Origin of the sequence: Nonomuraea sp. NPDC049480, assembly GCF_044465905.1 — a bacterium.
In the GTDB taxonomy this organism is placed as follows: Bacteria; Actinomycetota; Actinomycetes; order Streptosporangiales; family Streptosporangiaceae; genus Nonomuraea.
The window spans coordinates 1-56,415 of record NZ_JBITMD010000019.1; the positions used below are offsets into that span (position 1 = coordinate 1).

Genomic DNA, 56,415 nt, shown 5'->3' on the forward strand with positions numbered 1-56,415 from the left:
GTCTAAAGTGTCGGCCACGGCCATCACGCGATCTTGGGATGTCTTCACAAACTCCGAATGATCACGTGGTGGCCGTCTTCATGCCACCTCAACGCCCAAGATCGCGAAGTGTCACTGGAGTATTAGGCCTGCGGCACGAGGACATCGCCGCCGCCAAGCAGGAGATCACCATCGTCCCCCGACACAACGTCAACCGGGCGCGGAGTAAGTCCCAGCGGCAACGGCGCATCCCCGTCAGCGCCTCGTTGATCCGCCTCTACGGCGATTACATGCACACTGAGTACGGCGACCTGGACTCCGACTACGTCTTCGTCAACCTGTTCGCTGAGCCCTTCGGCCACGCAATGACCTACTCGGCTGTCTATGACCTGGTCACCCGCATCCGGCGGCGCACCGGCCTGGACTTCGATCCGCACTGGTGCCGGCACACGGCCGCGACCCGGATGCTCCGCGACGGAGTGCCGCTGGAAAGCGTGTCCATGCTGCTGGGACACAGCTCGATCGCGACGACCGTTTCCGTCTATGGGCACCTCACCGCCGCCGACGCGCGCAAGGCGCTGGAAGCCGCCGGCTGGTTCGCCGGAAACGAGGTGACCTGGTGACCAGCATCACCCCGACCCCGATAAACCCCGCACGATCGAAGCCGATCCCCGCAGGACTTCGCGAGAAGCTCCTGGGCGCCATCCGGCCCGAGTTTCGCGGTGATGAAGTGGCCTTCGCCGTCGACGATCCGATCTTCGGCACGACGCCGTGCGCGGTTCCCGGCTGCTCGCGCGCCACCCGCACCCAAGGGCTGTGTGGTGCCCATTACCAGCGCTGGCAGTACTTCGGCCGCCCCGACATGAGCGAGTTCGTCGCCACCGCACGACTCATCGGCCAACGGCCGCGAATGCCCGCGGGATGCGTCGTCGACAGCTGCAACTTCGCCGCCAGCACGCGCAGGCTCTGCCATTCCCATCACTACATATGGCAGCAGCTCGGCAGCCCCGAACTCCCCGCCGGCCTGGCCTTGCTGAAGCCTCTGGCACTCGACAAGCGCCCAACAGACTGCCTGGTCGACGGGTGCCCACGGTGGGCTCAACCGCACAGCGACCTGTGTCGTCCCCACCAGGCGCGCTGGCGCGAGCACGACCGCCCGCCAGTCGAGGAGTTCGCGCTCACCGCCAACGATCCTCGGCCACTGCCACCGGGCGAGCGCATCATCGTGACTGCTCTCCCAGCGCACCTGCGCCAGGAAATGCAGTACACCCTGCAGTGCCGCCGCGACGAAGCCGCAGGCAAGACCGCACCCGCCACCGTCAACGCCGCTGTCCTTCTCCTCGCCACGGTCGGTGTGACCTCCATGCTGGAACGAACGGAAGAGCAGTGGCGTGAGCTCGCTCCCAACCGCACAACAGCACGCCGCGACGTCATCCAGCTGATCATCTACGGTCGGCGGAAACTCGAGACCTTGCTCGGCGGTGTCGGCTGGGAGAGTGAATACCCGCGTGATGTCTGGCGGCTGCACAACCTCGGGCTGAGCACCACCAACGCCGTCCTCCGCTTCGACGGCATCCCACAGCCATGGCTCCGTGAACTGGCCAAACGCTGGTTGCGGTGGCGGTTGTCCACCGGCTCCAGCAAGTCCACCTGCCTCCTGAGCACCCGCAGCCTCACCCACTTCGCGGCCTTTCTCGCCACGCACACCCCCGAAGTTGAACGCCTGGCCGACGTCGGCCGCGTCGTCCTGGAGCGCTACCTCGCCCACCTGCGGCTCATGACCGCCAGCGCCCAGTACCAGGCCAGCTTCATCTGCGCGCTCAACACCTTCTTCACCGCCGTCCGCCAGCACCGCTGGGACACCTCGCTGCCGACGGAGACCCTGTTCTTCACCGGCGACTACCCCAAGCGGCCCGCGATGCTGCCCCGGGCCCTGGCCGAGCACATCATGGCCCAGGTCGAAGACCCCGCGAACCTGGACCGCTGGGAACACCCCGCCCACCAGCTCACCACCCTGATCTTGATGCGCTGCGGGCTGCGCATCACCGACGCGCTCAAGCTCGCCTTCGACTGCGTCGTCCGAGACAGCGAGAACGCACCCTACCTGCGGTACTTCAACCACAAGATGAAGCGCGAAGCGCTTGTCCCCATCGACGAGGAACTCGAGCAGCTCATCAGCCGGCAGCAGCAGCGAGTACGGCAACGCTGGCCCGGCGGCGTTCCGGTGCTGTTTCCCCGGCAGATGAACAACGCGGACGGCACGCGCCCCACGGGCAGCGCCACCTACCGGGCCGCGCTTTATCGCTGGCTGGCCTGCTGTGATGTCCGCGACGAACACGGTCAGCCGTTCCACCTCACCCCGCATCGCTGGCGCCACACGCTGGCCACCCGGCTGATCAACAGGGATGTCCCGCAGGAGGTCGTCCGCCGCATCCTCGACCACGACTCGCCTCAGATGACCGCCCACTACGCCCGCCTCCACGACAGCACCATCCGCGCACACTGGGAAAAGGCCCGGAAGGTCAACATCAGCGGCGACACCGTGACCCTCGACCCCGACGGCCCGCTCGCTGAAGCCACCTGGGCCAAGCACCGGCTCTCGCGCGCGACTCAAGCCCTGCCCAACGGCTACTGCGGCCTGCCCATCCAGCAGTCCTGCCCGCACGCCAACAGCTGCCTGACCTGCCCTATGTTCCTGACCACCGCTGAATTCCTGCCTCAACACCGCCACCAGCGCAACGAGCTGCTGCAGATCATCTCCGCGGCCGAGGCCCGCGGCCAGCAGCGGCTGGCCGAAATGAACCGGACGGTGGTCACCAACCTCGACACGATCATCGCCTCGCTGACCGAGGATTCTCCGGACGAAGGCCACTCCCATGCCAGCTGACAATGCTCCGCACCTGATCGAGGCCGCTCGCCGACGGCATGAACTGACTCGATCAAAGGCCGTCCAGGCCCTGCGCGAGTTGGAGCGTGAAGGCACGGCCGTGACCTTCGAGTCGGTCGCCAAGGCAGCCGGAGTCTCCCGCTCCTGGCTCTACGGCCAGCCCGACCTCCGAGCCGAAATCCAACGCCTCCGCGAACAGACCCGATCCACCGACCGTCCGACCGTTCCACCCGTCCAACGAGCCACGGATGCGTCCCTGCGACAACGACTCGAAGAAGCCACCGGTCGAATCCGCGAACTCAGGCAGGAAAACGAACGCCTGCGCCGCGAGCTCGCCGCAGCGCTCGGCGAGCAGAGAGTCCAACGCCCGACCGGCCCTCCACGTCGCGGTTCGGCAACGATCGGCCCTTGCTGATCCCCGTGCTCAATGTCCATCCAGCCTCGTGGACAACACCGTCCACGACGCAGCACTGCAGGTCAACATCGCCGAAAGATGATCAACTGAAGATAATGACCGAAGGCATCAACGGCCGCCTTAAGGGCCACCACATCGACCTCGGGGACCCCAAGAACCGTCTCGCCCAAACCCTGCTCGCCGCGCTCATGGTCGCCGTCGCCAACGAGCTCATCCTGCTCGCCTGGAGGCAAGTCCATGCCCACCGCGAGCCTCCGCCCGAGGACACCTGCGCATCCAATGCAGAAGATCCGGATTTGGAACCGCCCGCAGCATCCGGCAGACCACCACCAGGCGCCTGATCCGCTTGGCCGACAACCGGACAGCATTACCTCGACCGACCGGTCCCGCACGCCCGGCCGCCAGCCCTTCACGCGCTCCCAGCGGCTCAACACCACCAGCGCCCTTCACCACGAACGCCACACGAGCCAGAACCGGCCCGTCCAACGGTCCGAAGACCTCGGAAAACGCGAAATCCCGTCCGATCCAGATGATCGGACGGGATCCCGTCAACTTCCTTCAGGCCATCTCAAGAACGGCCCATCGCGCCGCGCCGTGGGCTCACAGCAGCTTGCCGTTCTCGTCCAGGAACTTCGCCAGCGCGGCGTCGTCCAGGGCGGAGCCGGTGGCGAGGTCGCGGACGGCGGTGATGGCCGCCTGGGCGCTGTCGCAGAGCTCGGCGATGGCCTGGGCACGGTCGGCGGTGAAGCGGATCTGCTGTTTGTGCAGCAGCGACAGCGCCCGGGAGGCGGCCATGCGGATCTCGGCCATGGCGTTGAAGACGTCCATGGACGCATCGGCCTCGGATCCGTCACGGACCGCGCGGGCCTGGGCGGCGAAGGACTCCCGCTCCGAGCGCCGGGCGCTGTCGTACTCGCTGTCGTATTCGCTCTGCCGCTGCCTGGTGACCTCGGCGGCCGCGGCGCGGCCGGCCGCATCGGCGGCGGCCTGGCGGGCCTCGAACTCCTCCAGGACCTCCCGCGCCGCCGCCCGGGTGCTCTCGTCGGCCAGCAGGGCGGTCTTGACCGCCGTCGGGTGGCCGATGACGTAGCTGATGGCCGAAGGGCGAGTCCCGGCCTTGGCCGCCTCCCGCTCGATCGCCTCGCGCCGCTTCGGCCTGTGGGTGATCCAGCACCTGTGCGACGGGGTCACCCCGGAACAGACAGTCCTGGCCTCGGTGCTTGAGCGATAGGTGGCGGAGCCGACGCCAGGCAGCTCGCAACCTGAGCCCACCGGCGCAGCCTGACAGAATCGTGACCCATGATCGACGATTTCGCGAAAGACAACCTGCACGGGAGACTGCGGCGGGACCGCAAGGCGCTGCTCTGGAAACTCGACGGCTTGTCCGAATACGACGCCCGCCGACCTTTGACAGCGACCGGGACCAACCTCCTCGGCCTGGTCAAACACGTGGCCAGCGTCGAAGCCAGGTACTTCGGCGAGGTCTTCGACCGCCCTTCCCCGGAACCGCTGCCCCGGTGGCAGGACTCCAACGGCAGCGATCTGTGGGCGACCGCGGACGAGACCCGCGATCAGATCATCGGGTTCTATCGGCGCACGTGGGAACACTCGGACGCGACGATCAACGAGCTTCCCCTCGACGCCCCCGGCCACGTGCCGTGGTGGCCGGAGCCTTATGCCGACACGAACCTGTTCGCCATCATGGTCCATGTCCTCGGCGAGTCCATCCGGCATGCCGGGCACGCCGATATCCTGCGCGAGGGCCTCGACGGGCGGACCGGGTTGCGCGCCGAACACGAGAAGCAGATCGACGAGGAAGCCCGTGCAGCCTACTGCGCGAAGATCGAACTGGCCGCCAGGGCTAGCCGCACCGATCAAGGCTTAACCACAATCGCGCCACCGTGGCCCCGCCAAGGGCGGGGCCACGGTTCACCTCCGCCCCCCACCAGCAAGATCGCTTAAACGCCAAAGGCCGGAGTGCTGCGACGCGCCCTTGACGACCTCGAGGCGCTCTCCGCACGCTCGGTTCTTCTTGGGTCCGGGCTGCGTTCGGTCAACTTGGCCTACGTGAAAGAAGAGATCATCGTCCTCTGACCTACTGCAAGGGTCCTCCAACCCTAGATGACCGGGGTCGCATCTGGGCTCAGGGTTGTGTCAAGGTTGCCACTTCGGGGTGTGGTGATCGATCCGGCCATCACAAGAAGACGCAGTTTGCAGGCCGCGAGCGCGCGACGCGAGGAAGAGGGCAGCGAACCCAACTCAAGCGCTGTTGCTCACCCAAGGAGCAAGCGCCTGACAAGGCTCGATTCGTCAGGCTATAGATTCGATCATCTTGGCGTGTTCATAGAGGCTGAGCTGCGGAAATGTTACTCCTTTGATGTGCACCTAAATAGGTGCGGCTGCTTGGTTCCTGCGGCAGTCAAACACGGAGGCCACGGCGGCGAATCGCGACGCAGCAGGGATCGCGGTGAATACTCAAGGTGAGAGGCGAGAACACATTGTCAGCGGAGGACGCGCCTCCATTCGGTGAGGGGGAAAGATGTCCGAAGCGCCTGGGTGGTCGGGGTCAGTGGGCAGAGCGCTGCTGTGGGCGAGCGGATGCGCGGCGCTCGGTGGGCAGGATCGCACGGTCACTTCCAACGAGCTCTTCCTCGGGCTCCTGCTGGCGCATCCCGACCCGAGGGGAGAGATGTGGCAGTTCCTCGATCACTTCGGTCTCACTGCCCGTGACCTGCTTGCGGACGACTATCGGGTGATCGATGGCGCCGCCCTGCATGAGGCCGCCGCCGCAGCTCGCGGGCCCGACCCGACCGACTTGGACGTCGAGGTGGTGTCGATCCTGACCGATGCAAGCGTCCGTGCAGGTGGCCAGGCGCAGGTTCTGCATGTGATGGCCGAGCTTCTCACGCGCACCCCGTGGCAGGAGCGGCTGCAGTCTGGGCTTACTCGGTTCGGCATTAGTGCCGAGAATCTGGTCCGGCAGTTCAATGACGTCGTCCCCTCACTGGATAGCGCCGACTCCGCCTCCGTTAACAACGCCGCTGAGAAGATCAACCTGCGTAGCTCCACACCGGCGGGCGAGCAGATCGGACAGTGGCTGTCGCGACAATTTCCTCGCCGTCCCGCGACGATGGCCTCTTTCTCGAATGACGTGCCCGACCCAGGGGCCGACTTCATCGGAGTCAGCGAGGAGGCTGACGCGTTCGCGTACCTCATTGGATCGAGGACCCTTGTCCCGCCGCTCGCGATTGGCCTGTTCGGGCACTGGGGGAGCGGCAAGAGCTTCCTGATGGCCAAGATCCGACAGCGCGTGAGCCAGCTGACGACGCTGGCCGCCAGCGACGGTGACTCCGCATCGAAGGAGATCTGGACGAAGGTCGTGCCGATCGAGTTCAACGCCTGGCAGTACGTTGAGACCGACCTGTGGGCCGCGCTGCTGTCTCGCATCTTCGACGCGCTCTCGCCAGAGGCTCGGCGGAAGCTCACGGAGTTGAGCCGCCAGCATCAGGAGGCAAATGCGCAGCGCGACGAGATCCTCTGTGAGCAGATGCGAGCGGAGTCGGCGGTCGCTGACCTGGTCGAGAAGGAGAAGGCCGAGGCGCACGAGGCCCAAGCAGCGGCTGAGCAAGTGGAGCACGTCAAGCGGCAGATCGCCACCCTGCAGCATGTCGCCCAGCGCACGGCGCTCGACGCACACGCGCGTTCCAGCGCGACAACGGTGCTGGTCACCGGGCTCGGCTCGGTCCTGGGGCCCCGGGTCGTCGAGACCCTCGAGGAGGCGCGCCGGCTCAAGGTCGCGGCCGAGGCTCCTGCCTGGAGGCAGAGCAAGTTCTGGAGTTGGAACCGCCTGGTGTGGGTCAGCCTCGCCGTGCTTGTCGTACCCACCCTCGTCGTGCTGCTCGACCTGCGCGGCTTCGCGCTACCAACGGCGCTGACCGCCGCCCTCGGCACCTGCGCAGCGCTGCTCGTGCCCGTCCTAGGTGCTGCTGCTGCCTTCGTCGAGGGCCAGCAGAAGGCGGCTCTCGACGCGGAGCAGAAGGTCAGGGAGGAACTGTCGAACCTCGTCAAGCAGGCGGAACAGACCTTGACCACCAAGGAGCGCGCAGTCGAGGCCACGCGCGGGAAGATCGAAGTCGAACAGCAGAAGGCGACGCAGGCGGCGGCCAAGAGGGGCGATCTCGACCGAATGGCCGCCCGTCTCAACGCAGGCACCGTCTACGCCGACTTCCTGTCGGGTCGCTACACCAGCGACGACTACCGCAAGCGGCTCGGCATCGTGACCACGGTCAGCGACGACCTGGAGACGCTGTCGAGCCTCGTTGCGGAGTACAACAGCAGCCCCGAGGCACAGCAACCCGACGGTCCGCCGAACCGCATCGTCCTCTACATCGACGACCTCGACCGCTGTCCTCCAGCACGCGTCGTCGAGGTGCTCGAAGCCGTCCACCTCTTGCTCGCGTTCCCCCTCTTCGTGGTCGTCGTGGCCGTGGACACGAGGTGGCTGACAGCCGCGCTGTCCCGCGCGTTGCCCATCCTCAAGCAGGAGGCAGTTCCCGGCATCTCCGCGCCAACCGCAACGGACTACATTGAGAAGATCTTTCAGATCCCGTTCTGGGTGGAGCCGCTCGACGAGGGCGGGCGACACCGGCTGTTGCGGGGACTCCTGCTCCCGTCGGTCGCTCAGTCGAACAGTGACCGTGCACCGCAGGCCGGCACCGCTCTGCATGTCGGTCGCCGCGAACAGGAAGCCGCAGACACGATGCTCGCGGTGCACGGGCCGCGGCTCGACCTGGACGCACAGAACTTCACGATTACCGCGGCCGAGCTGGAATTCGTCGCGGCACTGAACCCTCTGGTGGCCGGCACCCCGCGGCAGGTAAAGCGGTTTGTCAACATCTGCAAGCTGCTGTTGGCCATGTCGCCGCCGCTGGCCGGCGGCAACGGGCTGGCGACCGAGCGGACAGCGGCGTGCTTCATGGCAGCTGTGCATCAGTCGATGCCGTCGTTCGCGAAGCGGCTCGCCGCGGCGGCGGCCTCTCCCGGGCCTGGCGCGACCCTCGAGAAGCTCCTCTTGGATCTCGTGGATTCGGAGCTCGCCGACGATCGGAAGCGGGTCCAGGACTGGCTGGCGAGGCTGCCTGCCGTCATTCCGCCAGCCCGACCGTTCGGCTCGGCTGATGCCCTCATGCTCATCAAGCGGTGGGACGTCCTTCGGCGGCTGCGCTTCGCCGAGGACGAGTCCAACGAGCGTGCGGCCCCAGCACCGGCTGACGAGGCGTCATGACCCTGGGGCCCGATTATTCGGTCACAGCCCTTGACCAGCCGGTTCTCCAAAATACTTCCAGTCGACGGACCTGGGATGTGAGCGACCGCGATCACCTCCACTGTCACTGACGATCAGGTCCGTGCGTCCGTTGAGCGCCCGCGTCCAGTCGAGCGGGGCTGGATGATGCGATTGAACGGGTCAAGATCGAGGCGTTCAAGCAGTCGGTCCTCACGGCCGGGGTGCTGCACACCAAGCTCGGCCAGGACCTCGCCCACTCGCTCGACGCTGATGTCAAGGGCCCGGATCGCGGGCAACAGCTCGGAGTAGCGGATGACGTCGCCGACGATGTGCCGGGACAGCACGACGGTCAGGGCCCGCCGGACATCGTCATGGGTGTACCGCTGCCAACCGTGGCCTTCGCCGAGTGGTGGGCGAGATAGATCGCCCACCTCAGCCAGGGGTTAGCGGGGTCGGCGTCGAAGCGGGTGAAGTCACGGCGCCTCGAGCAGCCGGAGCTGGATCCAGCGGATCGGCGGGCGCCGGGCAGGTTGCGGTGGCGGCTTGCGGGGCGCGCCTCGTCGATCGTGGGTGCGGGGCAGGGTCGTCGAAGCGCCTCGGCTGTTGAGCAGTCCGGCGAAGAACAGTTGATGGAAGGCGCCGACCTGGTCCAGGAAGCGGGAGGCGATGGCCCTTGCGCCTGCTGGGTCGGTCGTCCTTTTCTGGGTCGTGCCGCTCCAGGGCGGCACGGTGAACAGCGGTGCGGACGGCTCCGCCCGCCGTCGTCGGCAAAGGGCACTCGCGGTCGCCGACCAGCCCGTCCCTGTGCCTGCGTCTGGTCGCGCGACGGGGTTGTCCGTGGGCTGTTCACGAGAGGCTCCGGCCTACGGATACCGGAGGCGCTGGTGATCGCTTCCCAGAGTGTGATCTTTGTTAGGGATGCCCCAGACTCCCGCCCAGGCAGGCGCCGAGCATCCGGCCACACCGATGACGGCCACATACCACTGGGTAATGCCTCTGACCGGCTGTTATTCTGCGGCGGGGCCGCGCTGGGCGATCCGGATCGGCCCTGTCGGGTGGCCCAGCGCAGCGACCGTGCGCCGGTACTGCAGCGCATCGACTTCGACGCGGCGATCGGCGGCTGGCTCACCGATCGTGCCGCCGTCTCCCGTACTGCCGACCAGGACAGAGAACAACGAGATCACCGCATTCCGGCCCGCTCAGCGGAAATTGCTGAGCATGGCCACGACGTCGTCGTAGGTACCGTTCGCCGTCGCGTCGCGAAAGAACCTGGCACGCTCGACGACGATCTCCCTGGCGTCGGGCCTTTCCCGCAGAAGGTCCAGAGCCTCGGTGAGGTAGTCCTCCAGCGGCATGGACCTCTCGTCGTCCTGCTGGCCGAGGAGGGTGGTGCGCACAGCCGGCGGGATCACCTCGATCACCTGGACGCCGCTGTCGGCGAGCCGCACGCGCAGACTCTCGCAGAAGGCGTGCAGCGCGGCCTTGGTCGCGCTGTAGGTCGGGGTGGCCGCCAGCGGCACGAAGCCCATCGCCGAGGTGACGTTCATGACGACCGCGTCGTCCTTGCCCGCGAGCAGGGGCAGGAAGGCGTACGTCATCCGGATCGTGCCGAGCAGATTGATCGCGACGTGGTCCTCAGCGACCGGGAGGGAGGCGGGGTCGAGGGGGTTCTCCCGCAGCATGATGCCGGCGTTGTTGACCAGGACGTTCAGGTCGGGATGCGCGGCCGCCACCGTCTCGGCGGCGCGGGTGATCGACGCGGGGTCGGCGACGTCGAGGACGAGTGCCGCGATGCCGGGGTGGGCGGTCGTGATCTCGTCCAGGAGTTCTTTGCGGCGGCCGGCGACGATCACCTTGTTGCCGGCCTCGTGCAGACGCAGCGCCAGGCCGAGCCCGATGCCCGAGGTGCCGCGGTGATCAGAATCGTGTTGCCGGTCATCTTCATGGGGGTTCTCTCCTTCGCTGGCTGCGGGGCCGGTGAGCGCCCGCAGCCCCGACCGTAGGGGCGCCCGCGCGAAGACAGGAGGGGAAGGTTTTTCCATGGATCGGCGGTCCCTGGCTGGGCCGACGCAAAACGACGACAATGGGAGGCATGGACAGGAAAGAACTGGCGGAGTTCCTGCGCCGGCGGCGCGAGCTGCTGCGCCCCGCCGACGTCGGACTGGTCAAGGGTCCACGTCGGCGCACCCAGGGGCTGCGCCGCGAGGAGGTCGCCCAGCTCGCCGGCATGTCCACCGACTACTACGCCCGCCTGGAGCAGCAGCGGGCTCCGCAGCCGTCCGTCCAGATCACCACCGGCCTCGCCAGGGCCCTGCGCCTGACACCGGACGAACGCGACCACCTCTTCGCCCTCATCGGCCACAACGCCCCGGCTCGCTTCCATCCCTCCGAGCACGTCAGCCCGACCCTCCTGCGGGTCCTGGAACGCCTGAACGCCGACACCCCGGCCCTGGTGCTGACCGACATGGCCGACACCCTCGCGATGAACCCGATCGCCACCGCCCTGCTCGGCGACCGGACCCGCCATACGGGCCTGGCCCGCAGCTGCTTCTACCGCTGGTTCACCGACCCGGCCGAGCGCCTGTACTACGCCGAAGAAGACCGCCCGCGCCACACCCGCACCCAGGCAGCACGCCTGCGGGCCGCGCTGACAGCCGGCAGCGACGTCGACCGAGCTGCCCGTATGGTCGCCGAACTCCACGAACTCAGCCCCGAGTTCGTCCGCGTGTGGGAACTCGGGGAGGTCGCCCGGCGCTATGAGGAGTCCAAGACCATCCTCCACCCCGACCTCGGCCGTATCGACGTCGACGCCCAGTTCCTGTGCACCCAAGACCGCACTCAGACCCTGGTGGTGCTGGCCGCCCGCCCCGGCACCGACAGCCAGGGAAAGCTCGAACTCCTCTCCGTCATAGGACACCAGCAGTTCGCCCCCTAACCGGCACCGCATTGGGGGCGAACCAGGGGGCAGCCGAGATACGCCGGAGAGCGGCCATAGCGATCTTGAAGGTGTGGGGGAGAGGTATTGGAGGTGTCCGGTAACGTTCGTTCGCTTACACATTGGCTGACCGGCGTTCCCCCAGGTCAAGAATGTAAAGGTTCCCGTGTACGCGGCTATGTCACGCGCTCCGGGCTTCGTGTTACGGTCCTGGGCAGGCGGATCGGCACGGCGCGGGTCTCCACCAGCGACCAGCACCCCGAAGCCCAAGTCGACGCACTCCGCGCCGCCGGCTGCGAACAGATCTTCATCGACAAGGCATCCGGGAAACTCGCCCGCCGCCCCGAATTCGACAAGGCCCTGCTCGTCCTGCGGCCGGGCGATCAACTCCTGGTGACCAAGCTCGATCGGCTCGCCCGCTCCCTGGAACACCTCATCGCCCTCTCGAAGCAACTGCAGGAACGCAAGGTGGACCTGGTGGTGCTCGACCAGGGGCATCCACACCTCGACCGCGGTCGGCACGATGTTCTTTCAGATCCGCGGCGCGATCGCCGAATTCGAATACGCCCTCATGTCCGAACGCACCCTGGACGGGCTCGAAGCCGCACGTGCCCGCGACCGCACCGGTGGCCAGAAACCCAAACTCGGCCCCCGCCAGATCAAACTCGCCCAGCAGATGTACGACGAGACCGGCACAGACGGCAAACGCCGCTACACCGTCCAACAGATCGCCGACGAATTCGGAGTCACCCGACCCACCATCTACCGGCACCTCACCCGCGAGAACGCCTGACCACCACGCATACGCCCGGACACGGCAGGCTACTTGTCCGTCCGCCGTAGCTATACGAGCGCAGGGCCGTCCTGCAAGCGCTCCCCGCCGGAACCTCACACTTCGGACAGGGGCGACCTTCGACCGCTTTCGCGGCCCGATCGGGCGTGAACTCCATCCCCCTACCGAGTTAACGCCGCCGCGCGACGGTGGGTAGGTTCGTGCGATGGGGTCAGCTCCGGCTACCGGTCGGCGACGGCAAGTCGCCGTAGACGGGGGCCAAAGCCAAAAGATTCGTATCAAATGCCAGGATCGCAGGGGAGACCGCTGCCGAGTCTCGGTTGAGTAATCGTCTTGGCGTCCCAGTGCACGCCGGGCCGAAGGCCACCCCCCAGGGCGGCCCGGCGGTCGCGGGCGGCGGCCTGCATCAGGCGGGAGTGTCGGCGCATCCGCCGCTCCCGCCTGATGCCCCGCTCGATCACGCTCCGGCCGGTCGCGTCATTCCCCGGTGGCGAGTCTGGTGAGGTCGGTCCGGGTGAGCTTGACGGGGTTCTCGGCCAGCGGCTGGGGATTGCCCGACGCGTCCAGGGGATACTTCCCCTGCTGCGGATTGAGCAGCGCGGCCGGCGAGTCGGGATAGGTCTCCAGGAACATCGTGTAACCCTGCTCGGTGCGTAGCGGGACCAGATCCACTTCCTTGTAGGTCACGCCGTCGAGCTCGCCGCCGAGTTCCTTGACCTCGACGATCTGGCCGGGCTTGGCCTCTCCCTTGAACACCTTCAGCACCTCTACGGAGTAGACGGTGATGACGGTGGGGGGCTCTTCTGTCCGGGCCTTGGCCTGTGCGGGGGCTCCGGCGTTCGGATTGAGTTGGGGATCGGTCTCCTGCGGATCCTCCGGGAGCTCCTCCGTCTGCTGGAGGACCCGCGGCTGACCCGTCACGCGGCCTTCGACGACCAGGGTCGCCCGGTCGAAGAGCGCGTCGGCGGATTCGTAGACGGGATAGTCCGCCTCATAGATGATCGTCTTTTCGCCGGCCGAACAGCCGGTCGCGAACACCGCGGCCACGAACACCGCGCCCAGTCGTGGTAACAGACCCTTCATTGACGCCGACTCCTGTCCCTTTACGTGTTTGTCGCTGGAAACCTGAGTCCTAGTAGTACGCGTTGACGTCGGAGACGTCGTGGGCCTGCGGTTTCGTCATCGAATTCCGGTTCCTGCTGTTGCTCATAATGGAGGTCGACGAGTTGTGCGCCAGGTTCAGAGCGTGCCCGAATTCGTGCACCAGAACGCTCGTCACGAAGTTGGCGTGATTGGACGCGTCCCGGTTGATGGTGCGCGTATTGAGCTTGATATAAAGGCAACTGCCGCCACATCTCGTGTAGCGCCCATAGAAGGTGTTGCTGTAGGACTTCACGGTTATCGTCGAGCCGGAAAGGCTGCTCTTGTAGAGGTGAGCGGGGCTGGACGTGGCGTTCCAGTTGCTCAGCGCCTTGTTCATCGGCTTCTGCCACGTGTCGTTGTAGCTGTACGGCTCGACCGCGATCCTGGCGATGTCCTGCCCCGTGCCGTTCCAGTGAGCTGCGGCGGGGGCCGCGCCGGAGGCCACCGCGAGCGCCGCGGCGAGGACGACCGCGAGCGACCGGAATATCCTCCGTGTCGGTTTCCGGGCAGGCGGATGTAATGGCTCCACGTAATCAGCTCCGATTCTCCGGGAAGACTGAGATGAACAGGAAATCGGGGCCCCGAATTCGGGTTGATCATTGCAGTGCGGTCAAAGCAGGTCAAGGCTACAATGACTCGCTTTTTGGGTTTATCAACCACCGGGCAGGGGCAGAATTCATCTGCCCAGAAATGGTCACGGTCCGCTATTCCTGATCACTCGGCGGATCGGCGGGCCTCACAGCTCCCGGATCCCGCCGACGCCGAGCGGGCCGTGGTCGACCTGCTTCGGCAGCTCGCGGAGGAACGTACGGGAGGGAGCCCGGAGCCCGACACCTGCCGGTCGCAGCTGATCGTCGCCGAGGACTACATCGAGCGGCAGCTGCACGATCCGTGCCTGGGAGCGGCTCAGGTCGCCGGGGTCCTGGGCATCTCCGTACGGCACCTGGCCCGGATCTTCGGGTCCACCGGCAGATCTCCCACGCGGCACATCATGGAACGGCGGCTGGTCAGGGCGCACCGGGAACTCACCGGTCCCGGAGCGCGATGACGCGATCCGGGCGGCATCCGCATGTGCCGATGTGCGTGCACATGATCATGCCTGTGGTTATTCAGTTTCGCGTGGGCACGTGGTGGTCGGGCGGGCGTCACGCGATCGGGTCGGGTGCGTCTCGCCGCAACGGAGGCGGCCCGGCGGTCGAAGTGCTTGAGCCAGGGCACGCGGCGCAGCGCGGCGACCGCCCCGGGCGGCCGATCAGCGACGTCAGACCAGCGCGCGGCGGCGCTTCGGTCAGGCGCAACCAGGTGATCGCGGCGCCGCGACGCGTGCCGTCCGGGCGTCTCACGTCCGGCCATCGCGCTGCAGCCGCCGCTTCGCGAGAAGCTTGTCACTTCCAGTGGACGACCAAAAGTGAAGGCAAGGAGATCCCTCTCCCTGCCTCTCCTAACGTATAGCGCACCGGGGGGCTTGCGGCAAGACCCGGGTCGTACCGCAGAATCGTCGGCCGAGGCCACGATCTGCGGAATGGGGGCACGACGTGCGTGTGCGGTTGTCGACGTGTGGGGGATGCGGTGACGTCGAACCAGTGATGGGACTGGCGGTGCGACGGAGCACGGCTGCCGCGGAGGTATCGCCATGATTGAGCAGTACGTGATGGGTCTGCAAGAGGTTGACGAGACGCAGGTCGCGGTCGTGGGCGGCAAGGGCGCGCATCTGGGTGCACTGTCGCGAATCGAGGGGATCCGCGTGCCGGCCGGCTTTTGCGTGACGACGGATGCCTACCGCCGCATCGTGTCGGAAGCGCCGTCGATGGCCGATCGGCTCGATCAGCTGTCGCACCTGAACCCGGATGACCGGAAGGCGATCCGCACGCTCAGCGCGGAGATCCGCCGGACCATCGAAGGGATCGCCATCCCTGACGATCTCGCGGCAGCGATCACTCGCGCGCTCGCGCAGCTCGGCGAGCACGCCGCCTACGCCGTGCGGTCCAGCGCCACGGCAGAGGACCTGCCGGCGGCATCCTTCGCCGGCCAGCAGGACACCTACCTGAACGTCGTGGGTCCGGCGGCGATCCTCCAGTACGTCGGCCGGTGCTGGGCGTCGCTGTTCACCGAGCGTGCCGTGACCTACCGCCAGCGCAACGGTGTCGACCACCGTACGGTCCGCATGGCCGTGGTCGTGCAGCAGATGGTCTTCCCGCATGCGGCCGGCATCCTGTTCACGGCCGACCCCGTCACAGGCAACCGGAAGGTCGCCACCGTGGACGCCAGCTTCGGCCTCGGTGAGGCCCTGGTCTCCGGCCTGGTGAACCCGGACGTCTACAAGGTGCGCGACGGCGAGGTCGTCACCAAGGCGGTTGCCGCCAAGCAGCGTGCCATCCACCCGCTGCCGGGTGGCGGGACGCAGGAAGTGGCGATCGACCCGCAGCGGCAGGAGCAGGCGGCGCTGACGGATGCGCAGGTCGTGCGGCTCGTGCAGCTCGGGCGGCGGATGGAAGCGCACTTCGGCTGCCCGCAGGACATCGAATGGTGCCTGGTCGATGATGGCTTCCAGATCGTTCAGAGCCGGCCGATCACCACGCTGTTCCCCATCCCCGAGACCGGCGACCAGGACAATCACGTCTACGTCTCCGTCGGTCATGGGCAGATGATGACCGACCCCATGAAGCCCTTGGGGCTCTCCGTGTGGCAGCTGACGGCCTTGGCGTCGACGCACGAGGCCGGCGGGAGGCTGTTCGTCGACGTCACCCGGCACTTGGCGTCGCCGGCGAGCCGCGCCGGCTTCCTGGGGATGGTGGGGAGGTCCGATCCGCTGATCAGGGACGCGCTGGAGACGGTCCTCGACCGCGGCGACTTCGTCCCGTCGCTCCCGGACGGAGGTCCCGGCGGGCCGCCGGCCGGCGGTGCGCCCGCCCCGGTCGAGACGGACCCGGCCATCGTCACCGAGCTGATCGAGCGCAGCCAGGCGTCCATCGCGGCCCTGCGGCGCGACATCCGGACGAAGACCGGGCCGGCGTTGCTCGACTTCCTGCTGGATGCCTTCGAGGAGCAAAAGCGAGTCCTCAAAGATCCGCTGAACTTTCAGGCGATCATGGCGGGTATGGAGGCCACGTGGTGGCTCAACGACAAGCTGTACGAGTGGCTGGGTGAGAAGAACGCGGCCGACACGCTCACGCTGTCCGCCCCGGACAACGTCACATCGGAGATGGGACTGGCGCTGCTCGACGTCGCGGACGTGATCCGGCCGCATCCGGAGGTGGTGGCGTTCCTGCAGGGCGTCGAGGACGACGGCTTCCTGGACGAGTTGCCGAAGCTCGCGGGCGGGACCGAAGCGCGCGACGCCATCGAGGCATACCTCGACCGGTATGGCATGCGCTGCGTCGGCGAAATCGACATCACGAGGCCCCGCTGGAGCGAGCGCCCCACCACGCTCGTGCCCGTGATCCTCGACAACGTCAAGCTCTTCGAGCCGGGCGCCGCCGAACGGCGCTTCGAGCAAGGGCGGCAGGAGGCGGAGACGAAGGAACGGGACGTGCTGTCACGCTTGCGGGCCCTGCCGGACGGGGAGCAGAAAGCCGACGAGGCCAAGCGGATGATCGACCGGGTCCGGACTTTCATCGGCTACCGGGAGTACCCGAAGTACGGCATCGTCAGCCGCTACCTCGTCTACAAGCAGGCCTTGCTGGAGGAGGCCGAGCGTCTCGTGCGGGCCAGCGTACTCCCCGAGAAGGAGGACATCTTCTACCTCACATTCCAGGAGCTCCACGACGTCGTGCGCACCAACCAGGTGGATGACCAGCTCATCCAGCAGCGCAAGGACGCGTACCGGTCGTACCACGCGCTCACGCCGCCCCGGGTGCTCACCTCGGACGGCGAGGTCATCACCGGGGCGTACCGACGCGACGACGTGCCGGCCGGCGCCCTGATCGGCCTGCCGGTCTCCGGCGGGACCATCGAGGGCAGGGCCCGCGTCATCCTGGACATGGCGGAGGCCGATCTCGAAGCCGGCGACATCCTGGTCACGGCCCATACGGACCCCAGTTGGACGCCCCTGTTCGTCGCCATCTCAGGCCTGGTGACGGAGGTCGGAGGATTGATGACTCACGGAGCAGTGATCGCACGGGAGTACGGTTTGCCGGCCGTCGTCGGTGTGGTAGACGCCACCCGGCTGATCCGGAACGGGCAGCGGATCCGCGTACACGGAACCGACGGGTACGTCGAGATCCTGCCTTGACTGAGCCAATCACCGAGAAGGCCTGTGCGTCGCGTCCGGCCAAGGACAACACAAGCAGCTGATCTTTCTGGGTCAGCGGTCGACGGCCGGCCGCGCGATGGCGGCTTCGAGGTCGTCGTCGGTGGGCAGGGTTTAGAGATCCAGGTGGAGTCCGTGAGGCGTGGCCGAGCAGCTGGGGCGACGGTGCCGGTGATTCCGAACGCCGCCGCACAGCGCTTCTCTCGATCGGCCACGAAGGGGATGCCGGTCCGCACGTCACCCTCAACGAACCGGTACGGCTTGAGCGGCAGCCCGTCGCGTCCGGCCATACGGGCGGCGGCCTGGCGCGACAGTCCGATGAGCATCGTTCGCAGCGCCATCCGTGCCGCCAGGCGCAGCAACCAAGCGATGCGTCATGGCAGGGCGAACGTTGCCTGATGCGGCACTGGCCACAGCCCGACATGTTCACGAAGTCCCGAACGCGAAGATCAGAGGTAGGCCTTCGAGGCCGGCTTCCAGTCCTGGACGAGGAGCCCGAGCAGCACCTCGTCCAGGAACTCGCCCATCACCCAGGCCGAGGAGCGCAGCACGCCCTCGCGGACGAAACCGTTGCGCTCGGCGGAGCGCAGCATCGCGGCGTTGTCCGACAGCGTCTCGATCTGCAGTCGCTGCAGGCCGCGCACGACGAAACCGTAGTGGCACAGCACCGCGACCACGTCGGTGCCGTAGCCCTTGCCACGGGCCGACGGCAGCAGCCCTAGCCCGATGTGCGCGGACCGGTTGTGGTTGTCGATGCCCCACAGCGTCGCGGTGCCGACCAGCGTGCCGCCGTCCAGCTCCACGACCGAGAACGGGACGCGCCCTTGCTCCTCGTCGTCCACCACGAGCCGCGGATCCTTCGAGCCGGGTGTGATCGGCCGCCACGGCCGGCCTTCGGCCCGCGAGGCGTTGACCACGTCGTCATAGAGCTCGGCCCGCAGGATCGGAATGTCGTCCTCGTGCCGGGCCCTGAGCCCGACCTTGTTACCTCTTAGCACGCAAGTTTTCTATCCGACCGGGCTGTCCGGCGGCAAACCAAGCCCACCGCAGGGCCAGGCGTCATGCAGCTCCCCTGGTCGTGCTGTTTGCGACACCGAGCTGACAGCGTGCCCTTGGGGCCCGGTCAAGAAGTGCCACGCATCCGGCCACGGAGCGGTTCGAGAGGCTTCGGAGCCTGGGCCGTACTTCGACATGCTTGTCATTCCCGGCGTCCAGCACCCTTTGTGCGGCCGCATGCACTACGTCACCGTCGATTGGGGGACTACTTCGTCCACGAGTGTCCGGCACAGAACCCCCGACATGCCGACTTCTGGCGTTCCCCGCTCCCAGGGCCTTCGAGATGTTCATCATGCCGCGACCTACCGACGTTCGCATGCCGCTGCCACTGACGTTCTTAACCTCGCCGGCGCCGTGCTCCACGTCCTGCCCGACTCGGGTACCCACGGCCACACCGTCGACGTGGCCTACTGATCAGCGTGGGCGGCTGAGGGCGGCCTCGGCCAGATCCGTCCATTTCTCGGCCGAGGAATGGGGCACGACCACCCAGTCCTTTATCGCCCTGCCCTGCCCCGAGGGGTCGAACAGGGACGCCCCGGCAAGCTGGAGCGCGGCTGTGTGTTCAGGGGTGTCCTTGACCAGCCGGAACACCATCGCGCCGTCGCGCTGCAGGCTCGCGAACACCTTCCCCGCCTGATCTTTGAGTGCGGGACTCCCCATCATCCTGGAGATCCGTACTCCCAGGTCGGCCAGCTCGGCGCCGACCTGCTTGAAATCCTCTTCCGCGCTCATCGTCAGTCGGTCCCAAACTCCATGGTGGCGTGGTCGAGCAGCCCGTCGTGGCCGGGCACTTCCCGTGTGACGCGATCGCCTCGGCCCCGCCTTCCGGCAGCACGGCGATCAGGCTAGTCGTCCTGGCGGCGCCGATCAAGGCCGGATGCGCGTCTACTGCCGAACTCGCTGAGCTGCGACTACAGCCGCTCGCGGCCCCTTTCCGGCGTATTATTCCGGCCGCCCCCGTGTGTGGGTCGTCGCCGGGACGTCCCGTCTGTGCGCAGTATGGCGGGCCTTTGCCGGAGGGTTGGAGGTCGTCGTGGAGGTTCTGCACTGCCGCGTGCCGGTCGGAGAACTGGCGGGCGATGCGGCGGTGGCGTGAGGGGTTTGATGCCGCGCTGGCGGATGTCCAGGTGCTGGGGCTCACCGCCGCTTCCGATCCGGACGCGGGTGCCTCCAGCTTCAGCTATGACGCCGCGGGCCGGCAGATCTGGGCCATCGACGGCAAGGGCCAGAAGGTCTCCACCGTCTACGACGATCTGGGCCGCCGCACCGGCCAGTGGGCCGGCGAGCCGAACACCGGCACCCGGCTCGCCGCCTGGACCTACGACACCGTCGCCAAGGGTCAACCCGGCGCCGCCACCCGCTACACCGGCGGCCAGCCCTACACCGAGACGGTCACCGCCTACGACAGCGACTACCGGCCCACCACCACCATCCCCGCTGGCGAGGGCGGTCTCGGGCGCGACTACACCTTCACCACCGCCTACGACGCGGCTGGCAACCTGCGCGAGCAGAGCATGCCCGCAGCGGGCGGCCTGCCGGCCGAGAAACTCACCCACAGCTACACCGATCTCGGTCTCACCAAGGCCACCACGTCCGACCTGGGCGGCTTCACCTACGTCAAGGACAGCACCTTCACCGCCACCGGCAAGCTCGAGACCCGCTCGCTGGGCGGCAACGGCCAGATCAAACGCGTCCTGGAGCGCGATGCCACCACCGAGTGGCTCTCCAGGGTCACCACCCAGACCAAGGCCAACACGTCCACCCCGGACACCGTCCAGGACGACCGCTACACCTACAACCTGGGCGGCAACGTCACCCGCGTGCTGAACGCCGCCTCGGCCATCGCCGGCCAGACCGACGGCCAGTCCGAATGCTTCACCTACGACGGCCTGCTCCGGCTGAAGACCGCCTACACCACCACCGCGAGCTCGTGCACCGGCACCGGCGATGCCTTGGGACTGGACCCCTACAGCCAGGCCTACGCCTACGACAAGGTCGGCAACCCCACCAGCCTGACTCACAACGGCCAGACGGCCACCTACACCTACCCCGCCGCTGGCGCCACCGTCGTCCGTCCCAACGCCGTCACCGGCATCGCCCGCCCGGGCGGTACCGACACCTACGCCTATGACAACAAGGGCCAGCTCACCGCCCGCACCGTCGGCGGCAAGCAAGGCACCTTCACCTGGGACCAGCTGGGCCAGCTTACCCAGGCCACCATCGACGGCCGGCAGACCGACATGGTCTACGACGCCGCCGGTGAGCGCCTAATCCGGCGCGACCCCGACGGCACCACCACCCTCTACCTCGGTGTCATGGAGCTGCGCCTGGCCGCCGGCGCCGTGGCCGGCAAGCGCTACTACAGCAGCGCCGACGGCGACCTAGCCGCCATGCGCGACGCCAGTGGTGTCACCTGGCTGCTCGCCGGCACGCACGGCAGCACCCAGCTCGCCGTCAACGACACCACCGGCACCGTCAGCCGCGAACGCTACCTGCCCTTCGGCCAACGCCGCGGCGCCGACGATTTGCCCTTCACCGACCGCGGCTTCCTCGGCAAGACCGAAGACGCCTCCACGGATCTCACCTACCTGGGCGCCCGCTACTACGACCCGGCCATCGCCAGGTTCATCTCCACCGACCCCGTTCTCAGCTTGAAACGGCCGGAATGGGCCAACCCCTACAGCTACACCGCCAACAATCCTGTTGGTTCTCGGATCCGGACGGAGAAGAACCCCGGCCGTGGCATGACAAGAACTGAGGCAAGAAGTCCGCGAAGGAACGCAAAAGGATCACCAAAAGCTACATGGTCGGCGAACGCAGGGCGGCGAGAAATTTCCATCGGCGAGAGAGGGACGAGGCGCTTTCTGCCCAAGCGCGGGACAAGAATGGATTGGCCGAGAGAAGAGCGACGAAGGAAGCCGAGAAGAACCGGAAACCTGGTTTTCAGGAGAGCTTGTACTGTGGCAAGAACAGCACAAAGGAGATGCGCGAGAAGACAAAAGAGATTGATCGGAAGCTGGATAAGACCGGCATCGGCCCGGCCGATGCCATATTGAATGGCAACATCCGCAATCCGCTGGACGTCGTAGGCCAAAGAAGGGGCAGGTCAGGGCCGGGTCGCCATGTAGCAGTTTTGTTCCCGGCACCAAAGTCCTCATGGCAGGCGGAACCAAGACATCCATTGAAGACATCAAGGCCGGCGATGAAGTCGTCGCAACCGATCCAAAAACAGGAAAGAACGAGGCGAAATCCGTCACCACTCCGATCACCAGCGAAGGCGTCAAGAATCTGGTGCGGGTGACGGTGGACAGCGATGGCGACCAAGGCGGCGAGACCGGCACCGTCACCGCCACGGACACACATCCCTTCTGGGTGCCGACCGCTCGGCAGTGGGAGCAGGCAGGCACGCTTCGGCCAGGGCAGTGGCTGCAGACCAGCCAAGGCACCTATCTGAAGATTGCTGAGATCGAGAAGTCGACCTCTGCTGACCAGCGCGTCCACAACCTGACGGTAGCCGACCTGCACACGTACTATGTGCAAGCAGGCACGACGTCCGTCCTGGTGCACAACAGCGGCCCGTGCGGGCTCAAAACTGGGTCTTCGCATTTGGCCGGGCCGGTGCTGTCATCCGATCACCTTGGGTGATCTCGTTTTGGCTCCGGAGCGTGACGATGGTCGGCGGCTCACCCGCGTTGTCGCATAGCGGGCGCGGCGGCGCTGGCTGATCGGGTTGCGGAAGCCGAACGCGATCCGCCCGATGAGCTTGATGACGCGGTTGGTGCCCTCGCTGGCAGGGTTGGAGACTCGGTGCAGGACGGCGGCGGCGATCTCGTGCCGCCAGGTGCTGACGGTCTGGGCGAGCCCTGCCAACTCGGGGATGTGGGCATGATCGGCGCACCAGGCGAAGAAGGTGGCCAGCCGGTCACGGACACCGCCGGCGCAGGTGGCCCGGAAGACGGCGCGCAGTTGTTCCTTAGCCACCCAGCAGGCCAGCACCTGCTCACCAGCACCTCCGGCGGCCAAGAAGACCTCCCACATGGCGTTCACCCGCATCTCGGGCACGTCTTCCCAGTTGCGCAGCAGCGTGCGACGCATGCCGTACTCCGGGTCCCCGGCCCGGCCGCGACGGCCGTAGCGGGTATGAATGGCGCGACGGCGCACCAGGTTGATGACCTTGTTGGCGGCCTGAATCACGTGGAAGTGGTCGACGGCCAGCACGGCGTGCGGCAGCGCGGCGCGCACCGCCTTGGCACAGGAGGTGCTCATATCGATGGCCACCACGGCAATCTGGTCGCGCCAGGTTGCCGGCTGTGCGGCCAGCCAGGAGGCGACGGTCTCGGCGGTACGCCCCTCGACCTGCCCCAGCAAGCCCTGACCGCCGTCGAGATCGACCAGGCCGGTGTGCCAGGTGTCCGCCTCCAGCACGCGCCGCCCCTGCTCACCGAGCCGATAGCGGGGCTTGCCGCGGCGCGTCTCGTCGATCCCCAGCACCCTTACCGGCTCCAGCGGGCGGGCCAGCACCGGATCGGCCACCGCCGCGAAGGCGTCATGAGCGATATGCCAGCTCCCCGATGCGTGGCGGCGACCTCGCCGGCTGGATGCAACTGGTCGCCGATCTCGACGGCCATCTGCTCGCGCAACGGCTCGCTGATGCGGGCGCCGCAGGCGATCGGAGGCACCTGCTCGGTGAACGAGGCTCGTTCACACCACGGCGTCCCGCAGCGCCAGCGCCGCTTATGCACCACCAGCGTGACGGGCTCCAGTCCGATCGGCACATGCGCTGCCCGCGCCGTCACCCATTCCTTGGCCCCGCTTGCGGGAAGCCCGCAATCTGGGCATAAAGGCCGCCCGGACCGCTCCGGGACGACGTGCACCACCCGGCCGCCGTCTCCGTCGTGTTCCACCTCGAACACCGATATACCTATCAGCCCCAGCAGGGCCGAACCCGTATGCTGCTCCATGCACCCGTGTGGCTGTGATCTTTATTCTTTGGCGAGAACATGATCCACCACGGGTGCTTTTTCGTCTTCCCCGACCTGTCCGTTTCCCCGGTGACTGACGTCACCTCACAACAATCCCAATGTCATCAACCACCATCCGAGCCCGGCGAACTATGAAGAGCCCCTTTGTTGAGGTCCGGCCTTGGATGGGGCGGATGGGCGGCGCCTGGGGTCAGCTCCCAGCGGCGGGGTCCGATGGCGGTTCAGCGCCGCCGCTGGTGTGCAATGTAAGACCGCCCTCGTTCGCGGGCCGGAATCCCAGCCCATGGAGCTCGGGAACGTCGATCACGGTGACCACACGCAAAGCACCGTCCTCGGTTACCGTGCGAACCGCGGAACGCACCAGCGCACCGCAAACCTCCGACGGGACGCCGGGCTGGATGTGCACCAGGTCGAGACGTGCGGTGGTGTGCTGTATGTCCTCCCAGGAGGCGGCCGCATGACCGACAAAAGGTTCCCCGCGGGCGTTGTCGACGTAGGCCTGCAGCCAGCAGGCAAGCCTTGCCTCGATGATCAGTTGTCGGGGAAGGCTCACATCCATCCCCGCCTCGGCTAACCAGGACCCGACCTTGGACGCAGGCAGGGAAACCAGTGCCTCTGGCGATCCCCACGTGACATGGGTCCCATTCCGATGGGGCCACGAGGGGGAAAGCATACCGACAAGGGGAACCGAACTGATGCGGAACCCGGCAGGGCCGACGTCTGGAGCATCGTGGGCATCCAGCACGACGTAGCCGTCGCGGATCCTCCGGCGGCTACGGCTGACCAGCCCGGTCGCGAGTTCCTCCGCGAGTCGAGCCCCAACCTCTACGGCCCATTCATCCGCCGAGGTCACCGGCAGGCCGGTCCACGGACTTGCAGGCGTCGTCGGAAACTCCACCTCGATGGCGTATACGTTCGGATCTCGCCGCCAACGGAAGATCACTAACAGGTTGTTCGGCTCCGCGATGACATCGACGCCGGAGTACCCGTCCCATACCGCGTCCGCACGTAGCAACCATGTCCTGGCTGCTGCGAGGATTTCTTGTCGGGACCACACAATCGCCACGTGTCCAGGCTCCCATACCAGTGAAGGCACCAACCGCGTCATCAAGCTCGTCGGGCGGATGGCCTTCGGCTTCCGCAATCCCATCAACCAACAACGCCGCGCTCACTACGCGACAACGCGGGTGAGCCGCCGACCACCGTCACGCTTCGCAACCAGAACCCGATCACTCAAGGTGATCATATGACAGCACGGGCCCGGTCAAATACGAAGACCCTCAAAACTCCTGCGGAAGCGGGATTCTCCCTGGCGAGGCCCGGCGCATCCAGAACGCAGCGAATAGGATGGGGGCCCGGATTGTAGTGGTAGGCAGTCGTGCAAGCGGTACCGCTAAGGCAGATTCGGACCGGGACTACATATTGTCCGGCAGGACAGGCCGGCTAAGGAGCAGGGCTGCAAGCTCGCTCCCCGAAGGGATCGGCGGAGATTGGCAGGGCCGGAGACGAGGGCAGGACATCTTCCAGGATTACAATCCGGATGCTCCGGGGTATTACCCTGGATCCTGAGCGCCCGCACGTCATCTTCGATCCGGAGCCGTGATGAGCAAACGATCTATTATCCTGAATGAACTGAGTCAAGGGCGCCGCCCACTCCAGGAAGGGATTGACTGGTTCAAGGCGCTGCCGTTAGATGAGCGACGTGACGTGATTCGAGAGCTGTTTTCTTACGCTCTTCAGGCGAGGGCTGCAACTGAGGATGCTGCAGAGAGCATCGCCCGCGCAGGGGTGAAGCCGACGGCGACTCCGGCTGTCTTGATTTCGCGTGGGCCAATCCGTGAGCAGCTGGCGAAGATAGGGAATCTACCTGAAGCCGAGATGGAAAAATCATTCAGGATATTGCTGGCACTTCTATCGATCTCGGATGCCCGTAGGCGTGAGCTTGATTGCGCTGATGGGTGCACCCATCCGTGGCATAACTTGCGCAATCACTGACCTGGAACAGGAGGTGACGGCGGCGCGGTTGCGAGAATGACCCCCTGTGCCGCCCCGGCCGGCTCGCCCTGCCGCACCGGCCGGGGCAAGGTGGCCGTCCAGTACCACACCGCCCGCTTCCGGCTCGTGCCCGCGCTCGCCAAGGCGCTCAATGTCCCCACCCCGGCCCTCCGCAAGCCGGGCGCGGCCTGGATCGAGCTGCCCCGCCCGGCCGACACCGAGCCGGCCGGGCACGCGCGGATCGGCTATGCCCGCGCCTCCACCGTCCGACAGTCCCTCGACACCCAGCTCGACGCGCTCAAGGCCGCCGGTGTCACCCGCGTCTTCGCCGAGAAGATCTCCACCCGGGCCACGGTCCGTCCCGAGCTCGACAAAGCCGTCACCCTGGCCCGGGAGCTGCGCGCGGCGGGCGTGGCGGTCACCCTCGTGGTGCACGAGCACAAGCGGCTCGGCCGCGGCCTCGATCTGGCCGCCCTGGCCGAGCAGCTGCGCGCCGCCGGCATCGGGCTGGAGTTCCTCACCGGAGAGCTGCAGGGCTCCCACGACCCGTCCGGCGTGGTGTTCACCGTGCTGGCGGCCCTGTCCGGGATGGAACGCGAGTACATCCGCGACCGCACCCTGGAAGGCCACGAATCGGCCCGCGCCCGCGGCAAGGCCATCGGCGGCGCCGCCGTCACCGACGAGAACATGCTGTCCATGGCTCTGCACCTGCGCGGCCAGGACCTCAGCCTGCGCGACATCGCCGCCCGGCTCGTCATCACCAGCGGCGCGAAAAAAGGGCCGTCACCCCTCGGCCGCGACCGTCATGCGTATGCTGCGCGACCACGATCAGCAGACCGCGAACTGACGGGCCCGGCCCGTCAACGCATGGAGAACGGCTGAACGCGGCAGCTATCGCAGGCCGATCGCCTCGGCCGCGCGGCGGCAGACCGGGTAGACCGGGTTGCCGCCGGCGTCCAGCCCCGCCACCAGACGGTCATCGATCACCACGATGTCCCACTGGCCCGGGCGACCATGCCCACCACCAGCCCTGTCAGCCATGGCCACGACGTCTCATCGGTGTCGCCGGCCGTCAGCGGGTGCCGGACCTGCACCGGCGACGCGTCCGGGAACGGCTCGCCTGCCGGGCCAGCGCTCCCGCCAAGGTCTCCACGCCCAGCTCGAGGTCCGACTTGGCCAGCGTCTTGTCGATCGTGCCCGCGGCCGGCTCATCGGCCAGCGCCAGGATGACCGTGTTGCTCGCCGCGAACGCCTCCACCGCCGCCACGTACTGGTCGACCTTCGCGGCCTCGGCCGCGGTCAGGTCCTGGGCCTGCCAGCGCTCGCCGGTCTCGACCCACAGCCACAGGTCATCGCGCTGCTGTCCGAACACCTGCGTGATCCGCTCCACGGTGTGGTCGTCCAGCAGATGCGGGGCGCGCCGCGCCGGCTCCAGGGTCCGCAACTGATCGCGGTTGGCGCCCAGCTGCTCCAGGACGACCGCGGTCATCATGTCCACGTCGGTCACCGGCCGCCACTCGGGCTCGCCCCGGCCGTCCCTGCCGCCACCATCGCCACGCGCCATGCCTCAGATCGTCCCAGACCGGCACCAGCCGCCCGCCGTACCTTCACCACTCGAGACCGGGGCCTGCCTCCCGCACCATGATCATGATCTGTCCCACCTCTCTGTGCGATGGAACGGGATCCGGCGTTAACCACGTCCGGAGGACCGCGATGGCAGGAGGTCGCTGACCTGGGAGAACCCCGTTAACGCCGGATCCCGTTCCAAATCTCTCTGACCCCCAACTCTTCGAGGCCACCACCGCGAAGCTGGCCGATGAGCGCAACGCTGTCGAGAAGGCCCATCAGGACCCCGAAGTCGTCGAGCGCGCCGCACGCCGGGCGCGCAAGGCGCGGGAGATCCTGAATGCCCGCTGACGGCTACGTCGTCGACGCGCTGGCCGCGTTCGACGACACCACCGACCTGGCATGGCAGACCACGCTCGACGAGCTCGCCGGTCAACTCACGGTGGTCGAGGCTTCCAACTCGACGATCAGCTTGGAGGGATCGCTCAAGGGTTTCTGCCGGGCGTGTCCCGGGTTTTGAGGCGGCGGAGGGTGTAGCCGTTGCCTGCCGGGTCCAGGTGCCTGGTGGCCTGTTTGAAGAGGTATTCGGCTCGTTCGTAGGACAGGCGGCGGCGGCCGGTGTGCGGGCACAGGTCGGCGGGTGCCGGGGTGCGGGCCGGTGCAGGCCGCCGGTCGGAGAGGAACAGCGGCCCGCTGGTCCGGCCGGCGATCAGGTCGGGCAGCAGCCGGGCGGTTCGCGAGCGCCAGGTGACCCACGTGCGGCCGGCGCGGGCACGGCGGTCGTCCAGGTCGAGGTCCTCGACGTTCAGCGACAGCACGGTCGACACCGGCGCCGCCGACTCGTGCAGCAGGCTCCAGAGGGTGCGTTCCCGCAGCGGCAGGTCGGAACGGCCCCAGAGGGGGTCCAGGGGCGCCGGGCCGTCCGGTTTTGTCGTGGCGCGGGGCTCGGGGCGACGCTGCAGGCCCGCGGCCAGGCCGTCCAGGCCCGCCCAGGTGGCGAACGAGCGGATGGTGGAAAGGTGCCGGTTCCACGTCTTGACCGCCGTACGGCCCCAGGCGGTGGTGGCCACGCGGGTCACCTGATCGGCGGTCACGGAGGTGAGCGGGGTCTGCTCGCCCAGGCCCAGGCACAGGCGCCGCAGCGTCTGGGCGTACGAGCGCAGTGTCTGGGGATCGAGGTCGGGGCGGCTCAAGAAGTCGCGGACGGTCTGACCCAGGGTGGCGCCGGCGGGCTCGTCGGCGGTGATCTGTTCGGCGCGGCGCAGGAGGAAGGCCCGTTCGGCGGTGTTGCCGGTGAGGGACGCGGCGCGCTGGAACTCCAGCCGTGCCTCGTGGTGGCGTCCCAGCCGCAGCAGCAGGTCGCCGCGGACGCTGGGGAGCAGGTGGTAGTGCTGCAACGCCGGGTCGGTGGTCAGGGCGTCGACCAGGTCGAGCCCGGCCTGCGGTCCCTGTGCCATGCCGACGGCCACGGCTTGGTTGAGTCGCACGACCGGGGTGGGCGTCAGCCGTACGAGGGCCTGATAGAGGGAGGCGATGCGGGGCCAGTCGGTGTCGGCGGCGGTGCGGGCCTGGGCGTGGCAGACCGCGATCGCGGCCTGGAGGACGTACGGGCCGGGTGCGCCGCCGGCCTGGCGGGCGCGCAGCATCGCGGCGAATCCGCGGCGGATGCGCAGTTGGTCCCAGCGTCCCCGGTTCTGCTCGTGCAGCGGAACCGGCTCGCCCGACGGGCCGGTACGCGCGGCCGCGCGGGAGGTTTGGATCTCCATCAGCGCGACGAGGCCGTGCATCTCGGCCTGGTCGGGCGTCAGGTCGGCCAGCATGGTGCCCAGCCGCAGCGCCTCCAGGCACAACCCGGGGCGCATCAGGTCGTCTCCGGAGGCTGCCGCGTACCCCTCGTTGAAGATCAAATAGATGACCTCCAGCACCGATGACAGGCGCTCGGCCATGTGCGTCTCGTCCGGGAGCTCGAATCGTACGTGATGCTCGGCCAGCGTCTGTTTGGCCTCGGCGATGCGCCGTACGATCGCCGGTTCGGCGACCAGGTACGCCCGGGCGATCTCCGCCGCGCTGAGCCCGCCCAGCAGCTTGAGCGTGAGCGCGGCTCGGGCCGGGGCCGGCAGCACCGGGTGGCAGGACAGGAACATCAGCCGCAGCGTGTCGTCGCGTTCGGTCTGCTGCTTGTCGGCGTCCTGGGGGAGCCGGCGCAGTTCATGGGCGAGGTGCTCGTTGGCGCGTTCTTGCCGCTGGGCGCGCCTGATGTGGTCGACGGCGCGGCGCTTGGCGATGGTCATCAACCAGGCGCCGGGGTTGTCGGGGACGCCTTGGGCGGGCCATTGTTCCATCGCGGCGACCAGGGCGTCCTGGGCCAGTTCCTCGGCCAGGCCGACGTCGCGCACCAGCCGGGTCAGTCCGGCGATGATCTTGGCGGACTCCAGTTTCCAGACCGCGTCGATCGTGCGATGGGGGTCGGTCACGGCAACGATGACAGCACCGCCCCGGCCCGCGCGGCAAGTCGGCGGGGGCCCGGGGCGGGGCGGGGCGGGGCGGCAGGGTCAGGGGCTCAGGGACCGAACACCTGGCGGATCTCGCTCACCCCGTCGCCGACGATCTTCCGGAAGCGGCGGGCCAGCTCGATCACCTCTTCCTTGGAGCGCACCTCCACCAGCGCGAACCCGACGATGGCCTCCTTGGCCTCGGTGAACGGGCCGTCCGTCACGGTGATCTCGTCTCCGGAGGAAGTCATGCGGATGCCGCCCGGCTCCAGCCCGCCGGTGGCCAGCAGGATGCCCTTGGCGGTCATCTCCTCGATGAACGCGCCCATCTCCGCGTACAGCTTCTCGTCCGGGGCGGGGGCGGTGTCGCTGGCCCTGGTCATCATCAGGTAGCGCATCAGGTGGTCTCCCTTATCTCGCGGCTTACGTCCGCCTAGACGTCGATCGCCATTATGTGACAGGGAATGCCGGCGTTCCCTGTCACATCGGCCGATTGACGTGTGGGCGACAAGCGAAGAGCACAAGCCGAGAAAGGCAACTGACATGATCGCCATCCAGGCCCCCGCCACCGTCTCGCCCACCACCCGTACCCTGCTCACGTGTGCGGCCGTTGCCGGGCCTCTGTGGTCGGTGGTGTCCCTGACCCAGGCCGCCACCCGCGAGGGCTTCGACCTGACCCGCCACCCGCTGAGCCTGCTGAGCACCGGCTCACTGGGCTGGCTGCAGATCGCCAACTTCGTCCTGGCCGGAGCCCTGAGCATCGCCGGTGCGGCCGGACTGCGCCGGGCCCTGCGCGGTGCCCCCGGCGGCACGTGGGCGCCCCTCCTGCTCCGCGTCACCGGCATCGGCATGATCGCCGCCGGCGTGTTCGTCATGGACCCGGGCGACGGCTTCCCCGCCGGCACCCCGGCCGGGTCCGGGACGCTCAGCTGGCACGGCCTCGGCCACATGGCCGCGGGCTCGATCACCTTCATCGCGCTGATCGCCGCCTGCCACGTGCTGGGCCACCACTTCCACCGTGCCGGGCACCCCGGCCACGCCCTCGCCTCCCACCTCGCCGGCGCGGCGCTCCTCCTTGGCGACGCCTGGGCGATGAGCGGCGGCACGGCCGGCTCCCTGACCCTGGCCGTCGGCGCCATCACCGCGATGATCTGGGTCTCGTGGGTCGCGGCCCGCTACCGCCGCCGCACCGTCTGAGCCCACACCGGTCCGCCGACCTTGACGAACCCGACCCCGCCCCGAGCGCGAAGGATCCCGCAATGCCCATGTTCACCACCGTCGAGGACTACATCGCCTCCCTGCCCGAATCCCAGCGTCAGGTGGCCGACCGGCTGCTGCCCTTGATCGAGCAGGTGCTGCCGGGCGTCGGCGCCCTCTGGCACGGCCACCCGGTGTGGAGCCTCGGCGACAAACCCGGCAAGTCCCCGGTCTGCTTCGTCAAGGCCTACCCCGCCCACCTGACCTTCGGATTCTGGCGCGGCAGGCAGATCACTGACCCCTCCGACCGCCTCCAGCCCGGCGCCCGGGACATGGCCTCGATCAAGCTGCGATCCTCCGACGACGTCGACGCTGACGTGTTCACCGGCTGGCTGGTCCAGGCGCGGGACCTCGAAATGCCGGCCAACTCATGATTCACCTGCTCGACCGTCGCAGACCGGCGGATCAGGGGATGAGGTCCCTTCCTGAAGCGTCAGACGAAGCGCTTGACGAAGGCCAGGGCGGTGTCGCAGACCTCGCGCCAGCCGCCGTCGATGGTCAGGGAGTGCCCGCGGCCGGGCATCTCGATGATCTCGGTGACCGCGTGCTCGTTGCGGCTCTGCTTCTTGTACGAGGCGTGGACGATGGCCCACGGGACGGTGTGGTCCTTTTCGCCGGAGATGCCCAGCAGCGGGCCCCGGTTCTCCGCGGTGCTGTCGACCTTGGTCTCGCTCCACGGGTTGAAGTTGGCCACCGCCGCCTGGAACAGCGGCGCGCCGGGGCGGGCACGGAGAAGCGACCTGGCCCTATCTGCTGGTGCTCCGGCTTCTGCGAACGTTGATGAGACTTCGGGGATTCTGAAGGTCTATCGTCCTGGTCGTTCGTCTTGCTGTGACGGTGAAGGCGAGGTGGCCGGGGTTGGCGCTGGCGGTGGTGCGGGATCTTCGAGTGGCTCGGGCTCCGGTCACTCCGGAGGATCTCGAGGCGTTGGAGACCGACGTGCTGGCCGGGTTCGTGCTGGCCCGGGCCGCGGCGGGGCTGTCGGACGGGACGATCTCTTCGGACGTGATGCACCTGGAACAGGTGCGGGCCTGGTTCGGCCGGCCGCTGTGGGAGACGGGGCCCACCGACGCCGATGCGTACTTCGGCAAGGTCCTGCGCATCACCGCGAAGGGCACCCGGCTGGCCCGGGCCCAGGCGATCAAGACGTTCTTCCTGTTCCTGGAGCTGCGGCACAAGGTCGAAATTCACCAGATGACGGGCAGGGCCGTCGAGTGCCCGATCGACGAGATGAACCGGCCCCGCGGCCATCAGCCGGCCAAGATTCGTATCCCGCCGACCGCCGACCAAGTCACCCGATTGTTCTCCGGCTGGCGGGAGGAGTTGTCGACCTGCCGGAAGTTCGGTCCGGCCGCCCGGAACTACACGGCCTGCCGGCTGATGGCCTACGTCGGGTTGCGCGTGAACGAGGCCTGCAAGCTCGACTTGGCCGACGTCGAATGGGACCTCGGCCGCTTCGGCAAGCTCCACGTCCGTCACGGCAAGGGCGCCCGCGGCTCAGGACCGCGTGAACGGATGGTCCCGCTGATCAACAACGCGGGCGGGACGCTGCGCCGGTTCGTCGAGGACGTGTGGGGCCAGTTCGGCGACTACCACACCCGACCGGGTGTTCCGTTGCTGCTCTCCGAGCGCAAGAACGCCGACGGCACGGTCGCCCGGGTCGGCGACGAGACCATCCGAGACCATCCGGGCCGCGCTCGCCAAAGCGGCCGCGGCGCATCTGCCGGACTGGCCGGACGACATCACGCCCCATGTCCTGCGGCATTTCTGCGCCTCCCAGCTCTATCTGGCCGGGATGGACCTGCTCGCGATCCAGGAAGTCCTCGGCCACGCCTGGATCGCCACGACCATGAGATATGTTCACCTCCCCTCGACTCACGTCGAGGACGCCTGGCTCGCAGGTCAGGCGCGTGCGGCCACCCGATTGGAAGGACTACGGCGATGAGGTGGAACCTGCGCCTGGCGGCCGCCAACCGCGGTATCTGGAAAGCCTCCGAGCTCCAGCGGATGCTTGCCGAGCACGGCCTGAAGGTGAGTGCTGGAAAGATGTCCGGGCTCTGGTCGGGCGAGCCGGCCAGCATCAAGCTCGACGACCTCAACGTCATCTGCGCCGTCCTCGGCTGCGGAGCCGACGAACTCCTCATCGCCGAACCCGACAAGGTCAAGCGCGTCGACGAGCCGGCCGAACAGCCCGCTGCGGTCTCGGCGGCAGGCCCGTCGGTGACGCCCAAGTGCAAGGACGGGCGGTCTCTCCCGCCGAACTGATCGAGTTCGGGACTGATGCCGATGCTGCCCGGAAGCTGCACGGATTGCCTGGCCTGGGGCGTGTTGTTCGCCCCGCGATGCGGGGCCTGCGCCTCGTTTGCCTCCCGGCTTTCGACCGGACACTGCGCGGGATGCGGCCGTCGGCTGCCGCTGCGCGAGGGCTACCATCGTTGTCTGGGGTTCTCAAGCGAAGTAGCTGGTCAGCCGCTTGAAGGCCTGTCAGCCACGTAAGGCAAGTAGCCCCAAGATTCAGGGTTCATCGGAACCGCAACGGGTGCTCGTTCGGGGCCTGCTCGGGGTCCTGGTCATATCCGGCCGGAAATTCCCGCTAAGCGATGAGGCGCTGGTCAGCGAGGTTCGTCCCTGGTGGTCCAGCCCTGTTTGGTGATGAGCTTGGCCAGCGCGTTGCGAAGCTGGTTGATGCGTTCTTGGGCGTCGTGGCCTTGGATCCCGATCGTGATGGCCGAGTCGGTGGCGTGGTAGATGGTGTGGCGTCCTTCGGCGGCCACACGAGCCGCGGCGTGGATCCGGCCCCGTAGCCGGATGAGCTTGCGCTGGTCGGTCGTACGGTCCAGGCCGTCGATGGTGAGGTAGCACAGGAACGGGCCGGGGGCGGTGAGCGGTCCTTCGGGGAGTCCGGCGTCGAGCGCTTCGCGTATCTTGGGCTGCCAGTACTACACGAACAGTGAGCCGGGGCTGCCGTCACATCGTGTGACACCGAGACTGTGAGGTGCTTGCTGCTGCAAGCGACCAATCCGGGCTAGGTTGATGTAAAGGTACCTACCGGGCAGCACCACCTGCAGAAACGCGCTGTTGATCGTTATCGTGGCGATGCCTGCCGGACTCATCCCCTGGCGTCCCGACCGAAACCCGCACACTTTGCTCCGTTCCGCATGCTCGGGCAAGCGCCACACCGTGATCCACCGCTGACCTGGATGAAGATCCAGAGCGTCACAAGATGCGATGGTAACCCCGGCTCACCGGTCCGTTCCTACTCGGAGGCCAACGTGGACGGCGGAGCGGGCCGTGCCGGGCTCTCCCTAGGGCCGGCCCGCCACCGAGCATGAGGGTATGGTGCCTCGTCAAGGATTTGATCGGGAATACCCGGCGACCGCAATGTGGAGGCAAGCCGGGATCGATGATCCTTCAGCGGCCCGTGACCGCCTCTAGGGCCAGCCTGGCCTGCTGCAGCGCGCGGGTGGCGTCGACGCCGAGCTGCCGTGCCTGGACGGCGAACGCCTGCGCTGCCTCGGCCAGGCGCTGCTCGGCGTCCACGGCGGGGGCAGAACCGGAAGCCTCGCAGACGTAGGTGCCGTGCCGTCCGCGGGTCTCGATGACGCCGGCACGCTCGAGTTCGCGGAAGGCGCGCGCGACCGTCGCTGTGGCCAGGCCCAGGTCTCGGGCGAGCTGCCGGATGCTGGGCAGGCGGGTCAGTGGCGGCAGTACGCCGGTGGCGGCCATGGTGGCGATCTGCGCCCGCAGTTGCTCGTACGGAGGGAGCGGTGAGGCGGGGTCGAGATGGAGGATCATGTCGCCGTCCGGTCGGCTGGGTCCGTCCGTGGGGCCGCCTCGCTGGACGTATGGCGTCTGACCAGCCAGAGGCGGGGATGCCCGACGCGCCGCCAGCTGAGGGGGGCGCCCACGAACATGCACGCCATCGCGGCCCACGGCAGGATGATCCGCAGGGCCTGACCCTCGATGCCGCCCCCGATGGAGAAGAGCTCGTATCCGAGGAACAGGAACATCATGCCGAGGCCGGCGCCGGCCATCCGGTGGATCGTGGTGGAGCGCAGGGCGTCGTCGAGCATCATCTGTGACTCGGATCCCACAGGCTGGCGCCGGTGCACGATGAACCAGAGCGAGGCCTCCATCGTCACCAGCACGGCCGTCGCCGTCACCGCCGGTGCGGGCCCGAACCCGAACCCGGCGCGGATGTGGCCGGCGAGGAACCAGTGCCCGATCACTCCCACGGCGATCGTGGCCAGGCCGACGACGCGGATGAGGATCAGCGTCGGGCGCCCGATGTAGTCGGCCACCTGCCTGGGCACGAGGGCGGCGGCCTTCTGGGTGCGTGGACGGGTCCAGGTCACCTCGGCCAGGACCGCCCCGAGCAGGTACCCGCCCAGCCAGGATGCCTGGCCCAGCAGGTTGAACGGGAAGGGCGGGGACGGCTGGGTGTAGACCAGCGCCCAGACGATGCTCATGGTGCTTCCCACGAGGAAAGGGATGACGAACCCGACGGTGCGCAGGCACCGGCTGCGGTAGAGGTAACGGCTCGCCTGGTCCCAGTCAAGGTCGGTGGTGCGCAGGCCATGGCCGGCGGCCCACTCGGCCACTTCGGGGCGGCGCTGAGGGCGGAAGGCCCGGTACAGCAGCAGTCCCACGATGGCTACGTGGAACGCGATCACCAGACTCCAGCCGACCATGGCCCACCTCTATGTACTAATGATGCAGTACATTAGCACGCAACGGGGAAACTCGGGGCGTCGGGACGGTGACTTCGATGTTGCGTTGCAGACAGCGCCAACCACGCCCTCGCCCCCCTCACCCAGTACTACTGGAACCTCCACACCCACCGCGGCCAAGCCGAACTCCTGCTTCCCTCCTAACCTCACCCGAATGCGTACAGCTCGGGCGCCCGCAAGGGGTGCCGGGCCGGCACGGGCGGCCTTCCTGCCGAGGACATGAAAGGTGCGCTCCCCATGGATGCCGGGATTAGAAGATTTAACGACACCCTCTGATCGGGCCTCGCCAGCCCTCCCGGAAACCGGACATCGAGCGACGAACCATGACGTCGGATGGCCGGTTCCGCGCACGAATTGACGACAGGATTTTCCGACAGAAGAATCGGGCTCCCAGCCCTTCCCGAGGAGAGCTCGGTGCAGATCGTCTACTCCCGCGTCTCCACCGCGACCCAGTCTCTGCTGCGGCAGCGCCACATCCTCACCGAGGCCGGCCTTCTCGTGCGCACCGAAGGCGTCGCCGAGGGATTGCGGCCAGCCGACGGCGTCCCGCCTCGGCCACGGCGGCGGCGAACTCGGCGCGGCGGGTGGTCAGGATGAGCTGATCATGAGCGCCCAGCGAGGTGTTGAGCGCGGCGATCACGCTGGCGCGCGCCTGCTCGCCGATCTCGTCCAGTCCGTCCAGAACGGGCAGGATGTGCCCACCGGCGACCAGCGCCGCGGCGGCGTCGACACCGAGTTCGGGGTCGCGTAGCGCCGGATAGTCCTGGGGCAGACGGACGGCCAGCCAGTCGTGCAGCCGTGGGCATTCCGTCAGGTCCCAGCGGGAGACCGGCAGCAGCACCGGCACCGGCACGATCTCGCCTTCTCCCGCGGCGGCCTGGTCTGTGGCGCGCGTACGCAGCAGTTCCAGCAGCAACTGGACGGCCAAGGTGGTCTTGCCCATGCCCGCGCCGCCAGTGATGACCAGCCGTCGCCGGGCCAGGGCGCGAAAGTCGCGTGCGAAGGCGGCGATGTCGTCGCTGCGGCCGGCGAAGGTGAACTCGGTCGCACTGCTGATCAGCCGAGGGGCGCCGCTCATCACCGCCTTGTTGGCAGTTACCTCCCGTGCCGCCGATTCTCGTGCGGGCGGCGATACAGCAGCCGGAAACGAATCAGGGCCCGCACACCCTGTGAAGGTGCGAGCCCTGCCGTGGCGCTATTTTGTCAGGCGGCGACGATGTTTTCGGCCTGCGGGCCCTTCTGGCCCTGGGTGACATCGAAGGCCACCCTCTGGCCATCGCGCAGCTCGCGGTAGCCGCCCTGAGAGACGATGTTGGAGTAGTGCGCGAAGACGTCGGCGCCGCCGCCGTCCTGCTCGATGAAGCCGAAGCCCTTTTCCGCGTTGAACCACTTCAGGCTTGATCTCAGCGCCGACGACGCCATCACGCCCGAGACCACGATGGAGGTGCTCGAGCCGTGATCGCCCTCCTGCAGGACCTTCCCCCGCAGGATCGGCAGGCCCTCGCCGACCTGATCAACCAGTTCGCGCAGCAGGAAACCGACCCCGACCGGCACCTGACGGCCTGGGAAACGCCCGAAACCCTGGGCCTTCTGGTCTGAGAAGCTGTTTTTGAGCCCAACTTCCAGATATGTATGCGTTTCGCATAGACTTCCGGCATGGAGTCGGCGCTGGAAGCAGCCATCAACGAGTGGCACGCAAGCGTGAACGACGGCGACTTGGAGCGTTCAGCGAGGGCGGTCGGCGATCCGATCGTCGTCCTGGGTCCGAAGGGCGCCGGACCGATCACGCCTCGGCAGTTCGCGGAGTGGGTGGAACGCTCCGGGATCACGTTGCACCCGCGGTCGTGGCATCCGATCAGTGAGCGCCTCATGGTCGTGGAGGAGGACGCCACCTGGCCCGAGAGCAAAGCTTCGACTCGAGTGGCGACGGTGTTCCGGGTAGCCGACGGGAAGGTAACGGCTGCTCTCCGGCTTCCGGATCTGAAGCAAGCGCTGGAACTGGCCTACATCTGCCGCGAGATGGCGGCCACCGAGTGAGCACCCCGGGGCCTGGACAGGTCTTGTTCGCGTTTGTCCGGCACTGGTCACGGAGGCCACTGGCCAGCGATCACAAGGTGGCCGAACAAGGCCGGCTCGTGCTCGTCACCGAGGCCGTCCATTCGCTGACCCAACGAGGCATCGTGGCAACGGTCAAAGCCGTGGCCCACGAAATCGGCATCGACCAGAGCGGTGCATCGCGACTGGTCAAGAGCGCAACAGAGGCCGGGTACTTGACCATGCAGGCATCGGATACAGATGGTCGTCAGCGCCAGGCGACACTCACTTCATTCGGCCTTACCGTGCTGGATCAAGCCCATGACTGGCAGGAGCAGGTCTTCGACCGGCTGACAGAAGGCTGGAGCGAGCAACAACGTCGCAACTTCCAGCAGGCGATGACGGAGCTGATCGACCGGTCCTACGCGTTGGACGCATGACTCGGGATCTGTCGCTCGGATAACCACGCCGGGGCCCAAGGCCAACTTCAGCTTCCGCCGCCGCGAACCGGTGACATTCGACCACCGTGACAGCGAGCAGCATCGGTGCCTGAAGGCTCGCGGCACACCACGACCCCGTCCGGCACGTCCGGCGGGGTCTTTCACGCGGCTGACGAACCTCTCGACCATCCACCGGCGCACCGAACGCGAGCAGCCTACTTGTCTGACGTGCCTTACCGACCTTCAAGCGGCTGACCAGCTACTTCGCTCGACAACCCCAGATAACGATGGCGGCGCGCCGGCTTGGCTCTGGCGACCCGATAGCTTGATCCGTTCAGCAGCTTGATGGCATGTCCGGTTCGCCGGAGTCGACCTGGAATCGACGTGGAGTTGACCATGGCGAAAGGGGGGTCTTCTCCCGAACGTGACCTCAGCCCCGAAGTAGCTCTGTGTAATCCCTGTGACACTGCGTGATCTAGCGGGTCGAGGTCACCGACGTCGTCGGATCCCGGCCTTCTTGCCGGCGGGCCAGGGCCTCAGGAGAGACGCGCCAGGAGGAACTGCTCAAGCAGTGGTGCCAGGACGTCGGGTGCCATGTCGTGTGGTGCGTCCACGCTGTGGCGCCGCCCGTGAGCCAGCAGGTCGGTGACCGTTTGCGCGGCGTGCCGCCGCCAGGCGGCACTGTGCGTGCCGTCGATGACCAAGGTGGGGACGATAATAGTGGCGGTCCAGTGCACGGGCAGGGAGAAGTCGCCCATCACGGCCATGTCATAGGAAAGGGTGTGGGCCATGGCTTCGAGGCTTCGCCACTGGGGGGCCGAGCGCATCGCGGCGATGACCTCGGCCGGCATCTCCACAGCGGTGGTCAGGAAGAGCTCGACAGCGGCGCTTCGGCGATCTGCCCGTACGAGCTTGTCAAGCTGCGTGGTGAGGTCCAGGGGGATAGCTGTGCGGGTGCCGTCGAGGATGAAGGGCGGCTCGATCAACACCAGTCCGGTGATTGGCACGCCGTGCGCAGCCGCGTCGGCGGCAAGGACGGCGCCTGAGGAGACGCCGAGGGCGAACGCGGCGCCATCGGCCTGGCCGATGACGGCTGTCAGGTCCTCGATCTCCCGGAGGACCGTGTACGGCTCGGTGTCCCCGCTCCCGCCGCGGCCGCGGCGATCATAGGTGATCACGGTGAACCGCGGCGCCAGCCGTACGGCTAGCGAGGTGAAGTCCGTCCGCTCGTTCAGTGCGCCGCCGACCAGGATGAGGGGCGGGCCTTGGCCCCATCGTTCGACGGCGATGATCGTGCCGTCGGCCGAGGTGACGGTGGTCTTCGCCCCGCCGTGCGCCTCGCCATCCGGGGTACCCGTCGCCGGGTGCGGCTTACGGTAGAGGTCGCTGGCCTGGATGAGCAGGCCGCCGTGCCCGTAGAGCCGTGGCTCGTTACGGTCTGTCAGTTCCTCGTAATAGGCGACGTATTGCCTGCGGGTCTCCTCGAACTCGCCCGAGTCGCGCAGGCGGTCCAGGCAGAAGGCCCGTACGGTTTCCAGAAGCCGGAACCGCGAGCCGGTCGTCCCGGTCAGCGGCGAGACCAGGGAACGATCGACGAGGCGGGTGAGCAGGTCGGCGACGTCACCGGGGCAGATCGCCTCCGCCGCCTGCAGGCTCCACGCGTCGGGGTGGATGGCCAGTCGGCGCAGCACGGTCCGTTCTGGCTCGGTGAGCAGGTCCCAGCTCCATTCGATCATGGCCTGCAACGTCCGTTGCCGGTCAGGCGCGCCGCGACGGCCGGTGGCGAGCACCCGGAAACGGTCGTCGAGACGCGCGGCGAGATCGTGGATCTCCAGGGCGCGGACGCGGGTAGCCGCCAGTTCGAGCGCGAGGGGCAGGCCGTCGAGTTTGCGGCAGATCTCCACCACGGCCGGGGTGTTGGCGGGTGTGAGCTGGAAGTCGGGCTTGGCGGCGGTGGCCCTGGCCACGAACAGCTGGATGGCGCTGGATCGCGCCACGGCGCCGGAGTCGGTGGCCGAGGACGGCAGGCCGAGTGGCGGGACGGGCCACACCTGTTCGCCGAGGATGCCAAGGGGTTCGCGGCTGGTGGCCAGGATCCGCAGTCCCGGAGTGGTCCGCAGCAGCTTGTCGGCCACTACGGCGACCTGCTCCACCACGTGCTCGCAGTTGTCCAGGACCAGCACGCGCTTCCCGTCGGGCTGGGTGAGGTTCCGGATCGCCTGGAGAATGTCCTGCTCACCGGCGGAGGCGTTGAGGACGGCCAGCTCCACCAGCCAAGCGTCGTCCAGATCCCGGGCGACCTCCAGGGCCAGGCTGGTCTTACCCACGCCACCCGGTCCGGTGAGCGTCACGAGCCTGCCGCTACGCAGGCGGGCCAGAACACGTTCCACTGCCGAGTCCCGGCCGATCAGCTCGGTCATGGCGGCGGGCAGGTTCGTCTGAGCCGAGGTTTCGGCCGGTGCTGCGGCCAGCGCGGGATCCTGGCTGAGAATCGCCTGGTGGAGGCTGACGAGGTCGGCGGCGGGGTCCAGGCCCAGCTCGTCGGCCAGGCGGGTGCGGAGCTCATGGTAGGTGTCCAGCGCCTGGCTGTGCCGTCCTGACCGGTACAACACGCGCATGTAGACCGCGCGCAGGCGCTGCCGTAGCGGATGTCCGGCTACGACCTCGGCGAGCTCGGCTGCCAGCAGGTGGTGCTCACCCAGCTCCAGGCGGGCCTCGGCGTGCTCCTCGATGACGACCATCCGTTCCTCTTCGAGCCGGTCGATGGCCGCGCGGGCGAAGGGCGCCTCGGATACGTCGGCGAAGGCCGGGCCCCGCCATAGCGCCAGCGCGTCGGCGAGGAGCGACCCGCGGGTACGCGGCTCGGCGACTGTCCGCGCACGCTTGGCCAGCTCCCGGAATCGGCCTATGTCCACCGCGTCGGCGGCGGCTCGCAGCACGTAGCCCGGTGGCTGGGTCCCCACCAGGTCCCGGCTTCCCGGCTCCGCCTCCTCCAGCGCCCGCCGTAGCTGGGAAACGCGGGTCTGAAGGGTGCTGGTGGGATTGGCCGGAAGGTCATCGCCCCACAGATCGTCGATCAGGGCGCTGGTCGACACCGGGCGGCCCTCTCCCAGGAGCAGGTCGGCCAGCAGGGCGCGGACCTTCGTGTCGGGAACCCGAACCAGTGCACCGTCATCTGTCCAGACGGCAAGCGGACCAAGCACGCCAAATCGCATGCCTCAGGCTAGTGGTTGAAGGTCACCGGAAGTAGTCCTGAAGTCGTTCTGAAGCCTCCGCCGAGAAGCTGTGGATGTCAGCAAGACAGACGGAAGGAACCCCGAGATGACCGCCATCACAGCAACCGCCCGCCGTACCGACTGTTCACCTCAGGCCCGGATCACCAAGTCCCTGCTGGGCTGGGGGATGGTCGCAGGGCCGCTGTATGTCATGGTTACCGGGGTGCAGGCACTGACTCGCGACGGGTTCGACATCACCCGGCACCCGGCCAGCCTGCTGGCCAACGGCGGCCTCGGCTGGGTCCAGATCGCCAACCTCATCCTGGCCGGTCTGATGACCGTCGCCGCCGCGGTCGGAATGCGGCGGGCAGTGCGGGCGGGCAGGGGCCGCGTCTGGGGGCCGCGGCTGGTCGCCCTGTACGGCGCGGGCCTAATCGCAGGCGGGATCTTCCGCGCCGACCCGGCTCTCGGTTTCCCGGTCGGAACGCCCGACGGGCCCGGGGTGGTCAGCTGGCATGGTCTGCTGCACTTCGTCGGCGGCGGGATCGGCTTCCTCGGGTTGATCGGCGCCTGTCTGGTGTTCGCCCGCGCCTACGCCGCCCTCGGCCGCCGTGGGTGGGCGATCTACAGCGCGGCTACGGGGATCGTCTTCTTCGCCGCCTTCGCCGGGATCGCCTCCGGCCCCGGGAACGCCGTCATCAACCTGGCCTTCACCGCGGCCGTGGTGCTCGGCTGGGCCTGGGTTTGCGCCACCTCCGCTCACCTGATGCGACAGGCGGCCTAGGTCATGAGATTCCACGCCATCGTCCTGAGCAACGGCAAGACCGCCACCGGGATCGAAGTGCCGGCCGAGATCATCGAAGCCCTCGGCTCCGGCCGACGGCCGAAAGTCCGCGTCACCATCGCCGGCCACACCTTCCGCAGCTCGGTGGCACCGATGAACGGCACCTACATGCTCGGACTGAACGCCGACGTCCGGCAGCAGACCGGCGTGGCGGCAGGCGACACCATCGAGATCGACCTGCAGGTCGACACCGAACCGCGCGAGGTCACCGTTCCAGCTGACTTCGCAGCGGCCCTCGACCGCGAACCGGAAGCCAGGAACCTCTTCGACCGGCTGTCCTACAGCAACCGCCGCGCCCACGTCCTTTCGATCGAGGGCGCCAAGACCGACGCCACCCGCCAGCGGCGCATCGACAAATCCGTCGCCACGCTGGCCGCCGGGAACATCCGCTAACCGGCCCGGTTCTCACCCGCTTGGCCCCCGTGGCTCCGCAGAGTTCCAGCTCATCGCACGCCAATCGTCCAGCCCCGCCAAACGAATCGGAAGAGATCATCATGACCTTCGTCATCTCCCAGGACGGCACTCGTATCGCCTACGACAGCATCGGTTCAGGACCGGCGGTCATCGTGATCGGCGGAGGGCCGGTCGATCGGACGGCCGAGACTCCGCTGGCCGCACTGCTGGCCGACCGCTTCACCGTCTACACCTACGACCGACGCGGACGCGGAGAGACCGTAGACACCGCTCCGTACTCGGTCGACCGCGAGTTCGACGACCTCCAGGCCCTGATCACCGAGGCCGGCGGGTCCGCGATGGTCTACGCCACCTCCGGCGGCGGAATGATCGCGATCCAGGCCGCCACCCGAGGCCTGCCCATCACCAAGCTGGCTCTCTGGGAGGTCCCTTACATCCTGCCCGGTACCCGCGAGCCCGTCCCCGCCGACTACCGCGACCAGCAATACGCCCTACGCGCCCAAGGCCGCTTCGGCGACATGATGGAACTCTTCATGGTCAAGGCCGTGCTCATGCCCGCCGAGTTCGTCGAAGGCATGAAGGCCGCTCCGTTCTGGGAGGCGATGGCGGCCGGGGCGAGCTGCCTGGCCTACGACGCCGACGTCGCCGCAGACTTCGCCCTGCCTTCCGAGGCGCTGAAGTCAATCGCCGTCCCCACCGTCGTCATAGACGGCGCGACCACTCCCTGGATCACCGCCGCGGCCGAGGCGATCGCCGCTACGCTGCCCGACGCCCGCCGCACCACGCTGCACGGCCAACCCCACAACGTCGACGCGGCGGCCATCGCCCCCGCCGTCACCGAGTTCTTCGGAGCGAACCGATGAGGAAGATCGTCGCGCAGCTGTTCGTGTCCGTCGACGGTGTCATGGAAGCCCCTGAGAACTGGCACTTTCCCTACTACGACGAGCGGATGGCCGAAGTGGCCGCCGAGCAGTTCCACCAGTCCGACATCCTGCTCCTGGGCCGGACCACCTACCAGGTGTTCGCCGGCTCCTGGCCCCAGCGCGGCAGCGAAGTGCCGCTCGCGGACCGGATCAACACGATGCCCAAACTGGTCGCCTCTACCACTCTGAACACCGTGACATGGCAGAACAGCACCCTGATCAGCGGCACCGTCGCCGACGAGCTCATCAAGCTCAAGCAGCAGCCCGGCCGCAACATCACCATCTCCGGCAGCCCCACCCTGGTCCGCTCACTGCTGCATGACGACGTCCTGGACGAACTCCAGCTGCTGGTTCACCCGGTGGTTCTCGGCCACGGCCGACGCCTTTTCGAGGACGACGGCTTGAACAAGTCACTGCGCCTGGCCGGCTCTGAGGTCTTCAAGACCGGCGTCGCCCACCTGACCTATCAACCGGCGCTTCCCCAGTAGAGAACACCCTCGTAGCCGGTATCCCGCAAAGGGATACCGGCTACGACAATGTCGGCCACTATGAAGACATCCGTGCCGACCTGATCACCCCACCGGTAAACGCAAAGGCCCGCTACCGGGCGGTATGCCCGACTCATGACGATCAGGAACCGCAACCGTGATCTACCCCAGAGCTACTTTTGGGGCTGGGGTTATGTTCGGCGAGAAGACGGCCGACACGCCATGATCGGAATCTGCTAGCTTTACCCCTTCCGGCCGGATGTTGCTTCCGGCCGGAACGTGTTTTTATGACCACTTTTCAGGCGACCGTGCGGCCCGTGAGCGCCGCAGACCGCCCCACCATCGAACGGCTCTGGCTCATGTTCCGCCACGACATGGCGGAGTTTCAGGGCGGACTGCCCAGCCCCGACGGCACCCGGGCTTATCTGGGGTTCTCAAGCGAAGTAGCTGGTCAACGGATTGAAGCTCGTTAAGCCACGTAAGGCAAGTAGGCTGCTCGCGTTTGCCGCGTCGGCGGGATCGAGGGTTGCAGTTCTGTCGGAGTCCCAACCGGGGGGCAGACCAAGTACGCCGGAAAGGGCCAATAGGTGTCCGGGACTGGTAAAGATCGTTGATCGAGTGAGCGGACCGGATTTTGGCGCTTGAGCGACGATCATTACGACGATTCGGTGACGATCACCCATTGTCCCTTTGGGCCTCCTCATCTTGTCTGACCCTCGGATACGGAGCGAGTCCCGAGAGGGAGGGCGGCCGGGTTGTTTCCCTCGCCCGTACTCCGGCATCGGGGCATGCGATAATGCTGTGGTCAGGCAGCCTTCGGCCTGTCCCCCCCCTGATCAGATGAAAGGGGAGCGGGCATGGAGATCCAACCGCAGGCGGTCGCCCTTCCTAAGGAGACCGACCACCTGGAGCAGGGCAAGTACGGCCCCGTTTTTCCGAAGACGCCGGCGTGCTACGGGTTCACCATCATCGCGAAGGTCAAGCCCGGCCGGGCCGACGCCATCCGCAACCACGGGCACACGCTCGCCAAGGCGGTGGAAGCCGATCCGCAGTTCCTCGCTCCGCTCAAGTTGCACTATCTGCGCTGGGTGCTCTTCGACGACGACACACGATTCCTGTATCAGGGCATCTTCGACACCGACTTCGACAAGTACACCGAAGACGCCGTCGCGCTGTTCAGCAAGGCGGGACTGACCACGACCTTCGAGAACCTCGAGGGCTTCCCCGAGGACTGGAAAACCAACCCGGAGGCGTTCGTCAGGTTCGTTCGTGAGCACCATTGCCCGAGCTTCATCGAGTACGGCGAGTACCCGTACTTCACCGCCGACGAGATCAAGAAAGCTCTGAAGATCAAGAGCTTGCTGTCGGAGATGCTCGACCAGTTGCAGTGACATCCGCCTGCCTCATCCGAAGACGAGGTACAGGCTCGCCCATGAATAGTCCGCACCTGCCTCAGGACCGACCTCAGCGGGAAGACCCGTCTAAGGGCTTTCGCCGAGCGCGACGACGGGAGAGCGCGATGAGTCACGCATCAGACGGGGGGCGCAGGACCCTGCCCATTGCCGATACCGCCACCGTCCAGGCCGAAGCACTGGTCAGCTTGCCGCTGGCTCGGTGAGCCGGGCTTCCAGATCGGCGATCATCTGGGTCAGCAGGCTGGTGTTCTCCTGCCGGACCGCCTGCGGGGTCACGATGTTCTGCAAGCGGATCGCGACGATCCACAAGAAGGGCCGCGACCAGCTGGAGGCACTGCGGGAGGCGCACCGGGCTGAGTCCGAACGCCTGCTGGGGGTGTTCGGGAATGTCCTGAACGGCGTCCGCGAGGCGACCACACCCGCCGAAGGTGATGTGGTCGGTCCGCAGCCGGACAACTCGGGCAGGGACCCCGCGGGCACGGACTCCGGATCCGGTGATCTGGCCGAGCGTGCTGGCCGCCTCGTGCTGAAAGCTCTGGAGGAGGCCGGCGGCCTGGACGCGTTGGCAGCCGCGCACGAGGCGGTGTCGGCCTATCACGGCAACAACTACCTGCCACTGCTCGACCAGCACTACCGGTCCCATCGGTCGGCGCTGTTCATCCTGGTCGAGTCGATCGACCTGGAGTCGACCAACGCTGAGCGCAGCGTGCTGGATGCGGTGGAGTACCTGCAGGCTCAGCGGCACGCCCGGGCGGCGTTCGTCCCCGACCGGATCAGCGTGGAGCGCGCGGGCCCGGACGGCGCCACGGCCGCGGTGGAGCTGGTGGCGGACGTGGATGCGTTCGCCTCCGCGATGTAGCGGAAGATCCTCAAGGATCCGGACCGGCCGGGCCTGTTGGTGCGCCGTCACCTGGAGGTGTGCGTGTTCTCCTACCTGGCTTCGGAGCTGAAGTCGGGCGACATCGCGGTGGCCGGGTCGGACTCCTACGCCAACCTGCACGACCAGCTCATGTCCTGGGAAGAGTGTGAACCGCTCGTCGCCGAGTTCTGCGCCGAAGCGGGCCTGCCGACCAACCCCCGCGAGCTCACCCGCCACTACCGGCAGCTCCTGGCCGACACCGCCGCCGAGGTCGACTCCGGTTACCCGGCCAACCCCGACCTGACCCTGGAGGGCGGGCGCCCGATGCTCAAACGCCGCAAGGGCGCCGAGCGGAGCAAGGAGGCGCTCAAGCTCGAGGAGGCCGTGCACGAGCGGCTCCCGCAGCGCGACAAGACCGTGGCCGCCGACGGCTCCCAGATCGAGACATGGGAGAACAACCTCCTTGCCGAGTCCCACATCCGTTACGGAGGCTACGGAGGCCTCGCCTACCGGCACATTTCCAACACCTACGTCGCGCTGTTCAGCCGCTTCATCCCCTGCGGGGTGTGGGAGGCGGTCCACATCATCGAGGGCCTGCTGAAGAACGCCTCGGAGATCCAGCCCGACACCATCCATGCCGACACCCAAGGCCAGTCGCTGCCGGTCTTCGGACTCGCCGCGCTCATGGGGTTCGACCTGCTGCCCCGCATCCGCAACTGGCACGACCTGATCTTCTACCGGCCGACACCGGGGACCCCCTACCAGCATATCGACTCACTGTTCGGCGACGAGGCGATCGACTGGACCTTGATCGAGACGCACTGGACGGACTTGCTCCACACCGCGATCTCCATCCGGGAGAACCGGCTGTCCTCGGTCACTCTGCTGCGCCGGCTGGGCAACCACTCCCGCAAGAACCGGCTCTACCGGGCCTTTCGCGAACTCGGCCGCGCCGTCAGGACGATCACGCTCTTGCGGTATCTGTCGGACGCCGACCTTCGCGAGCAGATCACCCAGGTCACCAACCGCAACGAGTCCTTCCACAACTTCGCCGACGGCCACCCCGTCGACCTCGATGACCTGGCCACCATCTCGCCCTACATCACCCAGGTCATCCGCCGGTTCGGCAACTGGATCCTCAACCTCACCCCGCCGGCTGCAGATCCCACCACCCGCCTCGACCTCGAGTCCCAGGTCCTCTTCGCCCCATAGCCGAGCGGCGTCTGTCGGACGAAGTTCCGGGACGGTGTCGATGTCACAAGCACCTCTGCACAGCAGGGGATGGGGCATCGTCTGCAACCGAGCTGGATTCGTTGTCAGCGCTTGAGGGCTCGGTACTTCTTGAGCAGCATGGTGATCTTCGCGTGGTCCGCGGCGTCGTTCAGCTCGGACAGCAGCTCGTCAGGGCAGAGTTCGTAGTGGTCTCCCCACCACCGTCGTGCCTTGGTGTCCCAGATCCGGTACCCGCCGGGAACGCCCTTGGCCACGTACCGCCTTCTGCTCACCAGCGGGCTTCGTGCAGATCGCTGCGATGTCTTTGAGCGAGTCGATGAGGATCCGGCCGGGGTAGGCGACCAGCGCCTCGATCACCTGCCCGTGCGTGAGCGCGGTTAGATCACGCACCGGACAGGCCTCATCAATGATGTCCCTGACCTTCAAGCGGGAAGAGAAACCCGCTATCACCGGCAACGCCCCGAGCAGCTTCTCCGCCGACGCAACCCCGAACCGCGCATGTTGTCTCACACGCCAGCAGCCTGCCACCCACCGAACACACCGCCAAACCGCCGCGCGAAAGATCCAAAACATCCACATGTGCGGAAACCGGGTCTAGCGGCGCACCACCGATATACCTCCGATATACCCACCGTAGCTAGCGTCGGCAGCGCATGGACACGCATTCCAGCTAGGCGAAAAAGGGGTATCGATGCCACCCGTTTCCACCCTCGACTTCGATGTTCACGATCTTCCGATGGACGTGTTCGACCTCACCGTCAGCGGGCTGGAGGTGCAGACACTCACGCTCGGACGTGGCTACGACATCGTGAACGGGCCGTTCACCAGCTGCATCGGACCCAGCGGCTGCGTCTGCGGCTGCGGCGGCGGCCCGGACAAGCCGCACGCCGACCCCGATGACGACATAGACGAGGAGTAGCGGACAGCACCGCGGGCCGTCCTGCGCGCAGGACGGCCCGCGTTTCATTGGGTGAGGTGAAGGATGTTCGCTGCTCCATTGATCCGGTTGGCCGGCCTGCCGACCACCGTCCTGCGGGAACTGCGTTTCCACGAGGTGGGACTGGCCGTGCGTGACCGGCTCTCGCTGCGGCGGTGGGTGCGGGCCGAGGGCGCGACGCTGAGCGATGAGCTGTACCCGGTGATCGCACGCGCGGCGGCGCACCCCGCGAGGCCGCTGCTCGTCGGCCTGCGGCGGGCCGTCTATCAGGGGCGCAGGCCGACCGCCCGCGAGTGGAGCCCGGCGACGCGGGAACTGCTCGGCCGTGACCTCGCGGACCGGGTGGAACGCTGGGTGGCCGCCTGTGACGAGTGGCGTGATGGTGGACGCGACCTGGACGAACGTGTCGGATCGGAGACGGCGGCCCTGGAGAGCCGGTTGCGTGACCTCGTTTCCGCCCCGGTCTTCCGGCGGGCGCTCCTCCAGGCGAGCCCCGATCTGTCGGCGGATCTGGACAAGTGGCTGGTCGACCCGGGCCGTGGTACCCGGCGGCTGGCGCCCGCCCTGGTCAAGTACCTGGTCCGGGCCGCGGCGAAGACCAGCCCCTTCAGCACGTTCATGGTGACGGGACGCGGTACGTGGACGGACGACGACGTGGCGGTCCGCCAGTGCGCCGAAGGTCTGCGCGGCGCGGCGGGCGTCCTCGACCTCGGCCATGTCGCGCGGTCGGAACTGCACGCGGCACTGGTCACGAGTGGACGGCTGCGGCGCGCCATGATCATCCGGGTCAATTCCAGCGTGGTCGGCTCCGGCGACCGGCTGCGCTTCCTGGGTCCTCCTCCGGCGGAGGCGATGGTCACGATCGACGCCACCCCGGCGATCAGCGCCTGCCTGCAACTGATCCCCGACGCCGCGATCACCTTCGGTGAGCTGGCAGGCAAGCTGGAGGCGGCGGGAAACGCTCAGCCCGCCCGGGTCGCGGCCTTCCTCGACCATCTCGTCGAGATCGGACTGCTGCAGCTCATGCCGCAGCCGGCCGGGCAGATCACCACACCAGGCGAGGCGGGGCGCTGGTTGCGCTCGCTCGGCGCGGAGTTCGCACAGGAGGGCGCGCTGCTCCTGGCCGTCGACGAGGCCGTGCGGGCGGCCGTACCGGTCGAGGACGTCGAACTGCATCGGCGGCGGCTGGATGCGGTGGGCCAGGCGATGGGGAGCCTGTCCGGCCACTTGGGGCAGCCGATCACGAGCCAGACCTTCGACACGGCCGTAGCCGGAGAGCCCCTGGCCGAGTGCGGGCGTCTCGCGTGGCAGCCGGTGCTGGCCGACCTGCAGGTCATCCGCCAGTGGCTGGCGCTGTTCAGCTTCGGCCAGGGCTTGAAGATCGCGCTCAACGCCTGGTGGGGGCAGCGGCCACCGACTCCTTTCCTGTCCTTCTACCACGAGCTCGTGAAGGAGATCGCCGGCGGTTCCCCGGCAGGCAAGGAGATCGGCCGGCTGTGGCATACGTCAGGAAGCGGGCGGGCGAGCGTGTTCGAGCGCATCCATGAACTGCGCGCGCTGCGCCAGGACGCGGCCGGCCTGCTGTGGCGTGCGGCCGGACCTGACGGGGTCGTCGCGATCGAGCCCGGTGAGCTGACCCTCGCGGTGGCCGGATACCCGCGCTGGCTGGACGACCTGCACGCGGTGGGGGTGTACGGGCAGCCGCTGGCGGACGAGTCAGGCCCCACGTTCGTGATCAACAACATCTTCACCGGGTACGGCAGGGTCCACAGCCGCTTGGACCACCTGACCGGCACCCGCACGGAGCCGTGGGCGCAACCGCCCGGCGACTATCCGGTGTTCGCCGCTCTCGGCGGGTCTTTGGGAACCTCGTTGAACGTCAGGGAGCCGTGCGCGCCGTACGAGATCACCTATCCGTGGCACGGCGACGTCCGGCCGGGGACCGATCGGATCGATCTGCACGACCTGTGGGTGGAGCGGGATCCGACCCGCGAACTCCTGCGGTTGCGGTCGGGAAGGCTCGACCGGCTGGTCCGGCCGCTGCATCTCGGCAACAGCGTCCCCTGGACCCTGCCGCGCGCGGCGCACCTGCTCGTTCGGGCGTTCGGCGAGGAGCCGCCCGAGCCCGTGATGGGCATCGCGCCGCGTGGACAGCGCAGGTCCGGGCCCGAGGTGACGGTGATCCCGCGGGCACGGGTGGGCCGCGTGGTGGTACGCCGGGCGAGCCGTCACATGACGCCGGCGAACATCCCGGCGCGGCGCGCGAACGAGCCGATGGCCGAATACCTCCTCCGGCTGACCGCGTGGCGGCTGGAAGCGGGCATCCCGGAGACGTGCTTCGTCAGAGGCTTGTCCAGCGGGCGTTCCTACGAGAACAAGCCGCTCTACCTGGATTTCGCCAACCCCTTTCTCCTCCACGCCTTCAACGAGTTGCTGCGACAGCCGAACGAGGTGGTCCTCTTCGAGGAGGCACTGCCCGATCCGATGCGGGCACCCGAGAACCACGGCGGTGAGCACGTCATGGAGATGGTGATCGATGTCGCGGCGTGGGGCGATTGACGTGGGTCACCACGAGTGGGTGAGCGCGCATCTCTTCTACCACGGCGACCAGGATCCCCTGATCGTCCGGCTGATTCCCGCGATCGTGGCGGAGCTGGCGGACGGGGGCGACCGCCCGGACGTCTTCTTCCTGCGCTACTGGGAGGCCGGTCCGCACGTACGCCTGCGCGTGAGAGCCAAGCCGGCGGAGCACGACCGGGTACGGCGCGTCATCGAGGCCAGGAGCCGCGCCTTCTTCCGCACCTGCCCCTCCGCCGTCGCCGTGCGCCAGGAGGAGTACGAGACGAGGGCCGCTCTGCTGGCACGCGGGGAAGGGATGGCGGGCTTCACCCGCGAACTGGCGCAGAACAACTCCGTGTCGTTCATTCCCTACCGCAGGGAGAACCGGCGCTACGGGCGGGTCGCGATGGGGGCGGTGGAGAAGCACTTCGTGGACTCCAGCAGGATCGTCCTGTCCATGCTCACGGCAGGGGTCACGCCCGAGCAGCGGGTGACCGCCGTCGTGGCGATGTACCTCATCGTCTTGCTGCGGCTGGGGGCCGGTGCGTTGCCGCGGGGGGATCACGCCGATCTTTTCGCGCGGCAACGCGACGTCCTGCTCCCCTTGGGGCGGCGCATGCGGGCGCTGGTCGAGCGGACGGATCGGTTGCCGCCGGGCGACGGCCTGGCGGGCTGGGCGCAGACCATGGCGGGCCTGCAGAAGGAGCTGGAGCCCCGGCGGCAGCCGGCGGTGATGACGACGTGCGCGCACCTCGCGGCCAACCGGCTGGGGGTCGATCTGCTCACCGAGCAGTACGCCGCCGCCCTGGCCGCGCGGACCGTGCTGGACCTTGGCGAGGAAGAGATATCGGCATGACATCGCAGATCGAGGAACGCGTCCGGATCCGGCCGGGTGTCTCGGGTGGCGTCACACCTGACCGCTGTTACTACCTGCTCAGCGGGCCGTACAGCACGGCGCTGGGTCGTCTGAGCACGGCGCAGCAGGCGCTGCTGCACCGGCTGGCCAGGGAGCCGGTCCCGGCGCAGGAACTGGTGGAGCAGGACCTGAGCCTGCTGCGGCGCGAGGGGTGGCTCCAGGCGACCGTGACCTGGTCGGGAACGGACGTCTACACCGTGGAGCCGGAAGGACCGCAGCACCCGATCGCGGGTGAGATGCCCGAGGACCTGGTGCTGTCGCGGTACGCGGTGGCCCGCAGGGACGGGAGCGCCATGGTCCTGGAGTCCCCGCGCTCATGGTGCCGCGTGCGGCTGCACGACTCGCGCGCCCTGGCCTGGCTCGGGCTGCCGCGGCCGGCTGACGACGACGTCCCGGCCTTGCGCCGGTTCCGCCGCGACCTGTGGGCCGGTGGACTGGCGGTCGCCCGGGCCGGAGACGAGGACGACCGGTCGCCGACTTGGCGACCCCACGAGCTGTGGTTCCACCGACGCAGCCGCACGCCGTTGCCCGGAGTCCCGTACGGCAAGGGCGACTGGGCCGCCGGGAGGCCGGTCCCGCACGCGGCGCTCCGTGAGCCGTTCGACGGCGAGGTCGTCGAGCTCGCCCGACCCGATCTGAGCCGCGTACGCGCCGGCGACCCCGGGCTGACCACCGTGCTGGAGCAACGGCGCTCGCTGTGCCGCTACGATGCGTCGAATCCGATGACCGCGGCGGAACTCGGGGAGTTCCTCTACCGCTGCTCGCGCAACCGGAACGTCCCCCGCACCGACGGCGCCGACTACGTGCGCCGGCCCTATCCCAGTGGCGGGACCCTGTACGAACTGGAGATCTACCCGGTGATCCGGCAGGTCCACGGGCTGGAGCAGGGGCTGCATCACTACGATCCGCAGCGCCACCGCCTGGAGAGGATCTGCGGGGCCACCCCCGAGGTGCGGCGGCTCCTGCGCACCGCCGCGGCAGCGACGGGGCACGAGGAGCCGCAGGTGCTCCTGGTGATCGCGGCACGGTTCGGACGCGTCATGTGGAACTACCAGTCCATGGCGTACTCACTGATCATGAAGAATGTCGGCGTCCTCTTCCAGACGATGTACCTGGTGGCGACCGCCATGCAGCTGGCGCCCTGCGCGCTCGGCGCCGGCGACTCCACCGCCTTCGCGGCGGCCACCGGCCTGGACGAGATGGACGAGGGCTCGGTGGGCGAGTTCGCGCTCGGATCTCTCCTGCGGGGAGCGGCGCGATGAGGCTGCGGATGCGTGACGACGTCTACCTGGCCCCGACCGGCGACGGCCTGCGCGTACTCACGCATCGAGGGCTGGCGCGGATCGACGGGGCCGCGATCGCGGGCTGGGTCGACCGGCTCACGCCGTTCCTCGACGGCAGGTACACGATCGGGGAACTGACCGCCGGGATGCCGCCCGACCGGGAGAAGGCGGTGAGGCGAGTCGTCGAGCTCCTGCGGACCTGCGACGCCCTCGAAGAGGACCGGGATGACAGCTACGCCGGCCGCGCCGCGGTGGTGGCGGGCGTCGAGCCGATGCTGGGACAACTGGTCAGGGCGGCTTCGGCGTCCGGATTGCGTGACATCACGGTGCTGGACCTCTCCTCCGCCGCGGTGACCGATCTCCCCGCGGGCACCGACCTGGTGTTCTACGCGGGCGACGGGCCGGCCGCCCTGCCGCTGGAGCGCGCCTGCGCGGAGCGCGCGATCCCCCTCGCCCTGATGGTCGTCACGGGCGAGGCCACCTGGCTGCTGCCGCCCGCGGCGCCGGGATGGGACGACGCGAGGCGCCGGATGGGCGTCACGGCTGAGCAGGGCGGAACCGCGCCGCCGGGAGCGGCAGCGAGCCTGGTCCAGGCCGCCTACCGGGAGCTGACCGGCGCCGTCCCGCCCGCCGAACGCGGCCTCCTGGTCAGGATCGAGCAGGGGACGTGGCGGCGCACGCGCCACTCTTGCCTGCCCCACCCCTTGGCACGCCCGGCGTCCCCGCGTTCCCGCGAGGAGTTCCTCCGGCGCGTGCGTGATCTCCTGGCCGGCGAACGTCTCGACCAGGAGTCATTCCTGCGCAGGATCGCCCCATGCGTCGACGAGCGCCTGGGCGTTGTCAGGTTTGCCGAGGCGGACGCGCCCCAGGTGCTGGTGAACCTGTGCCGGGCCGTATCGCCGGACGGGGAGGCGGTGATCGGCGCCGGATTCGGCCACGAGGCGGCGCACCGCGACGCCGCCTGCCGCGCGCTGGCCGCCTACGGAGCGCGCACGGTGGATCCGCGGAGGCTGGTCGGATCCGACGTCTGGGCGCACGAGATCGACCGCCCGGACAGGGCGCAACTGGTACCGGCCGCCGATGTGTTCGGGAGCGGAGGCGCCGGGCTCGCGACCGGGGACAGCTGGGAGCACGCCCTCGGCAAGGGACTGGCCGGCCGGTGCCTGCAGATGATCATCGCCGGTCTCGCCGCGCGCTCCGCGCCTTTTCCGCGGATCGACCTCACCGCCGTCGACCTGCGCCAGGAAGGGCGCAGATGCCGCGAGGTGCTCTCCCGCCTCGACGAACTGCCCGACGTGTACGACCTCACCGGCCCGCTGGGCATCCCGGCCTTCGCGTACTGCGCCGGCGAGGTCACGATCGGCTACTTCGCCGACCTGGACCCGGCCGAGGCGCTGGGAGAAGGGCTGAGGTCCACGCTCGTGCACCTGCAATCCCCCCGGTACGGTCAGGCGGAACCGCTGCCCGCCCGGTTGCGCGGCCCATGGCGGCGGACTCCGGCCCCGGCAGGAGACCTCGCGACGGCGGCCTCGCGGCTACGCGACGGCGGCCGGGTGGCGCTGGCCGTGCCCCTCGATCATGATCAGGAAGTGGCCGCGATCATGCCCTATCTGACCCGGGTGGTGGTGGCTGATGCGTGAGGTGGCGCTGATCGGGCACGGGCTGATGCACGACGCCATCGCCGGTCGGCTGGCGGCCGACTGGCAGGTCGGCCGCCATGACACGGCGGCGCAGGTGCCCGGCGGCCCGCACCTGCTGATCGCGGCCGACGACAGCTGGAACACCGCTCGCACGGCGGAGGCCCGAGCGGCCTCCACCAAGCTCGCGGTGCCGTGGCTACGCGTCCGCGCGGAGCTCGGCCAGGTGGTGATCGGCCCCCTGGAGACCCCGGGTGAGGCGGGCTGCGTGTCCTGCGCCGAGCGGCGACGGCGCCTCGTCCGTGCCGACCAGGAGGGGCACCGCGCCATCTGGCGCAGGCACGGCCAGGCCCTGCGCGGACGCCCGTCGTCCTGGCTCACCCCGCTCGCCGCCACGCAGGTGGCCGAAATCGTCGCGGCCCTGCTGTCGGAAGGGGACGCTTCCCGGACGCGCAGGGCCCTGATGACGGTGAATCTGGAGCGCCTGGACGTCGGCGTTCATCCGTTCCTGCCGGACGCGCTCTGCGACACCTGCGGTGACGCGCCGCAGGACACCGCCCAACTGGCGGACCTGGTCCTGGAACCCCGGCAGATGCAGCGCGCAGGGAGCTTCCGTACGCGAGAGGTCACCGAGGACCTGGAAGAGCTGTACGTGGACCAGGAATGCGGGCTGATCGGCTCCATCTCGGAATGGACGGCAGGTGTCCTGGCCGTCGCGTCGGCCAGAGTGGGCGGGCGCGGCGGCGGCGAGGTCATGGGCTACGGGCGCGCCGAGACGCGCACCGCCGGCAGGCGCATCGCCGTGCTGGAAGGACTCGAGAGGTACGGTGGCGCCCAGGGCGCGCGCAGGCCGGCGGTGCGCGCGAGCTTCGCCGAGGTCGCCGGGCACGCGCTCGATCCGCGGACCCTGGGCCTCTACCCGCCGGAACGGTACCGCCTGCCCGGCTTCCTGTACCGGCCGTTCGACGTGAATGAGACCTACACCTGGGTGTGGGGCTACTCCTTCGCGCGGAAGGAGCCGATCCTGGTGCCGCAGTCCTGCGCCTACTACCAGAACGGGCACGAGCTGGTCTACGAGATCTCCAATGGCTGCGCCCTCGGCGGCTCCCTCGAAGAGGCCGTCCTCCACGGCGTCCTGGAGGTCGCCGAGCGCGACGCCTTCCTGCTGACCTGGTACTGCAGGATACCCGCGCCGCGCATCGAGACGGCCGGGGTGTCCGATCGCCGGCTGCTGTGGCAGCTCGCGTCCGTGGAGGCGGAGACCGGGTACGACGTGTTCTTCCACGACATCAGCGTGGAGCAGCGGATCCCCTGCGTGTGGGCCATCGCCGTGAACCCGCGCGACGACGGCCGGGCGGCGACGATCTCCGCGGCCGGGTCCAGCCCCGACCCGGAACGCGCCATGGCCAACGCCCTCTCCGAGGTCGCCTCGAGCATCGCTCCCGTGGGCGAGAA

Annotated in this window: 56 protein-coding genes and 2 pseudogenes (1 of these 58 only partly in view); 35 read left to right on the top strand and 23 right to left on the bottom strand. The window is 68.1% G+C overall.

Going from position 1 to position 56,415, the window contains the following annotated elements:
• The 4 genes from ACIBX3_RS40600 to ACIBX3_RS40615 all read left to right on the top strand — a co-directional run.
• Nucleotides 1–602 (top strand): tyrosine-type recombinase/integrase (locus tag ACIBX3_RS40600; RefSeq protein ID WP_397125895.1); only part of this gene is annotated, 602 nt, incomplete at its 5' end.
• Nucleotides 599–2,866: a tyrosine-type recombinase/integrase gene (locus ACIBX3_RS40605; RefSeq protein ID WP_397125896.1), complete on the top strand. Its 2,268-nt coding sequence runs from the start codon at nt 599–601 to the stop codon at nt 2,864–2,866. The genes ACIBX3_RS40600 and ACIBX3_RS40605, both read left to right, overlap by 4 nt.
• The gene (locus ACIBX3_RS40610) at nt 2,856–3,281 is read left to right on the top strand and encodes a DUF6262 family protein (RefSeq protein ID WP_397125897.1); all 426 of its coding nucleotides are present in this window, start codon (nt 2,856–2,858) and stop codon (nt 3,279–3,281) included. Before ACIBX3_RS40605 ends, ACIBX3_RS40610 begins: the two co-directional genes overlap by 11 nt.
• Nucleotides 3,275–3,622, top strand: a complete 348-nt coding sequence (locus tag ACIBX3_RS40615) for a hypothetical protein (protein WP_397125898.1) — start codon at nt 3,275–3,277, stop codon at nt 3,620–3,622. Before ACIBX3_RS40610 ends, ACIBX3_RS40615 begins: the two co-directional genes overlap by 7 nt.
• 259 nt (nt 3,623–3,881) lie before the next feature.
• Here ACIBX3_RS40615 and ACIBX3_RS40620 read toward each other — a convergent pair whose 3' ends face one another.
• The gene (locus ACIBX3_RS40620) at nt 3,882–4,472 is read right to left on the bottom strand and encodes a hypothetical protein (protein ID WP_397125899.1); all 591 of its coding nucleotides are present in this window, start codon (nt 4,470–4,472) and stop codon (nt 3,882–3,884) included.
• A gap of 108 nt (nt 4,473–4,580) precedes the next feature.
• Here ACIBX3_RS40620 and ACIBX3_RS40625 point away from each other — a divergent pair, with 108 nt between their 5' ends.
• Nucleotides 4,581–5,243 carry a DinB family protein gene (locus ACIBX3_RS40625; RefSeq protein ID WP_397125900.1) on the top strand — a complete coding sequence of 221 codons (663 nt, stop codon included), beginning with the start codon at nt 4,581–4,583 and terminating at the stop codon, nt 5,241–5,243.
• Between the two features lie 607 nt (nt 5,244–5,850).
• Entirely contained in the window at nt 5,851–8,565 is a 2,715-nt protein-coding gene (locus ACIBX3_RS40630) for a P-loop NTPase fold protein (protein ID WP_397125901.1), read from the top strand.
• Between the two features lie 113 nt (nt 8,566–8,678).
• On the opposite strand, the gene ACIBX3_RS40635 is transcribed toward ACIBX3_RS40630, so the two are convergent.
• The 3 genes from ACIBX3_RS40635 to ACIBX3_RS40645 all read right to left on the bottom strand — a co-directional run bounded on the left by ACIBX3_RS40635 (nt 8,679) and on the right by ACIBX3_RS40645 (nt 10,607).
• Nucleotides 8,679–8,909 carry a hypothetical protein gene (locus ACIBX3_RS40635; RefSeq protein ID WP_397125902.1) on the bottom strand — a complete coding sequence of 77 codons (231 nt, stop codon included), beginning with the start codon at nt 8,907–8,909 and terminating at the stop codon, nt 8,679–8,681.
• Between the two features lie 663 nt (nt 8,910–9,572).
• The gene (locus ACIBX3_RS40640; RefSeq protein ID WP_397125903.1) at nt 9,573–9,749 is read right to left on the bottom strand and encodes a hypothetical protein; all 177 of its coding nucleotides are present in this window, start codon (nt 9,747–9,749) and stop codon (nt 9,573–9,575) included.
• Between the two features lie 15 nt (nt 9,750–9,764).
• Nucleotides 9,765–10,607 carry an SDR family oxidoreductase gene (locus ACIBX3_RS40645; protein WP_397125904.1) on the bottom strand — a complete coding sequence of 281 codons (843 nt, stop codon included), beginning with the start codon at nt 10,605–10,607 and terminating at the stop codon, nt 9,765–9,767.
• Between the two features lie 50 nt (nt 10,608–10,657).
• Between ACIBX3_RS40645 and ACIBX3_RS40650 the strand changes: the two genes are divergently transcribed.
• The 3 genes and pseudogenes from ACIBX3_RS40650 (at nt 10,658) to ACIBX3_RS40660 (ending at nt 12,293) form a co-directional block, all read left to right on the top strand.
• The gene (locus ACIBX3_RS40650) at nt 10,658–11,500 is read left to right on the top strand and encodes a helix-turn-helix transcriptional regulator (RefSeq protein ID WP_397125905.1); all 843 of its coding nucleotides are present in this window, start codon (nt 10,658–10,660) and stop codon (nt 11,498–11,500) included.
• Between the two features lie 93 nt (nt 11,501–11,593).
• A pseudogene (locus ACIBX3_RS40655) lies at nt 11,594–11,965 on the top strand (recombinase family protein); the annotation flags it as partial.
• Entirely contained in the window at nt 11,907–12,293 is a 387-nt protein-coding gene (locus ACIBX3_RS40660; RefSeq protein ID WP_397126134.1) for a recombinase family protein, read from the top strand. The pseudogene ACIBX3_RS40655 and the gene ACIBX3_RS40660, both read left to right, overlap by 59 nt.
• A 477-nt stretch (nt 12,294–12,770) precedes the next feature.
• Here ACIBX3_RS40660 and ACIBX3_RS40665 read toward each other — a convergent pair whose 3' ends face one another.
• Nucleotides 12,771–13,376: a hypothetical protein gene (locus ACIBX3_RS40665; RefSeq protein ID WP_397125906.1), complete on the bottom strand. Its 606-nt coding sequence runs from the start codon at nt 13,374–13,376 to the stop codon at nt 12,771–12,773.
• 49 nt (nt 13,377–13,425) lie between these two features.
• Nucleotides 13,426–13,965 carry a matrixin family metalloprotease gene (locus ACIBX3_RS40670; RefSeq protein ID WP_397125907.1) on the bottom strand — a complete coding sequence of 180 codons (540 nt, stop codon included), beginning with the start codon at nt 13,963–13,965 and terminating at the stop codon, nt 13,426–13,428.
• A 243-nt stretch (nt 13,966–14,208) separates the two neighbouring features.
• Here ACIBX3_RS40670 and ACIBX3_RS40675 point away from each other — a divergent pair, with 243 nt between their 5' ends.
• Nucleotides 14,209–14,484, top strand: a complete 276-nt coding sequence (locus tag ACIBX3_RS40675) for a hypothetical protein (RefSeq protein ID WP_397125908.1) — start codon at nt 14,209–14,211, stop codon at nt 14,482–14,484.
• Between the two features lie 585 nt (nt 14,485–15,069).
• Nucleotides 15,070–17,667, top strand: coding sequence for a rifamycin-inactivating phosphotransferase (gene rph / locus ACIBX3_RS40680; RefSeq protein WP_397125909.1), 2,598 nt, complete (start codon nt 15,070–15,072; stop codon nt 17,665–17,667).
• 467 nt (nt 17,668–18,134) lie between these two features.
• On the opposite strand, the gene ACIBX3_RS40685 is transcribed toward rph, so the two are convergent.
• Nucleotides 18,135–18,683, bottom strand: coding sequence for a GNAT family N-acetyltransferase (locus ACIBX3_RS40685; protein WP_397125910.1), 549 nt, complete (start codon nt 18,681–18,683; stop codon nt 18,135–18,137).
• A gap of 472 nt (nt 18,684–19,155) precedes the next feature.
• Entirely contained in the window at nt 19,156–19,473 is a 318-nt protein-coding gene (locus ACIBX3_RS40690) for a hypothetical protein (protein WP_397125911.1), read from the bottom strand.
• Nucleotides 19,474–19,820: 347 nt separating this feature from the next.
• Here ACIBX3_RS40690 and ACIBX3_RS40695 point away from each other — a divergent pair, with 347 nt between their 5' ends.
• Together ACIBX3_RS40695 and ACIBX3_RS40700 are read left to right on the top strand one after the other, a co-directional pair.
• Complete coding sequence (locus tag ACIBX3_RS40695; protein WP_397125912.1) at nt 19,821–21,797, top strand: RHS repeat-associated core domain-containing protein; 1,977 nt, start codon at nt 19,821–19,823, stop codon at nt 21,795–21,797.
• 100 nt (nt 21,798–21,897) lie between these two features.
• Nucleotides 21,898–22,386 (top strand): polymorphic toxin-type HINT domain-containing protein, encoded by a 489-nt coding sequence (locus ACIBX3_RS40700; RefSeq protein WP_397125913.1) that lies wholly within the window; start codon nt 21,898–21,900, stop codon nt 22,384–22,386.
• Here ACIBX3_RS40700 and ACIBX3_RS40705 read toward each other — a convergent pair.
• From ACIBX3_RS40705 to ACIBX3_RS40715, 3 genes are all read right to left on the bottom strand, one after another.
• A complete protein-coding gene (locus ACIBX3_RS40705; RefSeq protein WP_397125914.1) occupies nt 22,366–23,274 on the bottom strand; it encodes an ISL3 family transposase in 909 nt (302 codons plus the stop codon). The two genes, ACIBX3_RS40700 and ACIBX3_RS40705, sit on opposite strands and share 21 nt — an antisense overlap.
• Nucleotides 23,235–23,654, bottom strand: a complete 420-nt coding sequence (locus ACIBX3_RS40710; RefSeq protein ID WP_397125915.1) for a transposase family protein — start codon at nt 23,652–23,654, stop codon at nt 23,235–23,237. Before ACIBX3_RS40710 ends, ACIBX3_RS40705 begins: the two co-directional genes overlap by 40 nt.
• A gap of 259 nt (nt 23,655–23,913) precedes the next feature.
• Entirely contained in the window at nt 23,914–24,789 is an 876-nt protein-coding gene (locus tag ACIBX3_RS40715; RefSeq protein WP_397125916.1) for a hypothetical protein, read from the bottom strand.
• Nucleotides 24,790–25,325: 536 nt separating this feature from the next.
• On the opposite strand from ACIBX3_RS40715, the gene ACIBX3_RS40720 reads away from it, so the two are divergent.
• Complete coding sequence (locus ACIBX3_RS40720) at nt 25,326–25,718, top strand: DUF5958 family protein (protein WP_397125917.1); 393 nt, start codon at nt 25,326–25,328, stop codon at nt 25,716–25,718.
• Nucleotides 25,719–25,754: 36 nt separating this feature from the next.
• Entirely contained in the window at nt 25,755–26,600 is an 846-nt protein-coding gene (locus ACIBX3_RS40725) for a recombinase family protein (protein WP_397125918.1), read from the top strand.
• Nucleotides 26,601–26,790: 190 nt separating this feature from the next.
• Here the strand turns inward: ACIBX3_RS40725 and ACIBX3_RS40730 are convergent, their stop codons facing one another.
• Complete coding sequence (locus tag ACIBX3_RS40730; protein ID WP_397125919.1) at nt 26,791–27,282, bottom strand: hypothetical protein; 492 nt, start codon at nt 27,280–27,282, stop codon at nt 26,791–26,793.
• A gap of 342 nt (nt 27,283–27,624) precedes the next feature.
• Between ACIBX3_RS40730 and ACIBX3_RS40735 the strand changes: the two genes are divergently transcribed.
• Entirely contained in the window at nt 27,625–27,804 is a 180-nt protein-coding gene (locus ACIBX3_RS40735) for a hypothetical protein (protein ID WP_397125920.1), read from the top strand.
• Here ACIBX3_RS40735 and ACIBX3_RS40740 read toward each other — a convergent pair.
• Both ACIBX3_RS40740 and ACIBX3_RS40745 read right to left on the bottom strand, forming a co-directional pair.
• Nucleotides 27,770–29,758 (bottom strand): sigma-70 family RNA polymerase sigma factor, encoded by a 1,989-nt coding sequence (locus tag ACIBX3_RS40740; protein WP_397125921.1) that lies wholly within the window; start codon nt 29,756–29,758, stop codon nt 27,770–27,772. The genes ACIBX3_RS40735 and ACIBX3_RS40740 overlap by 35 nt on opposite strands.
• 86 nt (nt 29,759–29,844) lie before the next feature.
• Nucleotides 29,845–30,174, bottom strand: coding sequence for a YciI family protein (locus ACIBX3_RS40745; protein WP_397125922.1), 330 nt, complete (start codon nt 30,172–30,174; stop codon nt 29,845–29,847).
• A 145-nt stretch (nt 30,175–30,319) separates the two neighbouring features.
• Here ACIBX3_RS40745 and ACIBX3_RS40750 point away from each other — a divergent pair, with 145 nt between their 5' ends.
• On the top strand, nt 30,320–30,973 hold the full coding sequence (locus ACIBX3_RS40750; RefSeq protein ID WP_397125923.1) for a DUF998 domain-containing protein: 654 nt from the start codon (nt 30,320–30,322) through the stop codon (nt 30,971–30,973).
• Between the two features lie 62 nt (nt 30,974–31,035).
• A complete protein-coding gene (locus ACIBX3_RS40755) occupies nt 31,036–31,407 on the top strand; it encodes a DUF1801 domain-containing protein (RefSeq protein WP_397125924.1) in 372 nt (123 codons plus the stop codon).
• 59 nt (nt 31,408–31,466) lie between these two features.
• On the opposite strand, the gene ACIBX3_RS40760 is transcribed toward ACIBX3_RS40755, so the two are convergent.
• The gene (locus tag ACIBX3_RS40760; RefSeq protein WP_397125925.1) at nt 31,467–31,727 is read right to left on the bottom strand and encodes a hypothetical protein; all 261 of its coding nucleotides are present in this window, start codon (nt 31,725–31,727) and stop codon (nt 31,467–31,469) included.
• A 912-nt stretch (nt 31,728–32,639) separates the two neighbouring features.
• Between ACIBX3_RS40760 and ACIBX3_RS40765 the strand changes: the two genes are divergently transcribed.
• Both ACIBX3_RS40765 and ACIBX3_RS40770 read left to right on the top strand, forming a co-directional pair.
• Complete coding sequence (locus ACIBX3_RS40765) at nt 32,640–32,978, top strand: tyrosine-type recombinase/integrase (protein WP_397125926.1); 339 nt, start codon at nt 32,640–32,642, stop codon at nt 32,976–32,978.
• Complete coding sequence (locus ACIBX3_RS40770) at nt 32,975–33,298, top strand: helix-turn-helix domain-containing protein (protein ID WP_397125927.1); 324 nt, start codon at nt 32,975–32,977, stop codon at nt 33,296–33,298. The genes ACIBX3_RS40765 and ACIBX3_RS40770 overlap by 4 nt, the downstream gene beginning before the upstream one ends.
• A gap of 347 nt (nt 33,299–33,645) precedes the next feature.
• Here the strand turns inward: ACIBX3_RS40770 and ACIBX3_RS40775 are convergent, their stop codons facing one another.
• The 5 genes from ACIBX3_RS40775 to ACIBX3_RS40795 all read right to left on the bottom strand — a co-directional run bounded on the left by ACIBX3_RS40775 (nt 33,646) and on the right by ACIBX3_RS40795 (nt 37,185).
• Nucleotides 33,646–33,807 carry a hypothetical protein gene (locus ACIBX3_RS40775; RefSeq protein ID WP_397125928.1) on the bottom strand — a complete coding sequence of 54 codons (162 nt, stop codon included), beginning with the start codon at nt 33,805–33,807 and terminating at the stop codon, nt 33,646–33,648.
• 637 nt (nt 33,808–34,444) lie between these two features.
• Nucleotides 34,445–34,828 carry a GntR family transcriptional regulator gene (locus ACIBX3_RS40780; RefSeq protein ID WP_397125929.1) on the bottom strand — a complete coding sequence of 128 codons (384 nt, stop codon included), beginning with the start codon at nt 34,826–34,828 and terminating at the stop codon, nt 34,445–34,447.
• Entirely contained in the window at nt 34,825–35,724 is a 900-nt protein-coding gene (locus tag ACIBX3_RS40785; RefSeq protein WP_397125930.1) for a hypothetical protein, read from the bottom strand. The genes ACIBX3_RS40780 and ACIBX3_RS40785 overlap by 4 nt, the downstream gene beginning before the upstream one ends.
• Before the next feature lie 517 nt (nt 35,725–36,241).
• On the bottom strand, nt 36,242–36,841 hold the full coding sequence (locus ACIBX3_RS40790; protein WP_397125931.1) for an NACHT domain-containing protein: 600 nt from the start codon (nt 36,839–36,841) through the stop codon (nt 36,242–36,244).
• A 125-nt stretch (nt 36,842–36,966) separates the two neighbouring features.
• Nucleotides 36,967–37,185: a cold-shock protein gene (locus tag ACIBX3_RS40795; protein WP_397126135.1), complete on the bottom strand. Its 219-nt coding sequence runs from the start codon at nt 37,183–37,185 to the stop codon at nt 36,967–36,969.
• Nucleotides 37,186–37,419: 234 nt separating this feature from the next.
• Between ACIBX3_RS40795 and ACIBX3_RS40800 the strand changes: the two genes are divergently transcribed.
• The gene (locus tag ACIBX3_RS40800) at nt 37,420–37,800 is read left to right on the top strand and encodes a hypothetical protein (RefSeq protein WP_397125932.1); all 381 of its coding nucleotides are present in this window, start codon (nt 37,420–37,422) and stop codon (nt 37,798–37,800) included.
• A gap of 23 nt (nt 37,801–37,823) precedes the next feature.
• Nucleotides 37,824–38,237 carry a MarR family winged helix-turn-helix transcriptional regulator gene (locus ACIBX3_RS40805; RefSeq protein ID WP_397125933.1) on the top strand — a complete coding sequence of 138 codons (414 nt, stop codon included), beginning with the start codon at nt 37,824–37,826 and terminating at the stop codon, nt 38,235–38,237.
• Nucleotides 38,238–38,773: 536 nt separating this feature from the next.
• Here the strand turns inward: ACIBX3_RS40805 and ACIBX3_RS40810 are convergent.
• Nucleotides 38,774–41,440 (bottom strand): alpha/beta fold hydrolase, encoded by a 2,667-nt coding sequence (locus ACIBX3_RS40810; RefSeq protein ID WP_397125935.1) that lies wholly within the window; start codon nt 41,438–41,440, stop codon nt 38,774–38,776.
• Between the two features lie 118 nt (nt 41,441–41,558).
• Here ACIBX3_RS40810 and ACIBX3_RS40815 point away from each other — a divergent pair, with 118 nt between their 5' ends.
• From ACIBX3_RS40815 to ACIBX3_RS40845, 7 genes are all read left to right on the top strand, one after another.
• Complete coding sequence (locus ACIBX3_RS40815) at nt 41,559–42,236, top strand: DUF998 domain-containing protein (RefSeq protein WP_397125936.1); 678 nt, start codon at nt 41,559–41,561, stop codon at nt 42,234–42,236.
• A gap of 3 nt (nt 42,237–42,239) precedes the next feature.
• Nucleotides 42,240–42,689 carry a YdeI/OmpD-associated family protein gene (locus ACIBX3_RS40820; RefSeq protein WP_397125937.1) on the top strand — a complete coding sequence of 150 codons (450 nt, stop codon included), beginning with the start codon at nt 42,240–42,242 and terminating at the stop codon, nt 42,687–42,689.
• Between the two features lie 101 nt (nt 42,690–42,790).
• Nucleotides 42,791–43,573 (top strand): alpha/beta fold hydrolase, encoded by a 783-nt coding sequence (locus ACIBX3_RS40825; protein ID WP_397125938.1) that lies wholly within the window; start codon nt 42,791–42,793, stop codon nt 43,571–43,573.
• Nucleotides 43,570–44,121: a dihydrofolate reductase family protein gene (locus tag ACIBX3_RS40830; protein WP_397125939.1), complete on the top strand. Its 552-nt coding sequence runs from the start codon at nt 43,570–43,572 to the stop codon at nt 44,119–44,121. Before ACIBX3_RS40825 ends, ACIBX3_RS40830 begins: the two co-directional genes overlap by 4 nt.
• A gap of 857 nt (nt 44,122–44,978) precedes the next feature.
• The gene (locus tag ACIBX3_RS40835; protein WP_397125940.1) at nt 44,979–45,512 is read left to right on the top strand and encodes a hypothetical protein; all 534 of its coding nucleotides are present in this window, start codon (nt 44,979–44,981) and stop codon (nt 45,510–45,512) included.
• Between the two features lie 223 nt (nt 45,513–45,735).
• Complete coding sequence (locus tag ACIBX3_RS40840) at nt 45,736–46,395, top strand: hypothetical protein (RefSeq protein ID WP_397125941.1); 660 nt, start codon at nt 45,736–45,738, stop codon at nt 46,393–46,395.
• Between the two features lie 63 nt (nt 46,396–46,458).
• Nucleotides 46,459–47,607: a Tn3 family transposase gene (locus ACIBX3_RS40845; protein ID WP_397125942.1), complete on the top strand. Its 1,149-nt coding sequence runs from the start codon at nt 46,459–46,461 to the stop codon at nt 47,605–47,607.
• Nucleotides 47,608–47,711: 104 nt separating this feature from the next.
• On the opposite strand, the gene ACIBX3_RS40850 is transcribed toward ACIBX3_RS40845, so the two are convergent.
• Nucleotides 47,712–47,900: a hypothetical protein gene (locus ACIBX3_RS40850; protein WP_397126140.1), complete on the bottom strand. Its 189-nt coding sequence runs from the start codon at nt 47,898–47,900 to the stop codon at nt 47,712–47,714.
• Nucleotides 47,901–47,979: 79 nt separating this feature from the next.
• Nucleotides 47,980–48,207, bottom strand: a pseudogene (locus ACIBX3_RS40855) (hypothetical protein); the annotation flags it as partial.
• Between the two features lie 157 nt (nt 48,208–48,364).
• Between ACIBX3_RS40855 and ACIBX3_RS40860 the strand changes: the two are divergent.
• From ACIBX3_RS40860 to ACIBX3_RS40885, 6 genes are all read left to right on the top strand, one after another.
• On the top strand, nt 48,365–48,547 hold the full coding sequence (locus ACIBX3_RS40860) for a hypothetical protein (protein WP_397125943.1): 183 nt from the start codon (nt 48,365–48,367) through the stop codon (nt 48,545–48,547).
• 63 nt (nt 48,548–48,610) lie between these two features.
• The gene (locus tag ACIBX3_RS40865; protein ID WP_397125944.1) at nt 48,611–51,124 is read left to right on the top strand and encodes a lantibiotic dehydratase; all 2,514 of its coding nucleotides are present in this window, start codon (nt 48,611–48,613) and stop codon (nt 51,122–51,124) included.
• A gap of 19 nt (nt 51,125–51,143) precedes the next feature.
• Nucleotides 51,144–51,980 (top strand): lantibiotic dehydratase C-terminal domain-containing protein, encoded by an 837-nt coding sequence (locus ACIBX3_RS40870; RefSeq protein WP_397125945.1) that lies wholly within the window; start codon nt 51,144–51,146, stop codon nt 51,978–51,980.
• The gene (locus ACIBX3_RS40875) at nt 51,977–53,302 is read left to right on the top strand and encodes a SagB family peptide dehydrogenase (RefSeq protein WP_397125946.1); all 1,326 of its coding nucleotides are present in this window, start codon (nt 51,977–51,979) and stop codon (nt 53,300–53,302) included. Before ACIBX3_RS40870 ends, ACIBX3_RS40875 begins: the two co-directional genes overlap by 4 nt.
• Nucleotides 53,299–54,963: a hypothetical protein gene (locus tag ACIBX3_RS40880; protein ID WP_397125947.1), complete on the top strand. Its 1,665-nt coding sequence runs from the start codon at nt 53,299–53,301 to the stop codon at nt 54,961–54,963. The genes ACIBX3_RS40875 and ACIBX3_RS40880 overlap by 4 nt, the downstream gene beginning before the upstream one ends.
• A protein-coding gene (locus ACIBX3_RS40885; RefSeq protein WP_397125948.1) for a TOMM precursor leader peptide-binding protein crosses the window boundary here: on the top strand, nt 54,956–56,415 show its 5' portion. 448 nt of this gene lie beyond the right edge of the window; only the first 1,460 of its 1,908 coding nucleotides appear in the window; it begins with the start codon at nt 54,956–54,958; its stop codon lies off the right edge, out of view. Before ACIBX3_RS40880 ends, ACIBX3_RS40885 begins: the two co-directional genes overlap by 8 nt.

Bases quoted from the DNA above. Each gene is read 5' to 3' on its own strand.
- ACIBX3_RS40790 (WP_397125931.1), bottom strand. From the start codon at position 36,841: ATGAGCGGCGCCCCTCGGCTGATCAGCAGTGCGACCGAGTTCACCTTC.
- ACIBX3_RS40825 (WP_397125938.1), top strand. From the start codon at position 42,791: ATGACCTTCGTCATCTCCCAGGACGGCACTCGTATCGCCTACGACAGC.
- ACIBX3_RS40800 (WP_397125932.1), top strand. From the start codon at position 37,420: ATGGAGTCGGCGCTGGAAGCAGCCATCAACGAGTGGCACGCAAGCGTG.
- ACIBX3_RS40690 (WP_397125911.1), bottom strand. From the start codon at position 19,473: ATGAGCGCGGAAGAGGATTTCAAGCAGGTCGGCGCCGAGCTGGCCGAC.
- ACIBX3_RS40725 (WP_397125918.1), top strand. From the start codon at position 25,755: ATGACCCCCTGTGCCGCCCCGGCCGGCTCGCCCTGCCGCACCGGCCGG.
- ACIBX3_RS40875 (WP_397125946.1), top strand. From the start codon at position 51,977: ATGACATCGCAGATCGAGGAACGCGTCCGGATCCGGCCGGGTGTCTCG.
- ACIBX3_RS40880 (WP_397125947.1), top strand. From the start codon at position 53,299: ATGAGGCTGCGGATGCGTGACGACGTCTACCTGGCCCCGACCGGCGAC.
- ACIBX3_RS40665 (WP_397125906.1), bottom strand. From the start codon at position 13,376: ATGAAGGGTCTGTTACCACGACTGGGCGCGGTGTTCGTGGCCGCGGTG.
- ACIBX3_RS40820 (WP_397125937.1), top strand. From the start codon at position 42,240: ATGAGATTCCACGCCATCGTCCTGAGCAACGGCAAGACCGCCACCGGG.
- ACIBX3_RS40795 (WP_397126135.1), bottom strand. From the start codon at position 37,185: ATGGCGTCGTCGGCGCTGAGATCAAGCCTGAAGTGGTTCAACGCGGAA.
- ACIBX3_RS40625 (WP_397125900.1), top strand. From the start codon at position 4,581: ATGATCGACGATTTCGCGAAAGACAACCTGCACGGGAGACTGCGGCGG.
- ACIBX3_RS40650 (WP_397125905.1), top strand. From the start codon at position 10,658: ATGGACAGGAAAGAACTGGCGGAGTTCCTGCGCCGGCGGCGCGAGCTG.
- ACIBX3_RS40830 (WP_397125939.1), top strand. From the start codon at position 43,570: ATGAGGAAGATCGTCGCGCAGCTGTTCGTGTCCGTCGACGGTGTCATG.
- ACIBX3_RS40770 (WP_397125927.1), top strand. From the start codon at position 32,975: ATGAGGTGGAACCTGCGCCTGGCGGCCGCCAACCGCGGTATCTGGAAA.
- ACIBX3_RS40815 (WP_397125936.1), top strand. From the start codon at position 41,559: ATGACCGCCATCACAGCAACCGCCCGCCGTACCGACTGTTCACCTCAG.
- ACIBX3_RS40865 (WP_397125944.1), top strand. From the start codon at position 48,611: ATGTTCGCTGCTCCATTGATCCGGTTGGCCGGCCTGCCGACCACCGTC.
- ACIBX3_RS40735 (WP_397125920.1), top strand. From the start codon at position 27,625: ATGCCCGCTGACGGCTACGTCGTCGACGCGCTGGCCGCGTTCGACGAC.
- rph (WP_397125909.1), top strand. From the start codon at position 15,070: ATGATTGAGCAGTACGTGATGGGTCTGCAAGAGGTTGACGAGACGCAG.
- ACIBX3_RS40780 (WP_397125929.1), bottom strand. From the start codon at position 34,828: ATGATCCTCCATCTCGACCCCGCCTCACCGCTCCCTCCGTACGAGCAA.
- ACIBX3_RS40835 (WP_397125940.1), top strand. From the start codon at position 44,979: ATGGAGATCCAACCGCAGGCGGTCGCCCTTCCTAAGGAGACCGACCAC.
- ACIBX3_RS40700 (WP_397125913.1), top strand. From the start codon at position 21,898: ATGGCAGGCGGAACCAAGACATCCATTGAAGACATCAAGGCCGGCGAT.
- ACIBX3_RS40745 (WP_397125922.1), bottom strand. From the start codon at position 30,174: ATGCGCTACCTGATGATGACCAGGGCCAGCGACACCGCCCCCGCCCCG.
- ACIBX3_RS40645 (WP_397125904.1), bottom strand. From the start codon at position 10,607: ATGGAAAAACCTTCCCCTCCTGTCTTCGCGCGGGCGCCCCTACGGTCG.
- ACIBX3_RS40610 (WP_397125897.1), top strand. From the start codon at position 2,856: ATGCCAGCTGACAATGCTCCGCACCTGATCGAGGCCGCTCGCCGACGG.
- ACIBX3_RS40860 (WP_397125943.1), top strand. From the start codon at position 48,365: ATGGACGTGTTCGACCTCACCGTCAGCGGGCTGGAGGTGCAGACACTC.
- ACIBX3_RS40755 (WP_397125924.1), top strand. From the start codon at position 31,036: ATGCCCATGTTCACCACCGTCGAGGACTACATCGCCTCCCTGCCCGAA.
- ACIBX3_RS40720 (WP_397125917.1), top strand. From the start codon at position 25,326: ATGAGCAAACGATCTATTATCCTGAATGAACTGAGTCAAGGGCGCCGC.
- ACIBX3_RS40785 (WP_397125930.1), bottom strand. From the start codon at position 35,724: ATGGTCGGCTGGAGTCTGGTGATCGCGTTCCACGTAGCCATCGTGGGA.
- ACIBX3_RS40730 (WP_397125919.1), bottom strand. From the start codon at position 27,282: ATGGCGCGTGGCGATGGTGGCGGCAGGGACGGCCGGGGCGAGCCCGAG.
- ACIBX3_RS40750 (WP_397125923.1), top strand. From the start codon at position 30,320: ATGATCGCCATCCAGGCCCCCGCCACCGTCTCGCCCACCACCCGTACC.
- ACIBX3_RS40695 (WP_397125912.1), top strand. From the start codon at position 19,821: ATGCGGCGGTGGCGTGAGGGGTTTGATGCCGCGCTGGCGGATGTCCAG.